Consider the following 54,929-nt stretch of genomic DNA (forward strand, 5'->3'; position numbering starts at 1 on the left):
TTTGCTGCAGCCGTAACTGTTTTCTTAGCAGCATTTTTTACAGAACTTGTTACTTTTTTTGCTGCAGCTACTGTTTTCTTAGCAGCGCTTTTTACGGTATTTGTTACTTTTTTCGCTGCCGCTACTGTTTTCTTAGCAGCACTTTTTACGGTACTTGTTACTTTTTTCGCTGCCGCTACTGTTTTCTTAGCAGCACTTTTTACGGTACTTGTTACTTTTTTCGCTGCTGCGGTAACTGTTTTCTTAGCAGCGCTTTTTACGAAATTTGTTACCTTTTTAGCAGCAGTACTAATAGTCTTTTTAGCATTAGTTACAGCATTTTTCACTTTAACAATTAATTTCTTACCTTTGTCTACAGTATTTTTCGCAAATTGATAAGCTTTCTTTGCCGTATTTTTCACAGCTTTACCTGCTTTTGTTACGGTGCTTTTTGCTTTTGTTGCAGTTGCTTTTGCCTTGTTATACGTATTCTTAGCAGCTTGGTATGCTTTGCCCGCTGCTTTTTTTATTTTTGGCGCTAATGCAATACCAGTAACAACTGCTGCCCCAATACCTTTTTTCACAGTACTGGAGACGCTTTGGGTGATAGATTGATAGGTTTCCTTTGCTTTCTTTCCTATTGAGGTTGCTTTAGAGGCAATCCATCCTCCTGCCGCTTTTGCCCAACGACCAAGTGGCTCTTTATACTTGATTATTAAAGCAGTTGCCCCTGTTGCTAATGCACCTACTGCTAGTAGAGGTGCTGCAGCGGTTCCTGCTGCTAATAATGCTCCAACTACTAACACATTCGAAACACCTGACAAGATTTTCTCTGATAAATCATATCCATTTTTAGTTCGATCTTTGGCCACTTGCCCTGCTTCTGCAAAATCTAATCCAGCACCAACTACTGCAAGGGGAGCAAAGATTTTATTGAGAACTCCTAAACCTTTCACATGCTGTATAACATTACCACCAGTCATTCTCATGCTATCTAGGTAAGACATCCCTCCTAAACCAGTACTAATCGAGGTTTTTATGCCAGAATAAGTAGCCTTTGTTGTTTCCCAAAATTGTTTTGCGATATTAACATTAGAAGCTGCGTTAGAAGCATTTAAACCGTTATACGTGCTTTTGATTACAACACCTGCGTCTGTTGTTTTACCAGTAATGTCGCCTACATCCCCTACTAACAAGCTAACCTTTGATACTTTAGAGTCTGTACTCTCGGTTGCATCTCCAAGAACCTTAGCCACACCCGCAGTGATTAGGAAAGATCTATAGCCGACTGTTGGTTTAGTTCCCGATGTGTTATTCTCTAGATCTAACATTAGTTCGGTTTTGTTAATTAAACTATCCGCCGTTCCGGTTACTACTTTCACTCCAGTTAGTACGCTATCCAATTCATCATTTTTCTCATAACCTACTTGCGGCTTTTCGTTTTCAGCTGCCTGACCATATGAGATAAAAGGAGCTAAAAATGATAGCAAAAAGATGACTAATATGGAGTAACTCACCACTTTGAATTTCACTTTCTCACCTCCTTTCGGTATGCCCAATGCTTATGAAAATACTTGGTACTAATGTCTTCTACATAAGTGCCCCTATTTATGAAGGTTTGTAATTGAGCAATAATTTCTTCCGTTGTTTTTAAATTGTCTTGTAATTGAGAGCTAACTCTTGTACTTTTAATGGCTCCTTTGCTACCTTTAATTATTTGATAAATTAAAGTCACCTCAACAGAGAATTCCTTTAAATCAATATCCTTATCAATCGTTGCCCTATCTATAATCCAATTCATTACGTTGAACATTTCTTCATACTTCATCACTAGGAGTGTTCGTTGATTGGAGATAGTAAAAAACTGATTGGCTATCTCTTTCACCGTTTCAATCTCCTCTACGAACATGGGTTGGTGTTCTTCAATTTCTTTCAACAGAGGAAACAGCTTCCTTGCAAGTAAATCTCCCTCTTTATTTGTTAGATGAGCTAGAACTAAAAACTGATAAAACGAGTTAAAAATTTCATCGTAATATTCAGTTGGTTTCTTAAAAACTCGTAATACTGGCTTTACTCTTCTGATGATTTCCTCATAAGAATCAATAAGTGCATAAAAATAAGCAGGATCTTCTAATCTTGAATTTTCGATATGCCCTTTTGCCATGTAAATCATCGAGAGGGTAGAAAAGGCAAAATAAATCCTCTTGGAAAGTTGCTCATCCTTCAAAACCTCTAGATTTTCATCCACAATCATACAGTTCAATGTATTATAATCCTGAACTTTCCCGTACCACGTTTTCTTCACCGTTCCTACTAGTCGATATGACTTGTTTCCAAGTAGTAATACTGCTGACATTACTAGTTTTTGGTTGAATCTCTCGTTAAAAATTGCGCTGTAGACGGATTCAGCTTGTTTTAAAACTGGATATCCCACATTTTCTACTCCTATTGTTTATACTTTGGATAACTATCAATTTAAAGGCTGTTTTAAGTTCTCACTTCTTTTCGAAAAGTCCAGTGCTTCTCAAATTGCTTGGAACTGATATCTTCTACATAGGTTCCTCTATTTTCATAGAACTGGAAGTGAGCGATAATTTCGTCGGTCTTTTTTAACTGAGATTGGAGGGCAGAGCTTACTCTTGTATCTTGAATGGCACCTTTACTTCCCTTTATGATTTGATACATCAACTTGATTTCAGCTGAGAAGTCTTTAAGGTCAATATCCTTTTCTATGTTGCTTCGGTCTAAAATCCATTTCATCACATGAAATACTTCTTCATTTCTTAGTACTAGTAGCGTTCGTTGATTTGTTAATTGAAAGAAGCGGTTAGCTATTTCTCTTATTTCTTCAATTTCTTCCACTTCCATTGGCTTTTGCGCTTCAATTTCCTCCAATAAGGGAAAAAGCTCTCTCGAAAGTGTATCTGCTTCTATATTTATTTGATGAGCAGCAACTAAAAAATCGTAAAAGGAAGAAAATCTTTCTTCATAATATTCCTTTGGTTTTTTGTAAAAAACTTTTAATATAGGTCTGACTCTCGCTATGATTTCCTCATATTTATGAATCACTGGGTTAAAAAAGAAAGGATCCTCTAATCTCGAATTGGAAATATGCACCCTAGCTAAATAAATCATGGAAAGAGTGGAGAAGGCGAAATAAATTCTTTTGGAAAGTTGCTCATCCTTCACAACCTCTAGATTTTCATCCACAATCATACAGTTCAATGTATTATAATCTCGAACTTTTCCGAACCATGTTTTATTCACCGTTCCTACCAGTCGATATGACTTGTTTCCAAGTAATAAGTTTGTTGACATTACTAGCTTTTGATTAAATTTCTCTTGAAGAAGTGCCCTATAGCTTGAATCAGCTTCTATTAAAACTGGATAACCCACACTTTTCACTCCTCACGTTTATACTTACGTTAACTAACAATAAATTTAAAAAGCTCTAGCATAACAGGCCCTAAAATAAATACTACCGTTGCCGGAAAGGCAAGTAACAAAAGAGGAAAAAATAACTTCATGGAAGCCTCTGCTCCTAATTGCTGTGCTTTCTTTTTTCGATATTCCCATGTTTCTTTTGCTTGGTCTCGAAGTAATAAAGTTACCCCTGATGCTCCTCTTTCTGTTGCCTGATTGATAACCGCTACAAATCTACTTAACTCATCTACCTGACAACGATCTGCCATCTCTTCTAATGCATCCGCCTGAGACAATCCTACTGTGATTTTATGAAGAGTAAACTCTAGTTCTACTGACAGAACTCCATTTTTTCGTTTTGTTACTTCCTTGATCGCAGGAAGGAGGTTCAAGCCAGCCTCACACATAATAGCAATTGCATTAACATAGTGTGGAAGCTCCTTTCGAATGGTATCTTTTCTTTTTTTCACCTGCGTGTTTAACCAATAATCCGGAACAATATAGGCGATTGCAGGAAGAAGAATGCTAAAGAGATAAAACAATCCTTCATCATTGGAGAGTGCCAATAAAAAATAAAAGATAAAAACGACAACTGGTAAAAGAATTTTAGACGAAATAATATCCAGTGAGTTCCACTTTTCTTGTAGCCCCGCTTGTATTATTTTCTCTTCATATTCTTTTCGCTTTTTGAAACTAATTTTAATTGGAGAACGAATTAAAAAAGTAGAAAACGATCGTAATAGCCGTTGAATAGGACGAATATTAGGACCTGCTGCCCCTCCTATCGCAACTGGTAAAGCAATAGCCTTTTTTAATGTCGACTCTTTCATCATCTCTTTTGGCAGTAATAGGACCACCGTTAACAGGAACACGAAAATGGAAATAGTTATGAGCATGGAAGTTCTCCTATATTTCGATAGTTGTAATAGCCTTCGCCAGGAAGTAATTCACGATTAACATGAGTGATGCGATAAATAATAGGGAAGTGCCCACCCATGATTGGTACATAGGAGTTAAGTAGGCTGGGTTAAATAGCATAATTAATACAACAAGAACGATCGGGAAAAAGGTAAGAATTTTAGCTTCCATTTTCTTTTGAGCTGTTGCTAGTTTTATTTCTTGCTGTACATTAATTTTGTCCGTAATCATACTGGTTATATTTTCGATCACTTCTGTTAAATTTCCACCTTTGCTCTTTGTAATTAATGTGCCATCAATAAACTGCTGAACTTCTTCGTAAGAGTTTCTCTCTTTAAACTTTTCTAGTGTATCCTCCACAGACACACCAAATTGAAAGTCGCGATTTACTCGTTCAAGCTCCAATAGAATCGGCTTTAGTTTTTGTTTATCTAGCTGCTTTTTCATATCTACATAGCACCTTGAAAATGCTGTTTGTAGGGAGCTTCCTGCCTTTAAAGAACTAGAAATAGATAACATCGCATCCCGAAACTGTAAAATAAATGCCTGATCATGCTTTTCTTTTCTTCGCTTATGTACCACCCTTGGATATAACAAACCTAAACCGCCAGTCAGAATGGCAAAAAGGATGTTTTGGAAAAATAGGTACCCTATTGCCACACAAAATAGAGAAAGAAAAAGAGTGGCCCATACACTTAATTTTGTATTTTCTCCTGATGGAAACAGCTTTTGCTTTAGTGTCCCAACAACAGATTTCTTTCCTTTGTCTAATCCTTGTAATCCATAAAAATAATTTGTTAAGATTTTCTTTCTCGGCAAATCTCCTAATAGTAGAAGCTGCAATAACTCTACAAACGATCGACAGATAACATAAATGGAAATTAAGATAAAAATATATGTGAAAATCATAGCTTTACCCCATGCTCCAGTAATAGAAAATGATTTATAGGCTGCGAGACACCAAGAGAGTCCCACTTTTCTGTTTGAACTATGCTGGTTGCAACAGGTTCAAGACTTCCTTTTATAGAGCCGTCTGCGTATGTTCCATACGTTTTCCACTTGAAAAGGTCTGTACATTCCACTTCTCCATTGCTTACTCCTTTTACTTCGGAAATTTGAATAACTTTTCTACTGCCATCTCTCATCCTACCTAACTGCACGATAAACTCTACGGCAGAGGCAATTTGACGACGAATCGCTGGTAATGGCAACTCCAAACCAGACATTAATACCATTGTTTCTAAACGGGACAACATATCGTGTGAGGAGTTAGCGTGCCCTGTTGTTAAGGAACCGTCATGACCGGTATTCATTGCTTGAAGCATATCAAGTGCCTCTCCACCACGCACCTCTCCTACGATAATACGGTCAGGTCTCATACGGAGAGCGGTTCGAACTAAATCCCGAATGGATATAGCTCCTTTGTTTTCCATATTTGGTGATCTTGTTTCTAATCGCACAAGGTTTTCAATATGATTTACTTTTAATTCTGCTGCATCTTCTACCGTGATAATCCGCTCACGAGCTGGAACAAACATACTTAATGCGTTGAGAAAGGTTGTTTTTCCAGAACCTGTTCCGCCAGAAACGACTATGTTATATCTTGCTTTCACTAGTGTTTCCAACCATTCTGCCACTTCATGCGTGAGAGCTCCTAGGCTTATAAGCTGGTCCATCGTATATGGATTTTCTGGAAACTTACGAATCGTAATGATCGGCCCCTCTAACGAAATTGGCCGGATAACCGCATTCACACGAGATCCATCAGGCAATCTAGCATCCACAATCGGATCACTTTCATCTATTTTTCTATTAATGGGAGCTACAATTTTCTCGATTAAGTTTAGTAGGTCTTTTTCCTGTTCAAATACTAGTGGTATTCCATTTTCCGATAATGCCCTTGTTAATCGACCGTTTTTCTCGATAAAAATATTGTCTTTTCCATTTATCATAATTTCTGTAATGCAGGGATCTTTTAAAAACGGGTCAATTACCCCAAATCCGGTTAGTGCTTGAATAAGGTCTTCGATGATTGCCTGCTTCTCATCCACACTTAATAATAAGTGTGAGTAATCCCCTTCTGTTGCATAGTCTACTTGTTTACGTACCATCGTTCTTATTTTTGGTTCATTAGTGAAAAGATTTTGATCTTCACGAAATGCTTCTAAAATCACTTGTTTCACCGCAGTTTTTAGTTGAGCTAGCACTTCAGTTGATTGGGTAGAACTCTTTTCAGGTTGTTCTTTTTGGTATGTATTCTGTTTTAATTTAATGGCATCTTCTATTCTCATACTTGAACACCTCGTCGCTTAAATCGACTTTTCTTTATTCCCAACTCTTTGTCGGTAAAGACTGGATGTATAAGATGAGCAATTCGTTTAAAATGCTTATGTATCTTCAAATTAGGCTTGCTCGTTAGCAAAACACCTCTATTTACATAATGCTGAAGCTGAGATTCTAAATCTGGGATAGTTTCTGCTACCGTACAGGAAAGCAATTCTTCTACCTCTGATTCTTTAATAGAATAGGTAGGGTGAAATTTATTCAAAAGTAGGTATTGCGTTTGAAAAGGATGCTGAATTTGCTGTAAAAAATCTTTAGATGTAAACAGTTGCCAATTTACTACCACATCTGTCCCGGTTAACAAAAAGAGATCTGTTGCCCAACTTAATAAAGAAATATTCTTTGGTGAGATTTCGGAAGATGTATCACAGATAATCGTGTCAAAATCTAGTCGTTGAATGATTTCCAATAATTGATCGGTCATGGAGAGCGTTAAGTTCGCCATTTTAAAATGAGAAGCAGCTGCCAATACAGACACGTATGTTTCAGGAAGTAGTTCTACTTGGCTGATTGCTTGTTCTACCGCTTGTTGAATATCCGCTTCTTCTTTAATTCCTTGCTCTAACATCCCGACAACTTCTCCAAGATTGTTCGACTTCGGTGTTTGAAAAACAACAGACAAGCTACCAAACTGAGAAAAATCTACTAGCAAAACTTTTTGCCCTTTCATACTTAAGTGACAAGCAGTGTTAACAGAAACTAACGTTTTTCCGCTACCACCCTTCGTTGAATAAAAGACCACACGCTTTTGCTTATGTATTTTTTTGATAGATTCCCGATTGCCTGCTTGGTCCGTCAACTTTTTTTGAAAGTAGAATAGAATAAGCTGCTGAGTTATTTGAGGAAAGGAGGAATATTTATAAACATATTGAACATCAATATCTGGTTGAACGGGTAGAGGGGTGGACGGGTTTTCTGTAAGAATTAAGACCTTTTGTATTCCTTTTGACAAGCACACAGTTGATAAGGAGTTAAGCTCGGTACTATCCTCTAGTTCTAAAAGGAGGATATCCACCTTATCTGGTGAATAGTGAAAAGCATCAAGCGTGTGCCCTCCATCTAGTAAAACTAGGTTGCGAGTAGCATTGGTATAGTAGTCAATAACATCCTTTTTATAATTCATGTCATTGCTGACAAGGGAGACGGTTAGTTTCTTATTTTGAATGCCTGGAATTATATAATTGTAGTTTTCCATTTTTCTACTCCTGTGTGTATTTTGGGCTTTTAAAAGCATAAGGGGTGCTTCCTCAAGTGCTTAATAAGACTCCCCGGGAAGAGATAAGCCTCTCATCCGCGTGGGCAATGTCTTCCAATAGTTTTTATGTATAATACTTAGGATGAACAAATACAGATAAGCAAGATTAGTGTAGAGAATCTTCCTTTACTGGAATAACATTTTCTTTCTCACCGTTCCAAGGGTTTAGGATAAGATCAATATTTCCTTGGCGTTTTGCTAGTGTTAACACAACAGCTTCTTGTGGTGTGACGAGTAGCGTAACATGTTGAACTACACCTGCTTTACTTGTCATCCCTCTGTCTAGCTGGAGGTGCTCAATATCAAACACTTCTACTTGTTGAAGTATCATCTTCGCAGAGGAGTTGGTTGTTTCATTTTTGGTGCTAAAAATAATATCCACCCAGTCGCCTTTTTCGAGCGTGTTGTTAATACTACCTTGAGGATCTAAAGCTACAGTAAGTAAACGTCTGTCTTTTGGAATGAAATAAGTTACATCCACTTGGCCATTGGCTCTTAAATATAGATGTCTCTGTTCTGGGAAAATGAGTAGTTCTGGATTCAGTTCGACCGGCTGATCCTTTTTAATTTCCTTTAAGGCAATTCCTCCAGCAAGGGCACTCATATCATCCGTCGGTCTTTTTAGTATAGTATTAGCTGCATTAATCTCGATTTCTACTAATCTCAATTTATCAGTAGTGATCTCAGTGTGGGCCGGAATATCCTCAGCTGCCACCACTACCTTTACTGTTTGCTGTAACGAATCTAAATAAGAATAGATGGAATAGGCTATGGCAATAGCACTAATAACAATTAAAAGCAGTCGCCATCCTAATCGTAAAGCCATGTTAACTCCTCCATATATAAGGTTGAAATACAAATAATTACATTTTATATTGAATATACTACCAAAAAAAGAGAGAGTCAATATTACTTCCAACTAATCTATTAGACCGAACTCTTCTTTCATCAATTGCTGATAAGCATTTAAGTGGGCAACGATCTCACTTTTTTTCGCAACCTTTTTCCCTACCTCTATCTCTACCGCCGAAAAAGGAGGAGCAAGCTTATCCATTAATGTTTCATGGACAAGTAAAAGCTTTTCTATTTGTTCTATAAATTCATCGCGCTTGTCCTCAAGTGGTAACCCCTTGTTTAAGTACGTTAATAAATGGTCTATCACACGATCAATAATTATCCCTTCGCACACGGTCATCAACTGAGGAACTTTTACCGGATTTGTACGTCTAACCTCAATTACCACATGGAGACCGACTACTGTAATCACTAATCTAATCTCCTTCCTATTGGCTACAAATAATCTATAAGAAAATAATTGTTTTTTTTAAGTAACCATAAAAAAAGACAAGCTCTTTTTCAACTTGTCTTCTCAACGCAGTTTACCTAGAATATTTATAACTTAATTCTCTTAGTTTATCTATATGTACTGTAAATTTTATTTTCCTGTTTACCATCACTTGTGGTACGGTTCACCCCGAATAATCCGAAACGCCCTATAAACCTGCTCCACCAACACCAACTTCATCAACTGGTGTGGAAACGTCATCTTCGAAAAGGACAAACTCTCATTTGCCCTCTTCATCACAGCATCACTTAACCCCAGTGACCCACCAATTACAAAAGCAATCTTACTTTTTCCATACGTAGCTAGTTTATCAATGGTATCTGCTAATTGCTCTGACGTCAGCATTTTCCCTTCTATTGCAAGGGCAATCACATGCGCATCTGGATGCAATTTGGCAAGGATGCGCTCTCCCTCTTTGTCTTTGATTTGGAGCATTTCGGCTTCACTTGCTTGTTCGGGTGCTTTTTCATCGGCTACTTCGATCATGTCGATTTTCGCATATGCACTTAATCGTTTTGTGTATTCTTCTATACCTTGCTTTAAATATTTTTCTTTTAATTTCCCCACTGTTACGATTTGGATATTCACAATGTGTATAACCTCCTATAATCTTATCCACAGCAGTTATCCACATATCAACAGTGTGGATTATTTTATGGGTTTACACTGTAGATGGCTTCGTTTTCACAAAAACTGCAAGTTGTGGATAAGTTATCGTTATTTGCTTCTACTTTATCAACAATCGGTGCTGCTTCTTGCTCGTCCACTGTCATATCAATGGCTAATTCAATATGTTCATTACATGCTAAGTACATTTATAATCGCCCTTTCGTTTTTAGCTTATCTATTATATCATACCCATTTATCGGGCTGTGGATAAAAGTAATCAACAAAAAAGAAGCAGCATCTATTGCTGCTTCCTTCTATTAAAAACTTTGTTGCTCAGCTAATTGCATTTTCACGGTTTCACGCGCTCCATTGCGGTAAAACGTTACATCGATCTCGTCACCAATCTTCACTTCGGTATATAAGTATTTTCGTAAATCATGGCTGTCATTGATCTCTTCGCCATTTATTTCAATAATCACGTCATAGTCTTGTAAGCCTGCGCGATCGGCTGGAGAAGTTGGTGAAACGCTTGTAATAACGACTCCGCCTTTAATATCTTCAGGAAGCTTCAACGTTTCTTGCCAGTAAGCACTTGGAATTTCAGCTAACGAGCGAATACCTACACCCATTTGTGGTCGTCTTACTTCACCAATGCTTTCTAGATCTTCAATCACAGGAATGGCAATTTCCGTTGGAATCGCAAAGCCGATTCCTTCCACTGAGCTTTGAGCAATTTTCATCGAGTTAATCCCAATGACTTGGCCCTCAATATTGACGAGAGCTCCACCGCTGTTCCCAGGGTTAATTGCTGCATCTGTTTGGATAACTTCTGCATACCAATCAATTTGGCCATTGCCCGTTAAGTCAATGGGAATGCTTCGTTCTGTTGCACTAATAATCCCTTGTGTTACCGTACTAGAGAAGCGAAGTCCAAGTGGATTTCCAATGGCTAGAGCCGGTTCGCCTACACGTAGCCCATCCGAACTTCCAAACTCAGCGACTACATTAATATCGCTGCCATCAATCTCTAGGACCGCTAGATCGGTAATGACATCACTCCCAAGCAGTTTTGCTGGAATCCGTGTACCATCAGCAAGACTAACCTCAATTTCATTAGCACGCTCAATAACGTGATGGTTCGTCACGACATATGCACGGTCCCCACTTTTTTTGTAAATCACACCTGAACCTGTGCCTTCATTCCCCTCTTGTGAGAAGAAGTTTGACTGCTGCATATTAATGACACCGACTACAGCGTCTGATACTTTATCTACAGCTTGTGTAACATTAGAATTCACATCATAATTAATCGTTTGAGAAAGTCCCTCTTGCGGCGAATCGATTTCAGCAATTCCTGAAATCTCACTTTCATTACTAATTTGATAAGATAATAGTCCAATATTCGAAAGAAGTGGAATAGATAATAAAACGACTAATCCACCTACTACTGCTCCGATAAAAGCAGCTAGGCCTGATCCTCCACGATTGGGACCACCACGTCGACTGACTGTTTCTGTTTCTGCAACATGCTCATCATAGTATCCCATAATAATTGACACCATCCTTTTTTCTTTATCATGATCGGTTTAAAAAAGGGAAAAGCAATGAATTTGACTACTGTATTTTGGAACACAATAGCTTTACTTAAGTTAGGTTCTTCTTTGATTTTTATTATAATAATTATTTCATGAAATACTAGTCTCCTGCTCATTTTCCCTTTATTTTTGATACTTTTTATATAATTGCCAACAAACGTGACGCATAACCGTGTAAGCGCGCTTCTTCCATGATTTTTTCAAGATAAATGGTCTCTCCCACTATTACTGGAGGACATAAGATCCCTTATTTGGCAAAAAAGCACCGAAAAAGACTTGCTAATGAACAAGATAGCAAAACCTATGTCCGCCAACTTACGCACAACACTCTCTCCCCGACAGTGCACCCCAAACCAGCGCATCCCCCCTAAAAACACCAAAAAAGACCAAGCCCCCTCAAGGCTTGGTCTTCTCCTCATTCAACTCTTATGAAACAACAGCTAATGCAGTCGGCTGGTGGGGATCTGTATCATATAACTCAAATTGCTCTCCTACGGCCATTCCTTGCTCTTTAAGCACTTGTTCGACAGAAAGTCTAGCTAAGTCCTTCATATTGTTATCTAGGCTTAAATGAGCCAAATAAATGCGACTCGTCTTATCACCAATGCATTCAGATAGAGCTATGGCAGCATCTTCATTTGATACATGGCCGACGTCACTTAAAATGCGGCGCTTGATGCTCCATGGGTACTTGCCCATCCGTAACATATTTGTGTCATGATTGGATTCAAAAATAAACATATCTGCACCTTTAATTGTGCCTTTAATTCGATCACTCACATAGCCCATATCCGTTGCTAAAACTAATTTTTTTCCTTCATGATGAAAAGAGAAAAACATGGGCTCCGCTGCGTCATGTGAAACACCGAATGATTCAACATCAAGATTTCCAAACGATTTTACCTCACCTGTTTCAAACACAAACTTTTGCTCATTCGATAGATTGCCGAGATGGCTATCCATTGCTTGCCATGTTTTCTCATTCGCATAAACAGGGAGTTTGTGTTTTCTTGCAAAAATGCCGACTCCCTTTATATGATCAGAATGTTCATGGCTAACCAAAATACCAGTTAGTTCCTTTGGATCTCGGTTAATTGTTTGAAAAAGCTCGTCCATTTTCTTCCCACTCAAACCTGCATCTATTAATAAACGCTGCTGTTCCGTTTCTACATAAACGGCGTTACCGGTACTTCCACTTGCGAGTACACTAAAGCGTAATGTCATATCATATTCATTCCTCTCTACTAATCAGTGGGTTAACGAAAATCTTAACCACCCTTAGGTAAGCTGCTGCACGGTTCCTCCGGTTGCATGTACAAGATAGATTTCACCATCTACGGTTACTCGCCACATCGGTGCGAACACTTGAACATCGCCGGTTGGACTGAAGAAACTATAATAACCAAACTGCACATTCGTAATCGTCTGGTTCATCCGTACTAATTGATCATTGAGTAAAATCTCAATGGCTTTTAAGCTCGACAAAATTTCACGATCTTCGCCTTCTTGTTCTTCAAACTGAAAAAATCTTTGTTGATAACTAATCACTCGTTGTTGGTCATCAAGATGTAAAATCAATGGTTGATCCTCAAATGTATAAGCGGTTTTCTCCTGGTAAACTTGATACAAATACACTCTATTTTCATCAGAGTCATAGTCACCTAAACGATAGTCATCTCCTTCAAAAATATAAGTCGATAGAAACGTTTCAAGGGGCGCTGCTCCTTGTTCTCGAGGCAACTCAAATGGTTCATCAAGCACAGATAACACCGTATGCTCATCTACTAATTCAGGATCTTGTTCTTCAAGAGATGGAAGCTGATCAATCGGTAATGGAAGTAGCTTGCCAATAACAAGCAAACCAGAGACATCTTCTTCTGGCAATTCATTTTCAATTGTCACATTATTTTCTCTTAAAACTTCTTGAATGGTCGCTTCTGTAATCATACTAATTTGATTAACATTATGAGTTTCAATCAATTGCCACGTTAAGAACACATTGATAAATAAGAAGGTAATAATGAAGATCGTTTTTGTTTTACTCCAATCCATTAGTACCACCTTCCTCGAACGTCACTTTTTGCCAACGATTGCCGTAAAGGGCAAACCAATGTGGCTCAATCGTGACAAAAGACGTCGTTCTCGTGACCATCTCGTAGCCAACGACTAATTTATTTAAACGCTCAGGGTCAAAGAATTCTTGTTCATTTAAATGCTCGAGCACTTCTTCTCCAGAAGGTAAGTCAACTCGCTCACTTACATCAATCGGAGCATTATCTAACTCGAAAAGTGGCCTGATGTAATTCACAACTTGATTGCCTGACCTACTAATATGAAGAGACATGGAACCTTGCCCTTCAAAGTTCAATACAGGATATCCATGTACATGAAGGAGAAACGATGCCTCATCTCGAAGGTCATTTGAGCTCCACTCAGCTAAAAGATAGTCATCGGACCAGCCTCCATGTCCGTTCACAAATTCATAACTGCCTTGCACAATATGCTTACTCGTTTTTTCTTGCGATTCAATGAAAACAGGATTAATGTATTCCATAAACAATCCGTTATTTTGCATGGTAATAATACGATTTCCATCCGTATAGGAATCTTCTCCATCTGATTGCTGATAGTACTTTACTGAACCGGGATCCGTAAAAAGCGTTTGTTTGTAAAACTCTGTTGATAAAGGTGATGTTTGAAATGATAGACGAGAAGCTTGAATTGGTTCAGTAGAAATGTAAATATCCGCACTAAGCTTCGTTGAATACGAAGATGATGGTTCAAGCACTGGTCTGACTTGTATCAATTCATCAAGAGGCTCTAAAAACAAACCGAGTTCAGCTGACGTGAGAGTCGTTCCCAACTCAATGACCCGCTCCTCCTCGATCGATAGAATTTGCATGTGAACATCTCCATTTGGACTTCCATACAAAAACAATCGATCAACCTCCGTTAAAGCTAACATAAACTCCTCTTCACTCTGTTCAAAAAGACTCAGGAATAGATCAACCGGAATCGCTGTTGGAAAAATTAACTCAACCCCACCTGTTTCAAGTTCTTTAGGAAAAGGGCCCGTTGCAAGTAGATCGATTTCGCTTAGATTGGAACGCAATAAGTTCTCATATATTTTCGTAAAACGTTCATCATGACTAGGGACCATCACATGCTCGTTGTTTTGATGAACGATCATTTGTTCAGGTTTGATCACATGCTTTAATTTACGCTCCTCGTATTCTGCAAGTAACGAGTCAGATGGGACATATCTCGCTGTATCATCAAGGAGGGCGATCTCCGGTTGAAAGGTATAAAGCTGCCAAGTTAACACAACACTTAACGCAATTAAGACAATCAGTATGGTCGATTTAATATGCTCATAGTTCATGCTCTCCCTCCTGATCATTTAAATAGGGTAGTGTAATGTTAATCGTCGTTCCTTTTCCGTACTCACCTTCTGCCCAGATTTCACCGTTATGCGCCTGGATAAGCTCTTTAGCGATGGCAAGTCCAAGGCCCGTACCACCGACGCTTCTTGCTCTTGCTTTGTCAACTCGGTAAAAGCGCTCAAAAATCTTTGTTTGACTCTCTGGTGGAATCCCCATTCCTTTATCTATTATGCTAATTTGCAGGAATTTTTCTTTTTGAAGCATTTGTATTTTAATGGCTTCACCTTCTGGCGAATACTTCATTGCATTTGAAATCACATTGTCTAACACTTGCATCAACTTGTCTGGAGCAATCTTTACATAAACAGGTGAATTCGCAATTTTTCTTTTGAAAGTAATATTCTTTTCGACAGCAATGATCTCAAATCGGTCAATAACATCATTCAAGAATGAACCCATGTTAACTAATTGATACGTAAATTTAGAGTCCTGACTATCAATTTTAGATAATTGTAATAAATCGTTAACGAGACGGATCATTCTTTCGGTTTCATTTTGTGTAACATTTAAAAATTTAGGTCCTAACTCTTTGTCATTCATGACTCCATCTTCTAATGCTTCTAAATAGCTCTTCATCGTTGTTAAAGGCGTTCTTAATTCATGAGAGACATTAGCCACAAACTCTCTTCGTTCTTGTTCAATTTTTTCTTTTTCAGTTACATCATGAACGACGGTAATTAATCCATTAATTGGACCATCCTCTTCTTGAATGACAGAGAATTTAGCTTCTAATAAGTACTCTTCTTCTTCACTACTTAAATCCAAAAGAAGTGAGTCAGGAAAACTAGCTAGATCCTCTAAAGAAAGGTTCTCTGGTAGGTTCAGAACGTCCGAAAGTAATTCGCCAAGAACTGAGTGATTCGGGATATTCAATAGCTCTTCAGCCCGTTTATTCATTAAAATGATGCCGCCATTTTTATCGCTAGCAATCACTCCATCTGTCATATGAGTTAAAACAGACTTTAACCGCTTTTGTTCACGATCACGAGTTAAGGTAGCATCCTGTAGTTTTAGTGTTAAATCATTAAAGGATGTCGCTAATTGCCCAATTTCATCTCCACTATATACCTTTACTTGCTTTGAAAAATCCCCACGCCCCATCCGCAATGCATGTCGACGCATATCAATGATCGGACCCGTTATCGTCCGCGCAAGAAGAATAACTAATATGACAGAGATCGCGAGTGCAATGAAGGTTCCACTTAGTAAAATGCTATTAATTTGCCTCATTTGTCCATAAATATCTTCCATCGATGCTTCAATGTACAGTGCACCAATCGTTTCATCATCTATTTTAATCGGTACAGCAAGAATTCGCATACGGTGTCCAGTTGTAGGATCTCGTAATACATCTTCTTCTGGTACCCCAAGCAGCGCTCGCTTCACACGGACTTCTGTGCTTTGTTGACCAACAATATGCCGATTTAATAGATTGGATGTACTAACGACGACACGGTTTTGGTCGATCACTTGCACTTCTGAATTATCGATAGAGAATAAATCTCTCAATATAGTGTTAAAATTGGTTGTAATCGCACTTCTGTCATCTTTGTTGTTGATCATTTCCTGGGCAAGGTTGTAAGCTAGCAAATTAGCTCGTTCATCAAGCATTTCAACGTAATTGGTGACCAACTGACTTTCAAGCTGCCTTGTAAAATAAACACCGATAATTTGCATGGCAATAAAAATAAGCAGGACATAAATAATAATAAGTTTGAACTGGATCGACTTAAAAAAGCCAACTTTATTTTCCATTAAGACTGCTCCTGTTGTTGTTCAGGTGAAGATAAATAGTACCCCACCCCTCTACGTGTAATGATCCAAATAGGGTAACTTGGATTATCTTCTACTTTTTCACGTAGCCTACGAACCGTAACATCCACTGTTCGAACGTCACCAAAATAGTCATACCCCCACACTGCTTGCAATAAATGCTCTCTAGTCATAACTTGATCTAAATGCTTCGCTAAGTAGTGAATTAATTCAAACTCACGATGAGTTAAATCAATCACCTCACCTCGACGTTTCACTTGGTAAGCTTCTGGATAAATCGTTAAATCTCCTACTGCAATTTCCTTTTGAGACGGCGTTTCTTCACCACTTGTTTTGTGCCGGCGGAGGTTAGCTTTCACCCTAGCCAGTAATTCTCTTGTGCTAAATGGTTTCGTTACATAGTCGTCCGCCCCTAACTCCAACCCAAGCACCTTATCAATCTCAGAATCCTTCGCTGTTAACATAATAATGGGTATATCATACTGCTTCCGAACCTCTCGGCAGACTTCCATTCCATCTTTATAAGGAAGCATAATATCTAGTAAAATAAGATCTGGTTCATGTTTTTTTACAAGGTCAATTGCCTCTAATCCATCATAAGCACATATCACATCATAACCTTCTTTTTCAAGGTTGAATTTCAATATATCTGCTATTGGTCTCTCATCATCTACAACTAAAATTCGTTTATCCATTAGGCAGATCTCTCCCGTTCTCTATTGTCTTACCTCACATTTTAACACATGTAGCCATCACACTGTCACCTTAGAAAACGCTAAAAATCGAGGATCACTCATAAGAAACTTTTCCCACCTAGTTGACACAGTTACCTGTACATACTAGGAAGCTAGAAACTTAATTTGAGTTACCCTCGATTTTTCTTTTATTTCAAATAGTGCATTGGATTTTTTAATTGACCATTTTCATATACTTCAAAGTGTAAATGGATACCTGTAGAATTCCCTGTAGCACCCATGACACCGATTTTCTGTCCTTTGGTTACTGTTTGTCCTACTTTAACATCAATGGACGCTAAATGCGCATACAACGTTTCCATCCCGTTATTGTGATTAATACGAACGAGGTTCCCATAACCACCTTGATAGCTTGCTGAAACGACCTTGCCGTTATCAGCTGCTAGAATATTATAATTGCTAGGTCTTGCAATATCAATTCCCTTATGGAATCTTCCCCAGCGATTGCCTTGATAACTGGAGATATACCCTCCAACAGCAGGCCATCCTAACTGGCCAGAACCACGAGACGGCATTTCCTTTGTCCCTTTTTTAATAATTTTCTTTACAGGCTCTTTTGTTACCTCTTCAGAAACGACTTCACGTTTGACTGTATTTCCATTTTTTTGAGTTGTTTCATATGTCGTTACTTGTGAGCCAGTCTGACCTTCTTGTGTGACTTTATTTTCGCCCTTCCACATCGAGTCATCCTCTTTTATTTCTGTTTCAAACGCAATTTCCTCTTCTACTTTACTGAGATGAGTGGAGAGAACTTCTACTAATGGCTGGTACGCTGTTACTTGTAGCTTTTGTCCAACACGAATGACACTATCAGCATTTAAATCTTGATTCAATTCTAATAACTTCGCTGTTGTTAAGTCGTGTGCACTTGCAATTGAGCCTAATACATCGCCTTCTTTTACTTGATATGGCTTTTCTTCAAGTACTCCCTTATTAAGCTTTTTAATGGCATCCTTTACTGATAGAATCTGATCAGGGGCAATCAAAGTGAGATCTTCTGTTATGTCTTCTGTTAAAGTAACATCTGTTACTAGCGTTTCTCCAACATCTAACGTACTTTCGTCTAAGCCTTCTAGAAATTGCTCATATCTTTTTTCATCCATATATTGTGTAATTAACAGTTCCATCACTTCTTTAACATCTTCTTCTGATGCTAAATAAACAGCTGGCTTTTCATTAATCATTAGAGCCATTGATTCTGCTTCAACTGTTAATTTATCTTGTAATGCCTCCAGTACATGCTCATCATCGTTTCCTTCTGTAAAAACAAATTCAGGAATAATCTTTACTTTCTCCGCAACTTGTAAAGTTAAGTCTGGAAAAAGTTCTCCTGATGTCTCAAGTAATTCATCCATATACGAGTAAACAGGTTGATCATCTAATAAGCTACCAATATGTTCGTTATTGATATATACATGATAAATGGTATGTACAGATGGTTTATTTTCAGCTGAAGCAAATGTCGCATATGCGCCAAACACAAAAGTTAGAAATAAGATAGCGATAGATGTTTGAAGATATTTATTTGGGGGTATCGAATTATAGAGAGAGCTTCTATTCATTTTTTCCTCCTACTAACACTACGATGAGCGTTAAATGAGCCAATCATTTTTAACATACTAGACTATCATCTTTTTTTACAATAGTCTCCAACCTTACTCATTCTAACATAATCTGCTAAGATATGACTCAATCTATCAAATTGATAATAGATTGATATTAGTTTGTAACATTGCTGTCATATTACTGGATATTTTAGGGGATTATGTCGTTTTAAACAAAATAAAAAATCCGCATGGAATTCCACACGGATTTGAGTGCCGGCCAGAGGACTTGAACCCCCAACCTACTGATTACAAGTCAGTTGCTCTACCAATTGAGCTAGGCCGGCAAAAATGGTGGCTCAGGACGGAATCGAACCGCCGACACATGGATTTTCAGTCCATTGCTCTACCGACTGAGCTACTGAGCCAACTTTTTAAATTAAAATGGCGGTCCGGACGGGACTCGAACCCGCGACCTCCTGCGTGACAGGCAGGCATTCTAACCAACTGAACTACCGGACCATTTTTATTTTTAAAAGTATGGTGACCCGTACGGGATTCGAACCCGTGTTACCGCCGTGAAAGGGCGGTGTCTTAACCGCTTGACCAACGGGCCACTTTGTAAAGAAATGGTGAGCCATGAAGGATTCGAACCTTCGACCCTCTGATTAAAAGTCAGATGCTCTACCAACTGAGCTAATGGCTCTTACTGTTTAAACTTCAATTAGCTCATATGATCTTAAACATTTTTGCTTTAATAATGAAGTTTTATAAGTTGCTTAGAAGCTTGTTTACCTCTTAGCGACAAGATTTATAATATCATAGCTATTCTCAAGATGCAAGCTTTTTTCAAATTTTTTTATAATAAAAAAGGAAGAGCGCAAGTGACTTGCACTCTTCTTCGTTCATTAAGCAAACACGCCACGAACTAAATTTGTTTGATTACGATCTGGTCCTACAGAGAAAATCGTTAATGGAATCCCTGATAATTGAGAAACACGCTCAATGTAATGACGAGCATTAACAGGAAGTTCATCTAGTGATTTCACTCCTGTAATGTCTTCTTCCCAACCAGGAAGCTCTTCAAAAACAGGTTCACACTCAGCAAGAATTTTAAGGCTAGCTGGGAAGTGCTCCATTACTTCGCCACGGTACTTATAAGCCGTACAAATTTTCAACGTTTTAATACCTGTAAGAACATCAATAGAATTCAAAGATAAATCAGTAATACCACTTACACGACGAGCATGACGAACCACTACACTATCAAACCAACCTACACGACGTGGGCGACCTGTCGTCGTACCGTATTCATTCCCTACTTCTCTGATTAAGTCGCCAATTTCATCATGTAACTCAGTTGGGAACGGACCGTCACCCACACGAGTTGTGTAAGCCTTTGAAACGCCAACAACATGATTGATTTTTGATGGACCTACACCAGAACCAATTGTTACCCCACCAGCGATCGGGTTAGATGAAGTAACAAATGGGTATGTACCTTGATCAATATCAAGCATAACCCCTTGAGCACCTTCAAATAGCACGCGACGACCTTCGTCTAACGCATCATTTAGGACAACAGATGTATCCGTCACATACTTAGCTACTTGTTGACCATATTCGAAGTATTCTTCAAGAATTTCTTCTTTTGTGAAGCCTTCTACTTCATAATACTTTTCAAACATGCGATTTTTCTCTTCTAAATTGCGCTCAAGTTTTTCTTCAAAAGTTTCTTTATCAAGTAGGTCAGCCATACGAATTCCAATTCGAGCTGCTTTATCCATATAAGCAGGGCCAATTCCCTTTTTCGTTGTACCAATTTTATTAGCACCTTTACGTTCTTCTTCAACGATATCTAGTTTTAGATGGTAAGGAAGAATAACATGTGCACGATTACTAATACGAAGATTGCTTGTATCGACATTACGTTCATGCAAATAAGCTAACTCTTCAACAAGCGCTTTAGGATCAATAACCATCCCATTTCCAATCACACACTCTTTATCTTTATAAAAAATCCCAGATGGAATTAAGTGAAGCTTGTATTTCTCTCCACCGAATACGATGGTATGGCCTGCATTATTTCCACCTTGGTAACGAGCAACGACCTCTGCTTTTTCAGAAAGATAATCTGTAATCTTTCCTTTTCCTTCATCGCCCCATTGTGTACCCACAACAACAACTGATGACATGTGATGCACCTCCACATTAACTACTTATAGCTAATTTATCTATTTCCTAAGCCATTGATAAGTATACCAACTACGTTTTTACTCGTCAATGTAAAACACGAACAATTGTAGGATAATATTCTCGTTTTGTTCGTTTAAAATTCATTATTTAGCGTGAATGCATGCCCTAACGATCCTCATACATCTTTCCTTCACGTATCCTTTTTCCATACAAAAAGGGATAACTTATCAGAGTAGCAACTAAACAAGAAATTTTTCTTATTTTAACCAGTTCCTCTTTTTCTATAAGTTATCCCTATTAACATTTATGCTCCTGGTGGCATGTCTCGCTCATCATGTCTTCGTTCTAAGTTAACGAATTTGTTATATTCTTTTACAAAGGCCAGTTCAACTGTTCCAACAGGACCGTTCCGTTGCTTAGCGATAATGATCTCGATAATATTTTGATTTTCTGTTTCTTTATCATAATAATCATCACGATATAAGAAAGCAACGATATCGGCATCTTGCTCAATACTTCCGGACTCACGAATATCAGACATCATCGGGCGCTTATCCTGTCTTGATTCAACCCCACGAGATAACTGAGATAAGGCAATAACCGGCACTTCAAGTTCACGAGCAATTTGCTTTAACGTACGAGAAATCTCTGATACTTCCTGCTGTCTGTTTTCGCCACTTTTACCGTTCCCTTGAATCAGCTGCAAATAATCAATCATAATCATTCCTAAGCCATGTTCTTGCTTCAGGCGACGGCATTTCGCACGAATATCATTTACTTTAACACCAGGCGTATCATCTATATAAATGCCCGCTTTCGCTAGGCTTCCCATTGCCATCGTTAACTTCTGCCAATCCTCTGAATTAAGAGCCCCTGTTCTCATTCTTTGTGCATCAATATTGCCCTCAGCACAGAGCATACGTTGAACAAGCTGACTAGCCCCCATCTCCAAACTAAAGATCGCGACATTTTCCCCTGCTCTTGTCGCCACGTTTTGAGAAATGTTTAATGCAAAAGCCGTTTTACCTACAGAGGGACGGGCCGCAACAATAATCAAATCATTGCGTTGAAATCCTGCTGTCATTCGATCTAACTCAACGAACCCAGTCGGAATTCCGGTAATATCACCTGTCTGATTTTGAAGTTCTTCAATTTTATCATAGGTTTCAATCAGTACATCTTTGATTGAAATAAAGGCACTTGTATTTTTACGCTGCGATACATCTAAAATTGTTTTTTCAGCCTCAACTAGAATCGTATCAACTTCTTCTTCACTAGCATAGCCATCAGCAGCAATATTTGTAGCTACTTTAATTAATCGCCTTAATACAGACTTCTCTTCAACAATACGGCTATAGTAATCGATGTTAGCTGCTGTTGGTACAGCATTCGCTAAATCACTTAAATAAGCAACTCCACCGATTTCATCAAGCCATTTATGATTTTGAAGTTCTGACGTTACCGTTACAAGATCAACGGGTTCTCCTTTTTCAGCTAAGTCAAGCATCACTTGATACACACGCTGGTGAGCAGCACGGTAAAAATCGTCAGGTAAAAGGCGTTCTGACGCTGTCACAAGCGCTTCATCTGCTAAGAAAATAGCTCCTAAGACTGCCTGCTCAGCTTCAATATTCTGGGGTGGTGTACGATCTGCAAACAAGTCACTCATGCTATTTCTCCTCTCATAGAATCGTATCTTTATCCATTGAACAGCAAAATGGTTGATACTTAAATCAACCATCTGCTTCAATCATTTATTCTTCTACTACTTTTACTTTCACTGTTGCGATCACTTCAGGGTGGATTTTAATCGGCACATTCGTATAACCAAGAGCACGAATTGGCTCATCAAGTAAAATCTTACGCTTATCTACTTTTTTCTTCATCTTCTTAAGCGTCTCCGCAATTTGTTTAGTGGAAATAGCGCCAAACAATCTTCCACCTTCTCCAGATTTCGCCTTGATTTCAACCGTTAATGCTTCTAGTTCTTCTTTATAAGCCTTTGCTTGCTCAAGCTCTTCATTGGCTTTTTTTTGCTGGCTTTTCGTTTGTGCTTCTAAGTTTTTTAAATTCCCCTGTGTTGCCGCAACCGCAAGATTATTAGGGAGCAAGTAATTTCTCGCATATCCCTCAGAAACGTTTTTCGTTTCTCCCTTTTTTCCTTTTCCCTTAACATCTTCTAGAAATATAACTTGCATGTTTATTTTCCCCCTTCTAAATAATCATCTATCGCTTCTTGAAGCTGCTCTTTTGCTTCCTTTAAGCTGATTCCTTCAAGTTGCGTTGCTGCATTTGTTAAATGGCCACCACCATTTAAGCGTTCCATAATTAACTGTACATTCACTTCACTTAATGAACGAGCACTTATACTAATAACCCCGTCTTTCCTTTTAGAAATCACGAAGGACGCTACTGTCTCTTTCATCGATAAAAGCGTGTCTGCTGCTTGCGCTATCATAATTTGGCTATACATTTCTTCCTCGTCAGCTATGGCAATAGCTAGTCCTTCACGGTAGAATTCAGCTGTTTCGATTAGTTTAGCACGCTTCACATAATGCTCCAAGTCTTCTTTTAATAAAGTTTGGACCAATGTCGTATCTGCGCCATTGGAGCGTAAAAAAGAGGCAGCATCAAAGGTTCTAGCACCTGTTCGTACAGCAAAACTTTTCGTATCAACGATAATCCCGGCTAGTAGAGCGGTTGCCTCAAGCCGGTCCATTTTTAGCTTTTTCGGCTGATATTCTAATAGTTCCGTCACTAACTCAGCCGTAGAAGAAGCATATGGCTCCATGTAAACTAGAACTGGATCCTTAATAAACTCTTCTCCTCGACGATGATGGTCGAGAACAATAATTCGTTCGACTGCACCTAATAGTTTAGGTTCTATGACAAGAGATGGCTTGTGTGTATCAACAACAATTAATAAGGTACCAAGTGTTACTTCTTCTAGAGCTTCGTTTGGCGTAATAAACTTGGACCAGAGATCATCGTGATTTTCCACTTCCTCCATTAACTTTTGAACATCATGATTAATATCATGATGATCGATAATAATAGAAGCTTCTCTGTCATTGACAGCTGCTATCTTTTGTACACCAATTGCCGCACCGATTGCATCCATATCGGGGTTTTTATGTCCCATAATGAATACTTTTTCACTCTCAAGGACAAAGTCACGTAACGCATGGGAAATGACACGTGCTCTCACTCTTGTTCGTTTCTCAAGAGCATTAGATTTCCCACCATAGAATGTTACTTTCCCATTCCTTCTCTTGATGGCTACTTGGTCTCCACCACGGCCTAGTGCCAAATCAAGGCTAGATTGTGCTAATAGGCCTAACTCTCTGAGAGAATCCTCTCCTGTACCTACACCTATACTTAAAGTGATAGGTACCTTTTCCCGCGCTGTAATCTCTCGAATTTGATCTAAAATATCGAACCGATTCGATTCAATAGCATACAGTGCTTTCATATTCATGACAGCAAGGAAGCGATCTGAGGCCGTTCTTCGCAAAAAGATCTCATTGTCGTTAGCCCAATTATTTAGCGCTAATGTCACTTGGCTCATTAAACGACTACGAAGTTGATCTTCCATTCCTTGAGTCACTTCATCATAATTATCGAGATAAATAAGAGCAACAACCGTTTGAGCTTCCTCATAACGTTCTCTCGTTTCTTCGTTTTCAGTTATATCTTGAAAGTAAATAAGCCGTTCATCCAACTCTAACGTTACACGGTACGTAAATGTCCCAATTTGAATGGATTTCGACGGTTCATCCCCTTCAACTAACCCAACCAATTCTTCACTAATTTGTTCGAGACTCTTTCCAATTACATCATTGGCAATGTAAGAAGAAATATAAGGGTTCCCCCACTGAATCACACGCTCTTCGTTGAACAAAATGATCCCAATGGGTAACTTAGTCACAGCGTCTTCTCCGGCTTTGGCCACTCGATAAGATAGGGTTGAGATGTACTGCTCTAAGTCCCGTTCAAATGAAATTCTAGCCTGAATCGCGTAAATCGCAATTACACCAAGCATGAATAAGCCTATCACACCAATTCGCCATTGATACCATGTCAAAATACCTGTAAGAATGATAGCAACAACAAAAAGGATCGTGAAGTGGTAGCCGTGCCACCGTTTCAGTAAGAACTTTGGCATAATGTCAGCTCCTATTTTTTCTGGCTTGTAATACGCTTACGTAAATCAAAGCCTAAATCAATAATTCCAATAATCCGAACTACATATAAAAGAGGAGGAATCAAAATAGCTACTGCCACAATCAGAATGGGTACTACTTTCGCTACCTTTTTTACATAAAAAAAATAAAAGATCACCGCAAAACCTTGTACAGCAATAACGATCTCGAGTAGAGGAAAGAGGTTCCAAATAATAAGAAACATCGTAGTTCCTTCTTCGGCCCCTACCATCGCTAAAATTAAAATAACTAAGTAGTACCAAAGAAACGCTTTAGGGAATTGCCAATTACGAATCGCAGGCAAAGCTGGAACGTCATGTCCTAAACGTTTTACAACCAAGTAACTAATTAATTTTGTCATAACAGCTAAAATAATCCCTACACCGACAATCATCACAGGGGCTAAATAAACAAGATTATCAATCATCTCAATCATAGCAGCTACCTGCTCTTCTCCTTGTCCAAAAGAACCTAGAGTAGAATCAGCAAACTCCAATTGCTCCTTCGTTAAATCAGCGGCTAGTTGCATTGGATTTTCACCAACGATTAAGACTAACACTAAAAACACAAGAAGCATGTTTAATGTATAAATTAAACCTGCACCAATTAAGACAGAAAATCCTGAGACAGACCTGCGGTACAACTCCCCGATTACAAGACCTGCACTACCGAATATAAAGGCAGTCGGAACCGTTGCAATTCCACCGATAAGAAACGCTAATAAAAGCGAAACCGTCCATAACATGAATCCAGGTTTTAATCCTCTTCTCAATGTGAAGAGCACAAATGGTACAGGTAAAGCCCAAACCGTAATAATCCCTATAAATGGTACATAGGTCGTTATTAACAATAATATCGCAAAAACAGCGGCCATAAGTGCACCTTCTGTTAATGTTCTTGTATTTTTCACATAGACACCTCTTTTTACAAACTTATCCTTGTCTATTTTAGCGCACTTACTCTTAAAATTAAAGTTTTCGCCCGAAACGGTTACAAATCCTTTTTAAAAAAAGAAAAGACACAGTGATAAACACTGTGCCTTAACGTTTTAGTTAACTTCGTTAACATATGGCAATAAAGCGATTTGACGAGCACGCTTAATTGCAATAGTTAATTGACGTTGGTACTTCGCTGAAGTTCCAGTTACACGGCGAGGTAAAATTTTACCACGCTCAGAAATGAAACGTTTTAGAAGATCTGTATCTTTATAATCGATTTTCGTAATTTTGTTTACTGTAAAGAAACAAACCTTACGACGCTTTGGACGACCACGACGAGCCATTTAACAGCACTCCTTTCACATATAGTTTTTATTAACGATTCTTTAATTGCCTGTTAGAGAGAGGTCGTTAGAACGGTAAATCATCATCCGAAATATCAATCGGCTTACCGTCATTTGCAAATGGATCTTCATTAAATCCACCAGATGAACGGTTTTGATTATAGTTCTGCTGCTTCCCAAAGTCATTTCCACTAGGACCAGGACTACCAAAATCGTTTCCTTGCCCTTGATTAGAATTGCTTCCACGAGGCTCAAGGAATTGAACACTATCTGCTACAACTTCAGTAATAAAGACGCGTTTGCCTTCATTGTTGTCATAGCTCCGTGTTTGGATTTTCCCATCTACACCAGCTAAACTACCTTTTTTCAAATAGTTAGCGACATTTTCTGCAGGTTTACGCCAAATGACACAGTTAATGAAATCTGCATCTCGTTCCCCTTGCTGGTTAGAAAATGTACGATTTACTGCCAGTGTAAAATTGGCAACTGCAACACCATTTGGTGTATAACGCAGTTCTGGGTCACGTGTTAAGCGCCCAACTAGCACGACTCGGTTTAGCATACGTACCCCTCCTAGGTTAGATTATTTATTCTTCGTCTTTTGTAATAAGAACACGAATAACATTATCGTTGATCTTAATAAGACGGTTAAATTCTGCAATCGCTTCTGAGTTAGCTTGTACATTTAACAATACGTAGAAACCTTCACGAAAATCGTTGATTTCATATGCTAAACGACGCTTACCCATCTCTTTTACCTGTTCGATTTCAGCACCATTTGTTGTTAGAACGTTGTTAAAACGCTCAACAACTTCTTTAGTTGCTGCTTCTTCTAGGTTTGGAGCGATGATGTACATAATTTCGTACTTACGCATTCCGGTCCACCTCCTTTTGGTCTAGCGGCTCCATGATTGGAGCAAGGAGCAAAACTCAATAATCTTTGAGTCTTTGCACTCGCATTACTAGAGTATAACAGAGACGATATCTCGCTGCAAGTTATTTTCTAAATAGTTTCGTTCAAACCTCCTTATTTATTAAAATCTTTCAGTAAATGTTTGGAAAAAATGAGTTGGTTAAAAAAGGAGATAATAACTTACGATGTTGCAAAAGGAGAAGAGTGAGAAACAATAAGAGGACTCTCGTAGTGGATGAGAAAGGGACGTTGCAATAAATAAACCATACAAGAAACGATAGACTGTGAAAAGAGTTTTGTTAGATCATTTATCTTCGTTTTTTAGATGACTTGGTTTTATTAAAGAAAAAAACAGACTGGCCTTAGTCATTAACCAATCTGTTTATTCATGAGTTGCTTTTTACACATTGAAACGGAAATGAATAACATCACCATCTTGAACGATATACTCTTTTCCTTCTAAACGTACTTTACCTTTTTCTTTCGCCACTGCCATTGTACCTGCTTCTACTAAATCATCATATGAAACGATCTCGGCGCGGATAAATCCACGTTCAAAATCTGTATGAATGATTCCAGCTGCTTGAGGAGCTTTTGTTCCTTTACGGAATGTCCATGCTCGTACTTCTTGAACGCCAGCCGTAAAATAAGTTTGAAGACCTAAAAGGTCATACGCTGCACGAATCAATTGATCAAGTCCTGATTCTTTAATACCTAACTCTTCTAGGAACATTTGTTTTTCTTCGCCTTCAAGCTCAGCAATTTCTGATTCAATTTTCGCACAGACAAGAATCACTTCACTACCTTCAGCAGCGGCGAATTCTTTCACTTGTTTAACATACTCATTATCTTCTTCAGCAAGTAAATCTTCTTCACTTACATTGGCTACATAAAGAACAGGCTTACTCGTTAACAAGTGAAGACCTTTTACTAGTTTCTGTTGCTCTTCTGTGAACTCAATGCTTCGAGCTGGTTTCTCTTCCTCAAACGCATCGCGAAGAAGTTCAAGTACCTCTAACTCAGCTACAGCTTCTTTGTCTTTCGCCTTTGCTAGTTTTGCTACTCTTGTCATACGCTTTTCAATTGATTCAAAGTCAGCCAAGATCCATTCTAAATTAATCACTTCGATGTCACGTAATGGATTGACTCCACCAGAAACGTGAGTAATGTTATCATCAGCAAAACAACGTACAACATGAGAAATCGCATCGACTTGACGAATGTGGGAAAGGAACTTATTCCCTAGGCCCTCACCTTTACTAGCTCCCTCTACGATTCCAGCGATGTCTGTAAACTCAAACGCCGTTGGGATCGTCTTCTTCGGTTCTACAAGTTCCGTTAGCTTTTGCAAGCGGTAATCAGGAACCTCAACAATTCCTACATTAGGATCAATTGTACAGAAAGGGTAGTTGGCTGATTCAGCTCCTGCTTGTGTAATTGCATTAAATAAAGTTGATTTACCTACATTAGGCAAGCCAACGATTCCAGTAGTTAAAGCCACTCTTGCTCACTTCCTTCTTCTATTTTCAAATATTCATGACTATTTTAAGGTAATAACATACCAATTATAGAGATTAGTATACAAAAAGACAAGGCAATGAAGAGGAAAATCCCTTCACTGCCTTATTTTAAAACGTATAAAGGATGTCTGAACACATATTAGTCCTCACTATGTTCAAGAATCTTCTTTATCTTTTTTGCAAATTCCTTCCGAGGGATCATGACACTATGCTGACAACCAAGGCATTTAATACGGACATCCATTCCCATCCGAATTATCTTCCAACGGTTTTCCCCACAAGGATGCTGTTTCTTCATTTCAACAACATCATGGAGAGCAAATTCTTTATTCGTCATCCATAATGCCTCCTTTATCTTCAGCCATTTTTTGTATGGTTGTTATTATACACGAAAACAAAGGAACGAGTCGAGGGACGGAAGAGAGATTTATTATTTAATCGCAACTTTCGAGAATTATTGGCGACCATATCAAAATATAATCGCAACCGTTTTAACAAATTCCTATTAGATTATAGCGTTTTTTATACAAGATCGAAACGAACGAACCTTGGACTAGGGTTAAAGATAAAACTTCCCCTAATATCGTCTTCGTCTACAATGAACGGTGATTCATTATAGGGTATAACAGTAGGGAAGCTAGGACAAATAAATTCAAAACTCCATAGAGCGGGTAAAGTACAGCAATCAGTGTCGAAAATCCAAATGTCGTTAAGGGTGCCATGATTGCAATGAGAAATAAGGCAATTAACCAGGCCGGCCCTTTTAACCAAGCTCGCGCACGTGACAGCAACCCGAATACACCAGCAGCTGCTGTCGTATAAATAGCCAACCATAACAATGCAGACATAATAAGCATCATATAGTATGGATAATGCTTCAATATAGCAAATAGTGGAATCTCATACAGCATAATATCACTCGCTACCTGAAGTAGCGATTCATTATATAAGAAGGAAATAGAACCAAGTATTAATCCACTTCCTAATGCAGCTATCCACATCTCCCCTTTATGTTTGATCTCATTTCCGATTGCTCCAAGTATGGCAATAAGAGGGAGAATATTTAAAGCGGTGAACGTCAATGCAGATGGCCAATTATGTTGAGCGTTGATCTTAAATTGAATAGGGAATCCCTTTAAAGATTGAAAAGCGAGTAAAATTGCAATGAGAAATACAATCAAAATGGGAATAATAAAGGCATTCATTGAGGTCATTCCTTTAGTGTCCCAAAGAAATAAAATGACGACCATCCCACCAATAATAACCGTTCCAAGCCAATAAGGAATGTGAATGACCTCAAGTGTTGCCCCACCACCAGCAAGCATAATGACTGTCGTTGAAAACAAATAAACAATAATCATCACGTCGTATACTTTAGCTAGACGTTTTCCCATCAATTTATTTAGGACAGGTAAATAGTGTTGAGATTGGTTCTTATAACTAATTGACAAAATGACTGCAACACAAATGGTAAAAAGAATAGTAAAGATTATAATTGCTAGTCCACTTTCAGCCCCAAAAAATTCCCACAACTCTCTTCCCGATGCATATCCCGCGCCTATCATTGTTCCGATAATGAGAAACATCCATTTTAATCCGTTCCCCCACATAAGATCCTCTCCCGTCATTTAATCTCTTATTATCTGTTCTATTCATAGAGAATGACTATTAGCCCATTCATCGCTACGATCTATTAAAAACCATTCACACCCTAGCTTAGCCCTTACAACTCAACTCTCACCGCCTTCTATCTTTTAGAAAAATAAACCATTTCGGCACCCTCTTTTATGTATAGAAAGGAAAAAAGTTCCGTATACTGTTACTACTATGGCAAAGGAGGCGATGTTATGAGTACAAACCATCGTCTGTTCGGAAAAAACACACCTCCCTTACGAGTTCATATGGAGGAAAATGGTGCAATCGAACAGTTAAGTGAACAGTTATTTCAGATGACAGAATCTCATATCAAACGAGATTTAGTTATTGTTTGTATTGGGACCGATCGTTCTACTGGCGATTCATTAGGCCCACTAATAGGCTCTAAGTTAGAAAAAGAGACACTTCGTCGCTTTCATGTTTACGGAACTTTAGAAAACCCTGTTCACGCTGTTAATTTAGAAGAACGCATGACTGAAATTAAAATGAACCATTATCGCCCTTTTATTTTAGCCATCGATGCTTGTCTAGGACGAATGACCAGTGTAGGGAAAATCTCACTCGCTGAAGGCCCTGTTCAACCAGGAGCTGCGGTTCAGAAGAAACTCCCTGCAGTCGGTGATATTCATATGACTGGTATTGTCAATATTGGTGGGATGATGGAGTATTTTGTCCTTCAAAACACCCGTCTTCATACCGTCATGCAAATGGCCGATACCATTGCTACTTCTATTAAATCAACCGATGTTCGTTTACCAGATCTTGCACCAACGACATCTCTACTACGTTCACTTCGACTGAAGCCAGCTATTCAATTACGTACAAAAAATGAAACATCCATGTAGCTAAGACAAACATTTTTCCAAAAAATAAAAAATCCTATGTAGACATGACTTGTCTACATAGGCAACATTTTTATATCAAATATAAAGCTGTTACTAGACCTGCTACAACCAAAATACTAGGCAGTAAGTTAGCAACACGAATATGAATCATTCCTAAAATATTTAAACCAATCGCCACAATCATCACTCCACCTGTAGCTGTCATCTCGGTAATGAATGTATTCATTAATACTTCTGGGACAAACTGATTAATTTGAGTAGCAAGTAAAGCAATGCCTCCTTGATATAAAATGACAGGGATCGCTGAAAAAATAACCCCTATCCCTAACGTTGAAGTAAAAATGATAGCTGAGAATCCATCTAACATAGACTTCGTGAATAGCACAGAGTGATCTCCTCTTAATCCACTATCCAAAGCTCCAAGAATCGCCATCGCTCCAACAACATAAATGAGTGTCGCCGTCACAAATCCTTTTGCGACCGAGCCATTCTCCTTGGTTCCTACCTTTGTCTCTATCCACGCTCCAAGTCGGTTTAATCCACCTTCTAAATCTAACTTTTCTCCAATAATTCCACCAAGTACTAGACTTCCAATAACAATTAGAAACTGTTCACTCTTCAGAGTCATTCCTATCCCTAGTACAACAACCGCAAGAGCAAGTGCCTGCATAATCGTTGTCTTCATCTGCTCTGGGATATTTCGCACTAATAACCCAATTAAGGACGCCACAATAATGGCCAATCCATTCACAATTGTTCCCGTTAAAACCATTCTCTCTACTCCTCACTCACCCGTTAAAGGCCTGACTAATCTCTTTTAATGCTTTTATTAGTTGATCCACTTCTTTTATTGTATTATAAGGTCCAAAGCTGACACGCACGAGACCCGCTTCACTAGTATGTAACACCTCATGTGTCTTAGGAGAGCAGTGTAAACCTGCTCTTACAGCGATTTGATAATGTTCATCTAGTACCATCGCAAGCTCATGGCTTTCAAGTCCATCTAATGAAAAAGGAATAACGGCAACTCTCTGCGTCAGATCATCAGGACCAAATACAGTTAAACCAGTTATTTGTTTTGTCTCTTTTAAAAATTTCTCCATTAGACTCTGCTCATGCTCCCAAATACTCTCTAAACCCATTCTATTTATTTCATCTATTCCCGCAGCTAAACCGGCAATTCCAGGAGTATTCAACGTACCCGCTTCATACCGATCTGGCCAATTTAAAGGTTGGTGTGGTAATTCAGAATGACTTCCAGTTCCTCCTACTACTAAAGGAGTTAATTGAAAATCTTTCTTTGAAATTAAGACACCTGTCCCTTGTGGACCGAGCAAAGATTTATGTCCCGCAAAAGCAAGCAAGTCAATTCCATCCCGTTCCATGTGAATGGATACTGTTCCAGCGGTTTGCGATGCATCAAGAAGAAAAACGACATTTTTAGATTTAGCTACAGTGCTTACTTCTTGAATAGGTACAAGAGCTCCTGTCACATTCGATGCATGAGAAACAGCTAATAACCTTGTGTTTGGTGTAATCGCCGCTTCAATGGCAGCTACTGTTATAAGCCCTTCTTCATTCGGTTCTAGATAAGTAATCGCAATTTGTTTCTCATTTGCTAGTTTCTCTAGCGGTCGAATGATTGAGTTATGTTCAAAACTCGTTGCTACAACATGATCCCCCGCTTGAAATGGAAATCCTACTAATGCTTGGTTTAAAGCCATTGTCGCGTTTTGATAAAACCAAACATGTTTGCTACTAGGAGCCTCAAATAATAAGGCTACTTTTTTTCTTGCTTCCTCAACAGCAGATCTAGCCCGCTCGGCTAGCTGATGGCCTCCACGACCAGGGTTGGCGCTATATTGACTCACTGCTTCGCACATGGCATCAGCTACCGTTTTAGGTTTTGGATAGGATGATGCTGCATGATCAAAATATATCATTTTTCTGGTTCCTTTCATGTTTGATTAGTAGTTTTAAAAGGATACTACTCCCCTACAGTTTAGCTTATATAGACAACAAACCGGCATTGGCTTCACTCATTGCTTAAAGCTAATGGAAAAAGGTAAAGAGTAACCTTTTTCCATTAGCTCTAAAAAAAGAAGGTTACTCAGAAATTCCTTCCTCCTTTCTAGAATACATAGAATGCTAGATTCGGCATTCGAGTATTAGTAGTCAGGCAGGACACCCGAGTCACCCTCTTTATTGTTATTGATTGTCGGATTCAAGCAGTTGCACGATTCTATCTAGGTCTTCTTCCGAAAAATAGTCAATTTCTATTTTCCCTTTTTTCTTACCTGGTTTAATCGCGACAGAAGTTCCTAGTCTCGTTCGTAGTACATCCTGTCTTTCTTTTAAAAATGGTGAAAGAGATATTTTTTTGCGTTTTGTTTCACGTGAAACATGATCATTTAATTGATTCACTAATTCCTCGACGTCTCTAACGCTTAATTTTTCTTTCAGTATCTTTTCGAGGAGAATCGATAATTTTTGTTTATCCTTTAATCCGAGAAGAGCTCGTCCATGACCCATTGAAAGCTTACCATCGGAGATAAACTGTTGAACAACTTGAGGAAGATTTAGCAAACGCAAATGGTTAGCCACATGAGGACGGCTTTTGCCAACACGTTCAGCAAGTTGTTCTTGTGTCACCTTTAAATGTTCCATTAATTTTTCATACGCAAGTGCTTCTTCAATCGGGTTTAAGTCTTCACGTTGCAAGTTTTCAATCAACGCAAATTCCATCATCTTTTGTTCATCTAGCTCTTTAACTACAACAGGAACTTCCTTTAATCCAGCTTGCTGCGCTGCACGGAATCGGCGTTCCCCTACAACGATTTCATACCCTTTAATGCTTTTCCTTGCAAGAATCGGTTGTAAAATACCATGTTGTTTTATAGACTCCGTCAGCTCTGCTATCGCTTCTTCCGAAAATGTCTTTCGAGGTTGATAAGGATTGGGACGTAACTCGTTAACCGCAATTTGCTCAACTTTGTCATTTTTTTCATCCTTATGTTCAGGAAAAAGCGCTTGTAATCCTTTACCTAACCCTTTCGCCACTCGCGACCACTTCCTTTGCTAGATCTAAATATACTTCCGCTCCTCTTGACTTAGCATCGTACGTAATGATCGGTTCGCCATGACTTGGTGCTTCTCCTAACCGGACATTTCTTGGAATAATAGTATCGAATACTTTCTCACGGAAATATTTTTTCACTTCATCAATTACTTGAATTCCTAAATTAGTCCGCGCATCTAACATAGTAAGTAAGACCCCCTCAATTCCGAGGTTAGTATTTAAATGTTTTTGTACGAGACGAACTGTATTTAATAACTGACTTAATCCTTCAAGAGCGTAATATTCACATTGAACAGGAATTAACACAGAATCTGAAGCTGTTAATGCATTTATAGTTAACAATCCTAATGATGGTGGGCAATCAATAAAAATATAATCATAATTATCGGAAACGCTAGCAAGGGCCCTCTTTAGACGGACTTCACGTGAAATCGTAGGGACCAGTTCAATTTCAGCTCCTGACAATTGAATGGTTGAAGGTAGGACATCCAAGCGTTCCATAGAAGTTGATTTGATTACTTTAGAGGCTTCAACATCTTCTACTAAAATGTCATAGACACATTCGTCAATATCACCCTTCTCAACACCAACTCCACTCGTCGCATTCCCCTGTGGATCAATATCAACAAGCAATACTCTTTTACCGATATGTGCTAAACAAGCACTTAAATTAACGGAGGTCGTTGTCTTTCCGACACCGCCTTTTTGATTCGCTACAGCAATGATCTTGGCCACACTGTCACCTCTTTTCCATTGAAACTCCAACTCGTCTTTTATTTTAACACAATTTTCAATGATCGTTTTTACAAAGTTATGTAAAATGAAACAAATGTTCTGTTACATATTGAATTGAAAAAAGGTAATTTGTCCTATTTTAAGACTTTCCTTCTTCTCATATGCGTGCGGCAATGACTATGCACACTGCAAAGGGAGTACGAAAAAGGGATAGTTCACCTTATTCCACACTCTCTATAAAAAAATAACCTATCTCTTTGGATAGATTATTTCTTCGGAATTCGGATTGTGAATTGGTAAAATTCGTCGTGTTCTTCTTCGTCCGTATCTACATGTAAACCGCTTTTGACGACCATATCGACGGATTGTCGGATGGTGTTCATCGCTATTCTCATGTCTTTTGAATAAGATTTACGAGTTGGTTTTTTCTTGGGTGGAGCTTGTCCTTCTAGAATAAACTTTACTCGTTCTTCTGTTTGTTTTACATTTAAGTGCTTTTCAATAACTTCCTCTAAAAGTTTAATTTGCAGGTCGTTATTTTTTAACGAAAGTAATGCACGTGCATGCCGTTCTGAAATTTTACGGTCTAATATCGCATTTTGTACAGCTTCGGGTAAATTTAGCAATCTTAACTTATTTGCGACCGTTGATTGCCCTTTTCCTAATCGCTGCGCCAAGCTTTCTTGAGTTAGCCCGTGCAGTTCAATTAATTTAGCATAGGCGATCGCTTCTTCAATTGCAGTGAGTCCTTCTCTTTGAAGGTTTTCAATTAAAGCGATTGAGGCAGTTTGCGAATCATTAAAGTCCTTCACCAAAGCAGGAATGGTTTCCCACCCAAGCTTCGTCACTGCACGCCATCTTCTTTCTCCGGCAATAATTTCGAACTTCCCATCACGTTCACGTACAACAATTGGCTGAATCACTCCATGAGTTCGAATCGTTTGAGCCAATTCATCAATTCGTTCCTGATCAAATACCGTACGTGGTTGAAAACGATTAGGGACTATATCTGATATATTGATTTCTTTAACTTCTTCATTGCTAAGTTCACTTACTTCTTCGTTTCCACTAACTTCAACCTCTGCCTGTTGCTTATCACTAAAGCCAAAAAGGCGTGAAAACGGTTGCTTCATCGCCTGACACCACCTTCTGATAGTAACCGTCTTTCTAGTTTCGACATCCGCGCTTGAAATCCTTCTTTTCTTCCTACTTCAGTTATATCCCTGCACCCCATGAAGCGTCAAGAAAAACTTCTTAGAGCCATAATCAAAAAAGACGGTTTCCCCCCCTATTTTCATCGTCAGAGAGAGACGACCAAAGTAAGCCACTATTGGTATGAAAGTCTCTCACTTCAACCGTTACTCTACTTAATATGATTAAAAAGATCTTTTATCAAGTCGTGCTCATAGCGGTAGCTTATTAGGCGTCCCTGGTTTTCTTGGATACTTATTTGGCGTAGTTTTTTCTTTACGAATACGTACAATGTGACGTTCACTCTCTTCAATTGGTAAAACAAATGAATCGTCCGACACTAGCTTTCCACCTAACACATGGATCGCTTTTTTCGCATCAGCTACCTCTTCTGCGGTACCTGCCCCTTTCATTGCAATAAAGTCACCTTTGACCTTCGCTAAAGGTAAGCATAATTCAGAAAGAACCGAAAGCCGAGCAACTGCACGTGCCGTCACAATATCATATTTTTCTCTATGATCAGGATTCTGACCAAATGTCTCTGCACGGTCATGATAAAAAGATACTCCTTCAAGCTTCAATTCGCTCGCTAGATGATCTAAGAAACCAATACGCTTTTTTAGAGAATCAACAATACTCACATGAACATCCGGATAGATTACTTTTAATGGAATACTCGGAAAACCTGCCCCGGCACCTACGTCAACTACCCGCTGCCCTGCTTTAAATTCATAATAAAAACTAGCTGCAATTGAGTCATAAAAATGCTTTAAATACACATCGTCTTCTTCAGTTATTGCGGTAAGGTTCATTTTTTCATTCCACTCAACAAGCAGCTTATAATACAATTGAAACTGTTCTTGTTGTTTGGTTGAGAGACTAATCCCTTTTTCTTCTAACAGAGACATGAATTGATCTTTACTCATAACAACTCTCCATTTATATGTAATTTGGTTCACACTAAAAAGACAATGGCACTAACACGCTGCTAGGGACTATGAAAACCACACATCCATGTGGTGGAGGCACCCCTCCCACCTATGCAGCGGCTATGCTCATTGCTTATCCTTAAGAAACTATTGAGTTTTGGCTAATCGACCTTGTTCAAGGTAAACAAGTAGGATTGAAATATCAGCAGGATTAACGCCAGATACTCTTGATGCTTGCCCGACTGACAATGGGCGAACTTGTGCTAGTTTTTGTCTAGCCTCTGTAGCTAATCCATTGATGGCCGAGTAATCGAGATTCTCTGGAATTTTTTTATCTTCCATTTTCTTCGAACGCTCCACTTGTTGAAGCTGCTTTTCAATATAACCTTCATACTTTACTTGTATTTCGACCTGTTCAGCTACATCCTCAGAGATCACTTCTTCTGGCGCCTCCACTACTTTCGCTACGTCTGCATATGTTAGTTCAGGACGCTTTAACAGCATCGTTGCACGAATCGCTTCTTGTAAAGGGGAGGAATTCGTATCTTCTAATAACTGTTTTACTTCCGGTGAAGGCTTCACAATAATGGCTTCTAAACGAGCTTTTTCTTTGGCAATTTGCTCTTTCTTTTTTAAGAAACGATCATAGCGTTCTTGTTTAATAAGGCCAATTTTATATCCGGTTTCCGTTAAACGAAGATCTGCGTTGTCATGACGTAAAAGCAAGCGGTACTCTGCACGGGAGGTCAACAAACGATAAGGCTCATTCGTACCTTTTGTGACTAAATCATCAATGAGAACTCCAATATACGCTTCGGAACGATCAAGAATAAGTCCTTCTTCGCCTCTTGATTTCAATGCTGCATTGATTCCAGCCATCGTCCCTTGTCCTGCAGCTTCCTCATAGCCAGATGTTCCGTTAATTTGACCTGCAGTAAACAATCCAGGTACTTTTTTCGTCTCCAGTGTTGGCCATAACTGCGTTGGAACAATGGCATCATATTCAATGGCATATCCTGGACGCATCATTCGAACATTTTGTAAACCAGGAACCGATTTTAAAATGTCTAACTGCACATCTTCAGGCAAGCTCGTTGATAATCCTTGCACATATACTTCTGAGGTGTTTCTTCCTTCTGGTTCAAGGAAGATCTGATGTCTAGGTTTGTCACTAAAACGGACAATTTTATCTTCAATCGAAGGACAATAACGAGGGCCTGTTCCTTCAATCATACCTGAATACATCGGAGAACGACTTAAGTTATTGTTAATAATCCGGTGGGTTTCCTCACCCGTGTACGTTAGCCAACAAGGTAATTGATCAGTAATATATTTTGTTGTCTCATATGAAAACGCACGTGGTTTATCATCACCTGGTTGAATTTCTGTTTGAGAATAATCAATGGTACTTCCATTTACACGTGGTGGCGTCCCTGTTTTAAAACGAACCATATCAAAGCCAAGTTCTTTTAAATGATAGGATAACTGCACAGACGGCTGCATGTTATTAGGGCCACTTTCGTAAGATAAATCACCGATGATGATTTTCCCTCTTAAGTATGTTCCTGTTGTAATTACAACAGCCTTAGCGTGATACTCTGCTCCGGTGTTTGTCATAACCCCTTTACAAATCCCATCTTCTACGATTAAGCGCTCAACCATTCCTTGGCGTAGTAAGAGGTTTTCTGTTTCCTCAATCGTCTTTTTCATTTCATGTTGATAAAGGTATTTATCGGCTTGAGCACGCAATGCACGTACAGCAGGCCCTTTCCCAGTGTTAAGCATACGCATTTGAATGTGCGTCTTATCAATGTTTCTGGCCATTTCTCCACCAAGAGCATCAATTTCCCTAACGACGATTCCTTTAGCCGGTCCACCAACGGAAGGGTTACACGGCATATAGGCCACTGCATCTAAATTCAAGGTTAACATAAGGGTTTTGGCCCCCATTCGTGCTGCAGCAAGGCCCGCTTCAACTCCTGCATGGCCTGCTCCAACGACGATTACATCAAATTCTCCACCATTGTAATTTATCATTTTAAAACCTCCTTAGCTAACAGCTTGCAAACTGTTTATTTCCCTAAACAAAACTGCGAAAATAGTTGATCAATTAAGCTCTCTTGAACACTATCCCCAATAATTTCGCCTAGTAATTCCCACGTTCTTGTAACATCTATTTGAACTAAATCAATCGGTACGCCCATTTCAATAGCGTCTAAAGCATCTTGAATCGTCGTTTTTGCTTGTTCTAAAAGAGCAATATGTCTAGTATTCGATACGTACGTTACATCTGCTCCCTCTAGTTGCCCTTCAAAAAATAGATCAGCTATCGCCTGTTCAAGCTGTTCGACACCTTCATCACGTAATAGAGATGTTGTTACTAAAGGCCTTTTCGAAGCTAATGTTTCAACCGCGCTAAGATCGATTTTTTGTTCGACATCTGTTTTATTAACAATAATGATCACATTCATTTTCTCAACCGCTTTAAATAGAGCTTCATCTTCTGGCGACAGTACTTCTCCATAGTTTAACACTAAAAGAATTAAATCCGCCTTTTTTAACACTTCACGAGAACGTTCAACACCAATTCGCTCGACGATATCTTCCGTTTCTCGAATACCTGCTGTATCAACAAGACGTAAGGGAACTCCGCGTACATTTACATATTCCTCAATCACATCTCTTGTTGTACCTGGTACATCAGTGACGATCGCTTTGTTTTCATGCACTAAACTGTTCAGTAATGATGATTTTCCTACATTTGGTCTTCCAATAATGACAGTCGAAAGACCTTCGCGCAAAATCTTCCCTTGAGCTGCCGTTGCTAGTAACCCATCAATTTCTCGAATAACAAATTGTGCTTTTTCCTGAAGAAGACTGTGTGTGACTACTTCGGCGTCATACTCAGGATAATCAATGTTGACTTCTACCGAAGCAACCGTTTCAAGCAATGCTTGTCTAAGTACTTGAATTTTCTTAGAAAGCTTTCCGTCCAATTGATTAAGTGCAACATTCATCGCCCGATCTGTTTTAGCACGAATTAAATCAATAACCCCTTCTGCCTGTGATAAATCAATTCTTCCATTTAAGAAAGCTCTTTTCGTAAATTCGCCTGGTTCCGCTAATCTAGCACCATGCTTTAACGCAAGCTGTAATACTCGATTAACCGACATGATTCCACCATGGCAATTAATTTCAATCACATCTTCACGAGTATAGGTTCTTGGAGCACGCAAAACAGATACCATCGCTTCCTCTACTCTTTCCCCCGTCGCGGGATCTACAATATGACCGTACACAATCGAATGTGACGGAACGACTGAAAGAGCATCTTTTCCTTTATATAATTGATCTGCAATCGCAACTGCTTCGTCACCACTTAAACGAACAATCCCAATTGCCCCTTCTCCTAGGGCCGTTGATATCGCAGCAATTGTATCAGATTCCATTTTTCCACCTCTTTAGATCGTATTCAATACATATCATCATCTATTACTAACTAGTATCGACTTTAATGTACAAACCTATAGCTTATATTCGCTCTTTCTTTAAAACTATAGAATATCACAGCCCCTACAGAATTGCTACGTATGACAAATAGAGCTTTCCCTTACTTAAATGTAAAGAAAATCCTCTATCTAACCGATAGAGGACTGTACCAAAAACGCGTATCGTTAAAAGAAATTTCGCAAGTCGACATTACCCCTTATACAACACGATAATATGTCGGTTTACGCCACTTCCTTCAGACTTCGTTTCAACACGTTTAACAGATTTAAGTGTCTCATGAACAATTTTTCGTTCAAGAGCATTCATCGGTTCTAATGATAAAGGCTTTTTTTGAGTCGTGACTTTATCAGCTACTCGCAATGCTAACTGCTCAAGCGTTTGCTTGCGTCGCTCGCGGTAATCCCCGATATCTAATTCAATTCTCTTATATTTCTGCTCACCACGGTTGCAAACAAGATTGGTCAAATACTCTAGGGATTCGAGTGTTTGACCTCTCTTTCCAATTAATCGTCCTGCATCATTGCCCTCGGTGAGTTGAAAGAGAATTCTCTGATTTGATTCCGTTTTAGTAATCATTGTTTCTTGCCCCATTAATGAAACGGTTGTTTGTAAAAAGGTTTGAGCTAATTCAACCGAATCAGGAAGAACTCGGGCTTCAATTTTTGCAGGTTTCGAACCAAAAATACCTAAAAAGCCTTTTTGTGGCTCTGAAAGAACACGGTAAGAAAGTTGCTCTTTTGTCGTTTGCAACTCAAGAATAGCTTTTGCAACGGCCTCTTCAACTGTTTTTCCTGATACGGTTATATAGTTCACTTCTTTTTACCTCCCGCTTTGCCTTTACCCTTAGTCGGTTGCTTTCCACCCGCTGTTGCTTCAGCCTTTTTCCCGACATTTGGACCAGTGATAAAATAAGTTTGTGCAATCATAAATAAGTTACCAACTACCCAGTAAAGCGTAAGAGCTGCTGGGAAGAACAAAGCAAATACGAAAATCATAATTGGCATCATATATAATAAGATTTTCATTTGCGGGTTATCCGTTACCATCATCATCTTTTGTTGAATAAAAGTAGTGATTCCTGCGATAACAGGAAGTAAGAAGATTGGATCCGGAGTTCCTAATTCTAACCATAAAAATGGCTGATTTCCAATTTCACCTGTACGCATAATCGCATGATAAAAAGCAAGTAAAATAGGCATCTGAACTAGTAATGGCAAACACCCAGCTAATGGATTAACACCATGCTCTTGGAACATCCCCATCATTTCTTGTTGAAGCTTTTGTTGAGTCTTCTGATCTTTTGCGCTATATTTTTCACGAAGCTTTTGCATTTCTGGTTGAATAGCTTGCATTGCTTTTGCACTCTTCGTCTGTTTAATCATTAAAGGTAAAAGTACAATACGAATTAAAATGGTCACCACAACAATGGATAATCCAAAATTATTATTAAAAAGATCTGCAACATAAATGATCAACCATGATAAAGGATAAACTAAGTACGAATCCCAAAAGCCTGTACTATCCTTCGTGATCGGCTCTTCAATATTAAAACAACCTGTCATCACAACAAGAAGTCCTACCACCATGGCAATCAAGCCAAATTTTTTCAGCACGTTTTCTCCTCCTGTCTTTTTTGTTCCTTCATATAAATAATGTACTTATTAAAAATGCTATAATCAACGTTGCTTCGATTTTTTTAAGACATGTGCTTTTTTCAAAACATGAAGCAAGCTTTTTTCCACTTCAAAAAAATCCATTGTAGCTGCTGGTTTTCTCGCAATAACAATGTAATCGTTGCCACCTAAAAGGTCTTCTTCTTTTAAACGGAACACTTCACGTATGTAACGCTTCACTTGATTTCTTATCACTGCATTTCCTACTTTTTTACTTACAGAAAGACCTAACCTCAAAAAAGATTGTCCTTCTTTGGGAAGCGCATAAAGAACAAACTGCCTATTCGCAACGGAATGACCATTTTTAAAAACTTGCGAGAACTCTTCAGTTGTTTTAATCCGCTGCTCTTTCTTCATCTACTACACTCCTCTAACAAGTACATATTATAGGTAATAACATGTTAAAAAGGATTCCAACAAACGCTACTCACCATTAGAATCTCCTAAGAAATCGGCTCATAATAAGCCATTGGTGCGAGAAACTCTCACACCAATGCCAGCAATTATCGCTCATTGCTTAGAGTTCATCCCAAAACGTTCGTTGTTATCTTTGGGACGAACTCCAAAAGAAGAAAAAGACCACTGACAATCAGTGGCCTATGCAGATAATACCTTTCTTCCTTTACGACGACGACGAGCTAATACTTTACGGCCATTTTTTGTGCTCATACGTGCACGGAAACCGTGTACCTTTTTACGCTTGCGATTATTCGGTTGAAATGTTGGTTTTCCCATCTATAACACCTCCCTGAGGATTAACTATTTCCAAAGACATTCTTGTAAATTATAAAGAACTATGACCCCACTTGTCAAGATTCACTTTTTTTATTAAAAGAAACCTCTCAAAATCTACAAACCGATCTACCTTCTGCAAAACTGACTCATCCCTTCTAAAATAACCTGTGGATAAACAAAGTTCGACATTTTACGAGTCTTCCCCAACATTATCGACAAGTTACACACATATATTGTGTTGTGGATATTTTTTAAACACAAGATAAGGTGTTATGTGGATAAATACAACAAACCGTTGCGACTAAAGGTTTTTTTTGCTATGATTGTAATGTTTTCATTCGTGGACAACTTTTACTACTTATTTATTGTCCACAGCCTGTGGGTAAAGTTGTGGACATCTTTTTTACGTCTGTGTGTTAGTTCTCCACAGCCTGTCCAGAACTCAGTTTTTTATGCTTTTCTACTATATTATTATTTCTGCACATTTATATGTGAATGTATATTTATTCGACTGTATCCGTGAGCTTGTACAAACATTCGACAAGTTCATGTTTGTTGTTCGTTATTTAGAAAGAAGGAGGCGAAAATTTTGGAGAATATCCATGATTTATGGGACCAGGCATTAGCTGAAATAGAAAAAAAGGTCAGCAAGCCTAGTTTTGAGACATGGTTAAAAGCCACTAAAGCAAATGATATTCAAAATGATTTGATTATCATCACTGCACCTAACGAATTTGCGCGCGATTGGTTGGAAGACCATTATGCAGAGCTCACCTCTGATACGATTGAGCAACTGACAGGAACTCGTCTTAAACCTAAATTTGTGATACCACAACATGAAATGGAAGACGATTTTATTCCTGACCCCATCCCTAAAAAACAGTCAAGACAAGATGAAAATGCAGGTAATTCTTCTACGAAAACCATGTTGAACGATAAATATATGTTCGACACATTTGTCATCGGGTCAGGAAATCGTTTTGCGCACGCTGCTTCATTAGCTGTTGCTGAGGCACCGGCTAAAGCGTATAATCCCTTGTTTATTTACGGGGGAGTTGGGCTAGGAAAAACGCATTTAATGCACGCAATTGGTCATTATGTAATGGATCATAATCCTAATGCAAAAGTTGTCTATTTATCATCAGAAAAATTCACGAATGAATTCATTAATGCCATTCGCGATAATAAAGCCGTACATTTTCGTAATAAATACCGTAATGTTGATGTTCTTCTTATTGATGATATTCAGTTTTTAGCTGGAAAAGAACAAACTCAAGAAGAATTCTTCCATACTTTTAATGCTTTGCATGAAGAATCTAAACAAATTGTGATTTCAAGTGACCGTCCTCCTAAAGAAATTCCAACTTTAGAAGACCGTCTAAGATCTAGATTTGAGTGGGGATTAATTACAGATATTACTCCTCCAGATCTTGAAACAAGGATCGCTATTTTACGAAAAAAGGCAAAAGCTGAAAACCTTGATATCCCTAATGAAGTGATGCTTTATATTGCAAATCAAATAGATACAAACATTAGAGAACTTGAAGGGGCTCTTATTCGTGTTGTCGCATACTCCTCTTTAATTAATCAAGATATGAATGCAGATCTGGCTGCTGAAGCGTTAAAAGATATTATTCCGAATTCAAAACCTAGAATTCTAACGATTACGGATATTCAAAAACTCGTTGGCGAACATTATCATGTGAAGCTAGAAGATTTCAAGGCGAAAAAAAGAACAAAATCTGTCGCATTTCCAAGACAAATCGCTATGTATCTATCTCGAGAATTAACCGATGCCTCTTTACCTAAAATCGGAAGTGAATTTGGCGGGAGAGATCACACAACCGTTATTCACGCTCACGAAAAAATATCGAAATTGCTAGCTACAGATCAAGAATTGCAAGATAAGGTGCAAGAATTAACCGACCTGTTGAGAAATTAACTTCAATAATCATTGTGAACACTGTGTATAAAGTGAACCAGTCTATTAACACATTACCCACATGTGGATAGACTGGCATTTTAACGACTCATCCACTTATCCACAAATCCACAGCCCCTATTACTACTATTACTACTATTTTTAAAACATAAATATATTTATTAAGGAGTTTTGTTATGCGTTTTTCAATTGATCGAGATCGTTTTGTTCATGATGTTCAAAATGTAACAAAAGCCGTTTCTTCAAGAACGACGATCCCTATTTTAACTGGAATAAAAATTGTTGCTCATTCAGAAGGATTAACCCTTACTGGTAGTGACTCTGACATCTCAATCGAAACGTTCATCCCAAAAGAAGAGGAAGGATCTGAAATTGTTAGAATTGAAGAGCAAGGAAGTATCGTACTACAAGCCCGTTTCTTTGCTGAAATCGTAAAGAAGCTTCCTGGTGATAATATTGAATTAATCGTACAAGATCAGTTTGCAACAACCATTCGTTCTGGTTCCTCTGTCTTTAATTTAAATGGACTTGACCCTGAAGAGTATCCGCGCTTACCACAGTTAGAAGAGGATTTATTATTTCGCTTGCCGCAAGATATCTTAAAAAATGTCATTCGCCAGACTGTGTTCGCAGTGTCCACTCAAGAAACACGACCGGTGTTGACAGGTGTAAACTTAGAGACTGAGGATAGTGTGCTAATCTGTGCTGCAACAGATAGTCACAGGCTTGCGATGAGAAAAGCAGCAATTGAGAAAAATGATGAAGGTCTAACTTTTTCAAATGTGGTCATTCCAGGAAAGAGCTTAACGGAATTAAGTAAGATTATTGATGACAACAATGAATTAATTGATGTCGTTGTTACGGAAAATCAAATCTTATTCAAAATGAAAAACTTATTGTTCTTCTCTCGTTTGCTTGAAGGGAAATACCCTGTAACGAAAAGTATGATCCCAACTCAATCGAAAACCACACTAAGACTAAAAACTAAACCTTTTCTTCAAACGCTTGAACGCGCTCTTCTTTTATCAAGAGAAGGAAAGAATAATGTCATTAACCTAAAAACGTTGAATAGTAACCTTGTTGAAATTACATCTATTTCTCCTGAGGTTGGAAAAGTAACTGAAAACATTGAGACGCAAATGCAAGGCGAGGAAATGCGAATTTCCTTCAACGGAAAAAATATTATTGATGCTTTGAAAGTAATGGATAGTGAGGAATTTGATATTGTGTTTACTGGTGCAATGAGTCCATTTGTCATCCGCCCGATTGAACATGACCATTATTTACACCTTTTCTCACCTGTTCGTACGTATTAACCATGGCGGAGAACCGATTTGAAAGGTTTTTTTGAGCTGATTGAATAGGTAAACACAACTTCTTTTAACAAAGACTTGGCTTGATAGCTTTGGTTTAGTACAATATAAAGATAGATAATCGAATGAAGGATAAAGAGAGACAGCAACTCACCTAATGATTTGCTGTCTTCACTTTGCTACACAAGCAACAAGAAGAAAACGGAAAGAGTGATGAAGATGAATCAAGTCGTCATTTCAACAGCTTACATAACACTAGGACAAATGCTTAAAGAGGCTGGAATTATTGATACGGGTGGCATGGCCAAGTGGTATCTTTCTGAATTTATCGTTTATGTAAATGGTGAGGAAGAAAATCGCCGTGGCAAAAAACTTGTGCCTGAAGATACGGTAACTCTTGCAGACGGGACGAAATATCAAATTGTTGGAAAATAGGGGGAAGCCCTTTTGAATTTGAAACAACTAACATTACGGCAATTCCGCAATTATAAAAAAGTGGAATTAGCATTTGATCATCAAGTAAATGTTTTCTTGGGGGAAAATGCCCAAGGGAAAACCAATATCATTGAAGCGATCTATGTGCTTGCACTAGCCAAGTCTCACCGTACTTCTAAGGATAAAGAGTTAATAGGATGGGGAGACGAATTTGCGAGAATTCAAGGGAAACTAGAGAAGAGGTCAAGTAATCTTGAATTAGAACTTATTCTTTCTGTGAAAGGAAAGAAAGGTAAAATAAACGGCTTAGAGCAAAAAAAGCTTAGTGAATATATTGGGGCGGCGAACGTAGTCTTGTTTGCACCAGAAGATTTAAATCTGGTAAAAGGCAGTCCGCAAGTGAGAAGAAGATTTTTAGATATGGAAATGGGTCAAATTAGCCGTGTTTATCTACATCATTTAGGACTTTATCAAAAAGTTCTCCTCCAACGAAATCATTTACTTAAATCCCTACAGATCGGTAAAGGATCTAAAGAAATGTTAGATATATTAACCGATCAAATGATTGTGTTAGCTGCAGAAGTGACGAAAAGGCGATTTGAGTTTATTAAAAGGCTTCAAAAATGGGCTGAACCAATCCATTATGATATCAGCAGGGGGAAAGAGGAACTAGAGATTCGTTATCTATCTGCTACTAACGTATCGGATGAGATGGATTTGTCGAAAATAAAAGAAGAGTTCTACCAAATGTATGAAAAACAAAAAACTCGTGAAATTCAACGTGGAGTAACTTTGTTTGGTCCTCATCGAGATGATCTCGGTTTTTCGATTAATGGTCACGATGTTCAAACTTATGGATCGCAAGGACAACAAAGGACAACAGCTCTTGCGCTTAAATTAGCCGAAATAGAATTGATTTATTCAGAAATAGGTGAGTATCCTATTCTACTTTTGGATGATGTCTTATCTGAACTAGATGACTATAGGCAATCCCACCTACTTAAAACAATTCAAGATCGTGTTCAAACCTTTGTGACAACAACCAATATCAGTGGAATTGATCAACGGACATTAAATCAAGCAAAAATTTGGACTGTATCAGAGGGGACAATTATATCCGAGTAATGAGGCGGTGGAGCGTGTGTTTATACATTTAGGTGGAGATGTCATTATTAGATCAAAAGAGATTATTGCTATATTAAACTGGGAAGTTCAAGAGCAGTCGCCAATAACAGGCGTTTATTTGAAAGAAGAAGAAAAAAGAAAAAAGAAAATCGTGATCTCAGAAGATTATATTAAATCTATTGTGCTGACCGATGATGAAATCTATTACTCGCCAGTTTCTTCGTTAACCCTAAACCGTCGAGCTCAAGGACTCGCTCTATTAGATATGAATGTTGAAATAGAAGATGAAATAGAGCCTTAAATTCCAGATCTATATTCTTATTAGAGAATTAATGATAAAATGAAATGTTCCATAGCGTTTAAGTAGTACGAAATGGATTTGGTCATTATAGCAAGGTAACAATCTTTGCTACGTATACAGAAAAACATAGTAAGTCGTCTGAACAAATTTTATATAAATATGCAACAAGAACTGATGATAAGATCGATATTGAAGAATGAAGGTGAACATAGTGACGAATGAACAACATTCTACACAACAATCTTATGATGAGAGCCAGATACAAGTATTAGAAGGCTTAGAAGCTGTACGGAAGCGTCCTGGGATGTATATTGGTTCAACGAGTGCACGAGGTTTGCATCACCTTGTCTGGGAAATCGTTGATAATAGTATTGATGAAGCCATGGCTGGTTATTGCGATACGATCAAAGTCGCGATTGAAGAAGATAACAGTATAAAAGTTGAGGATAATGGACGTGGAGTACCTGTTGGAATTCACGAGAAGATGGGACGACCGGCTGTAGAGGTTATTATGACCGTTCTTCATGCTGGTGGTAAGTTTGGCGGTGGAGGTTACAAAGTATCAGGTGGTTTACATGGTGTAGGGGCTTCTGTTGTTAATGCCCTTTCAACAACGCTTGAGATTGAAGTACACCGCGAAGGCAAAATTCATTATCAAAAGTATCATCAAGGTGCACCTGCAGCGGATTTAGAAGTCATTGGAGAAACGGAAAAACGTGGGACCATTATTCACTTTAAACCGGACCCTGAAATCTTCCAAGAAACAACCATTTACGATTATGATACGCTTGCCTCACGTCTCCGTGAGTTAGCATTTCTAAATAAAGGTTTAACCATTGTCATTTCGGACAAGCGTGAAGATGGCAAAGAAGCCACTTACTACTATGAGGGTGGAATCGGTTCATTCGTTGAGCACCTTAACCGTTCAAGAGAAGTTTTACATGATGAACCTATCCATATCGAAAGTGAAAAAGAAGGCTTAACGGTTGAAGTAGCTGTACAATACAACGATAGTTATACAAGTAATATTTACTCATTTGCTAATAACATCAACACCCACGAAGGTGGAACGCATGAATCTGGTTTTAAAACGGGTTTAACACGTGTAATTAATGACTATGCCCGTAAAAATAATTTATTCAAGGAAAATGACCCTAACTTAACTGGGGACGATGTACGTGAAGGATTAACGGCTATTATTTCAGTCAAAATTCCAGATCCTCAGTTTGAGGGGCAAACGAAAACAAAGCTTGGTAATAGTGAAGCTAGAACGATTACTGATTCTCTATTTAGTGAAGCTTTTTCACGTTTCTTAAGTGAGCATCCTCAAGTAGCTAAAAAGATTGTTGATAAAGGTCTAATGGCGTCTAGAGCACGTGAAGCAGCTAAAAAAGCACGTGAGTTAACGCGTCGTAAAAGTGCTCTTGAAGTCAGTTCACTTCCAGGTAAACTAGCTGATTGTTCGTCAAAGGATGCAACCATTAGTGAAATTTATATTGTTGAGGGTGACTCTGCGGGTGGTTCAGCTAAGCAAGGTCGCGATCGTCACTTCCAAGCTATTTTACCTCTTCGCGGAAAAATTATTAATGTTGAAAAAGCTAGATTAGATAAAATTTTAGCTAACAATGAGATCCGTGCAATGATTACAGCTTTTGGTACGGGAATTGGTGATGAATTTAACATTGAAAAAGCAAGATATCACAAAATCATAATTATGACCGATGCGGATGTTGATGGTGCGCATATTCGTACGTTAATATTAACATTTTTCTATCGTTATATGCGTCCACTTATTGAAAATGGTTATGTGTATATTGCGCAGCCGCCACTATATAAAATAAGCCAGGGCCGTGATGTAAACTATGTTTATACGGATAAAGAATTAGAAGAAGCACTAAAAGACATCCCGAACAAAGATAAAGTAGGAATTCAGCGCTATAAGGGTCTTGGGGAGATGAATCCGGAACAGTTATGGGATACGACAATGGATCCGGAACACCGTACGGTCCTTCAAGTGACGTTAGAGGATGCGATAAAAGCAGATGAAGTTTTTGAAATCTTAATGGGCGATCGTGTAGAACCACGCCGTGATTTTATACAAGAAAACGCACAATACGTCCAGAATCTAGATATATAGAATTTCTAATAAAAAAACTTTTTCCGTGCAAATGGCAATGTTTAGAGCCGCATTTACTGAGAAGGCACTTTAATTGTTTTTAATGACAGTTTACTCTCAGTATGCGGAGTTATTGCACTAACACCTTGGGAACACACAAGCATATATAGGCTTGGAGATGGAGGTTTATAATTAATGGCTGAGCAAGATAATCTTAGAGTAAAACCAAGAAATATAAGTCAGGAAATGCAATCCTCATTTATGGATTATGCGATGAGTGTTATCGTAAGTCGTGCGTTACCAGATGTAAGAGACGGATTAAAACCAGTACATCGCCGTATTTTATATGCAATGAATGAGTTAGGCATTACGGCAGATAAAGCTTACAAAAAGTCTGCACGTATTGTCGGTGAAGTAATCGGTAAGTACCATCCTCATGGTGATTCAGCAGTTTATGAAACAATGGTACGGATGGCACAAGACTTTAGCTTCCGCTACATGCTTGTAAATGGACATGGAAACTTTGGTTCTGTTGACGGTGATTCAGCTGCAGCGATGCGTTACACAGAAGCTAAAATGTCAAAAATCTCAATGGAACTTGTTCGTGATATTAATAAAGATACAATTGATTATCAAGATAACTATGATGGCAGTGAACGCGAACCTGTTGTTTTACCAGCAAGATTCCCGAATCTATTAGTCAATGGTGCATCTGGTATCGCTGTTGGGATGGCAACTAATATTCCACCTCATCAGTTAGGAGAAGTCATTGACGGAGTATTAGCTCTTTCAAAAGATCGTGATTTAACGATTCAAGACTTAATGGAGTATATCCCTGGTCCTGACTTCCCAACTGGAGCTGAAATCCTAGGACGTTCAGGAATACGCAAAGCTTATCAAACAGGTCGCGGTTCGATTACACTAAGAGCTAAGTCTAATATTGAAGAGCATAATGGGAAGTCTCGTATTATTTTCACGGAGATTCCGTATCAAGTGAACAAAGCAAGATTAATTGAAAAAATTGCAGAGCTAGTACGAGAGAAGAAAATTGATGGAATTACAGACTTACGTGATGAGTCTGACCGTACAGGTATGCGCATTGTCATTGAGTTAAGACGTGATGCAAATGCGAATGTGTTGCTTAACAACCTGTATAAGCAAACGGCTCTCCAATCAAGTTTCGGGATTAATCTATTAGCGCTCGTAAATGGAAGACCGAAAGTACTAAACTTAAAAGAGTGTTTAGAACACTACCTTGACCACCAAGTTGTCGTTATTCGTCGACGTACAGCATTTGAACTTCGAAAAGCCGAAGCTCGTGCTCATATTTTAGAAGGATTACGAATTGCACTTGATCACTTGGATGAAGTCATTAGTTTGATCCGTGCGTCCCAAACAACAGAGATCGCTAGAAGTGGTTTAATGGAGCGTTTTGAACTAAGCTACGAACAGGCACAAGCAATCTTAGACATGAGACTCCAACGCTTAACTGGATTGGAGCGCGATAAGATTGAAGCAGAATACAATGAGTTAATGGCTCGTATTGCTGAACTAAAAGCCATTTTAGCTGAAAATGAAAAAGTTCTGGAAATCATTCGTGATGAACTTACTGAGATCAAAGATAAATTCAATGATGAACGTCGTACGGTCATTTCCATGAGTGAAGAGCATCTTGAAGATGAGGACCTGATCCCTCGTACGAATATTGTTGTAACGATTTCTCATAACGGTTACGTAAAACGTATGCCAGTTTCAACATATCGTGCACAAAAGCGTGGTGGTAAAGGGATTCAAGGGATGGGAACAAATGATAATGATTTTGTTCAACATCTATTTACAACGAACTCTCACCACACGATTCTTTTCTTTACGAATAAAGGGAAAGTGTATCGTTTAAAAGGATATGAAATTCCTGAACTTGGACGAACAGCAAAAGGAATTCCTATAATTAACCTTCTCCAAATTGAACAAGGAGAATATGTGAGTACGGTCATTCCAATTGAAGAATTTAGAGATGATGAATACTTATTCTTCTTAACAAAGTATGGGGTTGCTAAGAGAACGGAGCTATCTTCTTTTGCAAACATTCGTAAAGGTGGATTATTTGCAATCACATTGCGAGAAGAGGACGAATTACATGGTGTCCGCTTAACAGATGGCAGTCGTGAATTAATTATCGGAACGAAGCAAGGGATGTCCATTCGCTTTCCAGAAAACGATGTTCGCTTAATGGGGAGAACGGCAGCTGGAGTTAGAGGAATATCGCTTTCTGATGATGACCATGTTGTAGGTATGGATATTATTGAAGAGAATCACGACGTATTAATTGTCACTGAAAAAGGTTACGGAAAGCGTACTCCAATTGAAGAATATCGCATTCAAAATCGTGGTGGTAAAGGAATAAAAACGTGTAACATTACAGATAGGAATGGTTCTCTCGTTTCGTTAAAAGTCGTCTCATCTGAACACGATATCATGATCATTACCGTGAGTGGAGTTATTATTCGTACACAGGTAGAAGGAATATCTACAACAGGCCGTAATACACAAGGTGTTACTCTTATCCGTGTTAATGAAGGAGAAGAAGTTGCAACCGTAGCGCGAATTGATGTTGATGATGAAGATGTCGATATTGAAGAAGAAACGGAAGAAATGATTGAGCATGATGCTAGCGAAAGTGTTAATGAGGAGTCTACTGAAGAAACTGAATCTATTGAGTCAGAGGAAACAGATTCAGTTGAAGAGGAAGAATAAGTAATACTAAGCTGAGTGTTCATAGAAAGCTTCTCAGAATGATGACTAGATTGGTCTAAGACGGCCTAACTAGTCATCTTTTTTATTTTCTCTTCTAAATATGGGCGCTTTTCAAAGGTTATAGCAGTCTTGTATAATGTAAAAATAAGAGAGAGAAAGAAGGTTGCGGGATGAAGGTAAAACCAGCTCAATTACAAAGAGGGTGTATTACTACTAAAGATGTTGAAGGTTTAACAGATTTTCCTATTATTAAAGAAAATACAGTTTTGACTGATGAACTAATTGATATCTTGAAACTATTTTTAGTGGATATGGTTGAAGTAGAATCTGTTTTAGCAAATGGGGAAACCTTTAAACCTTTGGAGGTAATAGAAGAAATAGAAGAAATAGAAATTGAAAACAATAAAGAAAAACAAAATGAATTTCTTTACCAATATGTTGAAGCGGTTAAGCAATTTAAAAAACTGTTTCAATCTTGGCAAGCAGGTCGTAAAGTAGAGATGCTTGAAGTGAGAACAATCTTTATCCCTTTATTCGAAAGAGTGATGGAGCAACCTAAAAAGCTTCTTCAGTTACATCACTATAGTAACAAAGAGGATTACAATTACCACCATTCAGTCTATGTAGGAATTTTATCTGCTTATATTGGCTATAAGATGAAGCTTAATAAAGGAGATTGGTTGCAAATAGGTTTTGGTGGAGTACTGGCTGATCTCGGTATGACAAAAGTTTCTCCTTCTATATTAAAGAAAAAGGGTTCTTTAACATCTGTGGAATTTGAAGAAGTCAAGAAACACCCCATTCATAGTTATAAGATGTTAAAAGGAATAACAGGAGTTTCAGATTTAATTCTTTTAGCTGTTCTCCAACATCATGAACGCTACGATGGAAGTGGTTATCCACTAGGTGTTAACTCAAAAAAGATTCATCTATTTAGTCAAATTGTTGCAATATCTGATGTTTATCATGCTATGACAACAGAGCGTCTTTATAGGTCAAAACGGTTCCCGTACCAGGTATTAGAGGATATAACCAAAGAGCAATTTGGTAAGTTCGATGTAAAAGTTGTTCAAGCGTTGTTGCAAAGTTTGGTGCAAATTTCAATAGGAGATAAAGTGCGCTTATCTTCTGGGGATGATGCAGAGATTGTTTTTATTGATCAACAAATCCCAACAAGACCAATGGTGAAACTGTTGAATTCAGAAGAGATTATTGAACTAAATCACCACCCATCTATTTTTATTGAAGAAATTATATAAAAGACTTGCGTAATAGTTATGATATATGGTATATTATTTCTTGTCGCTAAGAACGACATAAACGTTTTAGAAAAACGTATTGACAAACTCAATTGGGTTTGTTAAGATGTAAAAGTTGCCATGAGCGACAAAGCAGTTCTTTGAAAACTGAACAAAAGCCAAGCGAAAAGAGAAAACATGATTTTCTCGTCAATTTTTAGCAATTTAGTAAAATTGCATTTGTTATATCGCTAGCG

General features: G+C 38.4%; 50 protein-coding genes and 5 tRNA genes. 9 read left to right on the plus strand and 46 right to left on the minus strand.

Annotated elements, in window-relative coordinates; all coding sequences use genetic code 11:
* The 34 genes from PQ474_RS10445 to PQ474_RS10610 form a co-directional block, all read right to left on the minus strand.
* The coding region (locus tag PQ474_RS10445) for a hypothetical protein (protein ID WP_273842721.1) at nt 1-1,511 on the minus strand (1,511 nt) is incomplete at its 3' end.
* Nucleotides 1,508-2,413 carry a hypothetical protein gene (locus PQ474_RS10450; RefSeq protein WP_273842724.1) on the minus strand — a complete coding sequence of 302 codons (906 nt, stop codon included), beginning with the start codon at nt 2,411-2,413 and terminating at the stop codon, nt 1,508-1,510. The genes PQ474_RS10445 and PQ474_RS10450, both read right to left, overlap by 4 nt.
* A 53-nt stretch (nt 2,414-2,466) precedes the next feature.
* Nucleotides 2,467-3,375: a hypothetical protein gene (locus PQ474_RS10455; protein WP_273842726.1), complete on the minus strand. Its 909-nt coding sequence runs from the start codon at nt 3,373-3,375 to the stop codon at nt 2,467-2,469.
* Between the two features lie 29 nt (nt 3,376-3,404).
* The gene (locus PQ474_RS10460) at nt 3,405-4,298 is read right to left on the minus strand and encodes a type II secretion system F family protein (protein ID WP_273842729.1); all 894 of its coding nucleotides are present in this window, start codon (nt 4,296-4,298) and stop codon (nt 3,405-3,407) included.
* Between the two features lie 10 nt (nt 4,299-4,308).
* Entirely contained in the window at nt 4,309-5,229 is a 921-nt protein-coding gene (locus PQ474_RS10465; protein ID WP_273842732.1) for a type II secretion system F family protein, read from the minus strand.
* On the minus strand, nt 5,226-6,611 hold the full coding sequence (locus PQ474_RS10470) for a TadA family conjugal transfer-associated ATPase (RefSeq protein ID WP_273842735.1): 1,386 nt from the start codon (nt 6,609-6,611) through the stop codon (nt 5,226-5,228). The genes PQ474_RS10465 and PQ474_RS10470 overlap by 4 nt, the downstream gene beginning before the upstream one ends.
* On the minus strand, nt 6,608-7,858 hold the full coding sequence (locus tag PQ474_RS10475) for a CpaE/TadZ family protein (protein ID WP_273842737.1): 1,251 nt from the start codon (nt 7,856-7,858) through the stop codon (nt 6,608-6,610). The genes PQ474_RS10470 and PQ474_RS10475 overlap by 4 nt, the downstream gene beginning before the upstream one ends.
* Before the next feature lie 166 nt (nt 7,859-8,024).
* Nucleotides 8,025-8,744, minus strand: a complete 720-nt coding sequence (gene cpaB, locus PQ474_RS10480; RefSeq protein WP_273842739.1) for a Flp pilus assembly protein CpaB — start codon at nt 8,742-8,744, stop codon at nt 8,025-8,027.
* 93 nt (nt 8,745-8,837) lie between these two features.
* On the minus strand, nt 8,838-9,185 hold the full coding sequence (locus PQ474_RS10485; protein ID WP_273842741.1) for a hypothetical protein: 348 nt from the start codon (nt 9,183-9,185) through the stop codon (nt 8,838-8,840).
* A 186-nt stretch (nt 9,186-9,371) separates the two neighbouring features.
* The gene (gene rlmH, locus PQ474_RS10490) at nt 9,372-9,851 is read right to left on the minus strand and encodes a 23S rRNA (pseudouridine(1915)-N(3))-methyltransferase RlmH (protein WP_273842743.1); all 480 of its coding nucleotides are present in this window, start codon (nt 9,849-9,851) and stop codon (nt 9,372-9,374) included.
* Nucleotides 9,852-9,916: 65 nt separating this feature from the next.
* On the minus strand, nt 9,917-10,078 hold the full coding sequence (locus PQ474_RS10495; RefSeq protein WP_273842745.1) for a CxxH/CxxC protein: 162 nt from the start codon (nt 10,076-10,078) through the stop codon (nt 9,917-9,919).
* A 111-nt stretch (nt 10,079-10,189) separates the two neighbouring features.
* Nucleotides 10,190-11,419, minus strand: coding sequence for a S1C family serine protease (locus PQ474_RS10500; RefSeq protein ID WP_273842747.1), 1,230 nt, complete (start codon nt 11,417-11,419; stop codon nt 10,190-10,192).
* 474 nt (nt 11,420-11,893) lie between these two features.
* On the minus strand, nt 11,894-12,691 hold the full coding sequence (locus PQ474_RS10505; protein WP_273842749.1) for an MBL fold metallo-hydrolase: 798 nt from the start codon (nt 12,689-12,691) through the stop codon (nt 11,894-11,896).
* A 54-nt stretch (nt 12,692-12,745) separates the two neighbouring features.
* Nucleotides 12,746-13,519 (minus strand): two-component system regulatory protein YycI, encoded by a 774-nt coding sequence (locus PQ474_RS10510; protein WP_273842752.1) that lies wholly within the window; start codon nt 13,517-13,519, stop codon nt 12,746-12,748.
* Nucleotides 13,506-14,849, minus strand: a complete 1,344-nt coding sequence (locus PQ474_RS10515; protein ID WP_273842754.1) for a YycH family regulatory protein — start codon at nt 14,847-14,849, stop codon at nt 13,506-13,508. Before PQ474_RS10515 ends, PQ474_RS10510 begins: the two co-directional genes overlap by 14 nt.
* On the minus strand, nt 14,839-16,665 hold the full coding sequence (gene walK, locus PQ474_RS10520) for a cell wall metabolism sensor histidine kinase WalK (protein ID WP_273842756.1): 1,827 nt from the start codon (nt 16,663-16,665) through the stop codon (nt 14,839-14,841). Before walK ends, PQ474_RS10515 begins: the two co-directional genes overlap by 11 nt.
* Entirely contained in the window at nt 16,665-17,378 is a 714-nt protein-coding gene (gene yycF, locus PQ474_RS10525) for a response regulator YycF (RefSeq protein ID WP_273842758.1), read from the minus strand. The genes walK and yycF overlap by 1 nt, the downstream gene beginning before the upstream one ends.
* A 188-nt stretch (nt 17,379-17,566) precedes the next feature.
* The gene (locus PQ474_RS10530) at nt 17,567-19,000 is read right to left on the minus strand and encodes a peptidoglycan DD-metalloendopeptidase family protein (protein ID WP_273842761.1); all 1,434 of its coding nucleotides are present in this window, start codon (nt 18,998-19,000) and stop codon (nt 17,567-17,569) included.
* A gap of 256 nt (nt 19,001-19,256) precedes the next feature.
* Nucleotides 19,257-19,329: transfer RNA gene (locus tag PQ474_RS10535), tRNA-Thr, on the minus strand.
* A gap of 5 nt (nt 19,330-19,334) precedes the next feature.
* A tRNA-Phe gene (locus PQ474_RS10540) sits at nt 19,335-19,410 on the minus strand.
* 17 nt (nt 19,411-19,427) lie between these two features.
* Nucleotides 19,428-19,504 (minus strand) — tRNA-Asp (locus PQ474_RS10545).
* Between the two features lie 19 nt (nt 19,505-19,523).
* Nucleotides 19,524-19,598, minus strand: a tRNA-Glu gene (locus tag PQ474_RS10550).
* A 14-nt stretch (nt 19,599-19,612) separates the two neighbouring features.
* Nucleotides 19,613-19,688, minus strand: a tRNA-Lys gene (locus tag PQ474_RS10555).
* Between the two features lie 202 nt (nt 19,689-19,890).
* Nucleotides 19,891-21,177 carry an adenylosuccinate synthase gene (locus PQ474_RS10560; protein WP_273842764.1) on the minus strand — a complete coding sequence of 429 codons (1,287 nt, stop codon included), beginning with the start codon at nt 21,175-21,177 and terminating at the stop codon, nt 19,891-19,893.
* A gap of 305 nt (nt 21,178-21,482) precedes the next feature.
* Nucleotides 21,483-22,847 carry a replicative DNA helicase gene (gene dnaB, locus PQ474_RS10565; protein ID WP_273842766.1) on the minus strand — a complete coding sequence of 455 codons (1,365 nt, stop codon included), beginning with the start codon at nt 22,845-22,847 and terminating at the stop codon, nt 21,483-21,485.
* Nucleotides 22,848-22,932: 85 nt separating this feature from the next.
* On the minus strand, nt 22,933-23,376 hold the full coding sequence (gene rplI, locus PQ474_RS10570) for a 50S ribosomal protein L9 (RefSeq protein WP_273842768.1): 444 nt from the start codon (nt 23,374-23,376) through the stop codon (nt 22,933-22,935).
* Between the two features lie 2 nt (nt 23,377-23,378).
* Nucleotides 23,379-25,343, minus strand: a complete 1,965-nt coding sequence (locus tag PQ474_RS10575) for a DHH family phosphoesterase (protein ID WP_273842770.1) — start codon at nt 25,341-25,343, stop codon at nt 23,379-23,381.
* A gap of 11 nt (nt 25,344-25,354) precedes the next feature.
* On the minus strand, nt 25,355-26,290 hold the full coding sequence (locus PQ474_RS10580; RefSeq protein WP_273842773.1) for a YybS family protein: 936 nt from the start codon (nt 26,288-26,290) through the stop codon (nt 25,355-25,357).
* Nucleotides 26,291-26,428: 138 nt separating this feature from the next.
* Nucleotides 26,429-26,662 (minus strand): 30S ribosomal protein S18, encoded by a 234-nt coding sequence (gene rpsR / locus PQ474_RS10585; RefSeq protein WP_035663316.1) that lies wholly within the window; start codon nt 26,660-26,662, stop codon nt 26,429-26,431.
* 67 nt (nt 26,663-26,729) lie between these two features.
* Nucleotides 26,730-27,224, minus strand: a complete 495-nt coding sequence (gene ssb / locus PQ474_RS10590) for a single-stranded DNA-binding protein (RefSeq protein WP_273842780.1) — start codon at nt 27,222-27,224, stop codon at nt 26,730-26,732.
* A 25-nt stretch (nt 27,225-27,249) separates the two neighbouring features.
* A complete protein-coding gene (rpsF, locus tag PQ474_RS10595; RefSeq protein WP_273842781.1) occupies nt 27,250-27,537 on the minus strand; it encodes a 30S ribosomal protein S6 in 288 nt (95 codons plus the stop codon).
* A 438-nt stretch (nt 27,538-27,975) separates the two neighbouring features.
* Complete coding sequence (ychF, locus tag PQ474_RS10600; protein WP_273842783.1) at nt 27,976-29,076, minus strand: redox-regulated ATPase YchF; 1,101 nt, start codon at nt 29,074-29,076, stop codon at nt 27,976-27,978.
* 158 nt (nt 29,077-29,234) lie between these two features.
* Nucleotides 29,235-29,432 carry a DUF951 domain-containing protein gene (locus PQ474_RS10605; RefSeq protein WP_273842785.1) on the minus strand — a complete coding sequence of 66 codons (198 nt, stop codon included), beginning with the start codon at nt 29,430-29,432 and terminating at the stop codon, nt 29,235-29,237.
* Nucleotides 29,433-29,688: 256 nt separating this feature from the next.
* A complete protein-coding gene (locus PQ474_RS10610) occupies nt 29,689-30,705 on the minus strand; it encodes a YkvI family membrane protein (RefSeq protein WP_273842787.1) in 1,017 nt (338 codons plus the stop codon).
* A gap of 237 nt (nt 30,706-30,942) precedes the next feature.
* On the opposite strand from PQ474_RS10610, the gene yyaC reads away from it, so the two are divergent.
* The gene (gene yyaC / locus PQ474_RS10615; RefSeq protein WP_273842789.1) at nt 30,943-31,596 is read left to right on the plus strand and encodes a spore protease YyaC; all 654 of its coding nucleotides are present in this window, start codon (nt 30,943-30,945) and stop codon (nt 31,594-31,596) included.
* A gap of 70 nt (nt 31,597-31,666) precedes the next feature.
* On the opposite strand, the gene PQ474_RS10620 is transcribed toward yyaC, so the two are convergent.
* From PQ474_RS10620 to rpmH, 12 genes are all read right to left on the minus strand, one after another.
* On the minus strand, nt 31,667-32,368 hold the full coding sequence (locus PQ474_RS10620; protein ID WP_273842791.1) for a DUF554 domain-containing protein: 702 nt from the start codon (nt 32,366-32,368) through the stop codon (nt 31,667-31,669).
* A 16-nt stretch (nt 32,369-32,384) separates the two neighbouring features.
* Entirely contained in the window at nt 32,385-33,539 is a 1,155-nt protein-coding gene (locus tag PQ474_RS10625; protein ID WP_273842793.1) for an aminotransferase class V-fold PLP-dependent enzyme, read from the minus strand.
* Nucleotides 33,540-33,804: 265 nt separating this feature from the next.
* On the minus strand, nt 33,805-34,656 hold the full coding sequence (locus PQ474_RS10630; protein WP_273842797.1) for a ParB/RepB/Spo0J family partition protein: 852 nt from the start codon (nt 34,654-34,656) through the stop codon (nt 33,805-33,807).
* Nucleotides 34,637-35,410, minus strand: coding sequence for a ParA family protein (locus PQ474_RS10635; RefSeq protein ID WP_273842800.1), 774 nt, complete (start codon nt 35,408-35,410; stop codon nt 34,637-34,639). Before PQ474_RS10635 ends, PQ474_RS10630 begins: the two co-directional genes overlap by 20 nt.
* Before the next feature lie 266 nt (nt 35,411-35,676).
* Nucleotides 35,677-36,543: a nucleoid occlusion protein gene (gene noc, locus PQ474_RS10640; RefSeq protein WP_273842802.1), complete on the minus strand. Its 867-nt coding sequence runs from the start codon at nt 36,541-36,543 to the stop codon at nt 35,677-35,679.
* A 270-nt stretch (nt 36,544-36,813) separates the two neighbouring features.
* Entirely contained in the window at nt 36,814-37,527 is a 714-nt protein-coding gene (rsmG, locus tag PQ474_RS10645) for a 16S rRNA (guanine(527)-N(7))-methyltransferase RsmG (RefSeq protein WP_273842804.1), read from the minus strand.
* A gap of 150 nt (nt 37,528-37,677) precedes the next feature.
* Nucleotides 37,678-39,564: a tRNA uridine-5-carboxymethylaminomethyl(34) synthesis enzyme MnmG gene (gene mnmG, locus PQ474_RS10650; protein WP_273842874.1), complete on the minus strand. Its 1,887-nt coding sequence runs from the start codon at nt 39,562-39,564 to the stop codon at nt 37,678-37,680.
* A gap of 38 nt (nt 39,565-39,602) precedes the next feature.
* Nucleotides 39,603-40,979 (minus strand): tRNA uridine-5-carboxymethylaminomethyl(34) synthesis GTPase MnmE, encoded by a 1,377-nt coding sequence (gene mnmE / locus PQ474_RS10655; protein WP_273842806.1) that lies wholly within the window; start codon nt 40,977-40,979, stop codon nt 39,603-39,605.
* 250 nt (nt 40,980-41,229) lie between these two features.
* The gene (gene jag / locus PQ474_RS10660) at nt 41,230-41,853 is read right to left on the minus strand and encodes an RNA-binding cell elongation regulator Jag/EloR (protein ID WP_273842809.1); all 624 of its coding nucleotides are present in this window, start codon (nt 41,851-41,853) and stop codon (nt 41,230-41,232) included.
* Nucleotides 41,850-42,653, minus strand: coding sequence for a YidC family membrane integrase SpoIIIJ (spoIIIJ, locus tag PQ474_RS10665; RefSeq protein ID WP_273842810.1), 804 nt, complete (start codon nt 42,651-42,653; stop codon nt 41,850-41,852). Before spoIIIJ ends, jag begins: the two co-directional genes overlap by 4 nt.
* 63 nt (nt 42,654-42,716) lie before the next feature.
* Nucleotides 42,717-43,070 (minus strand): ribonuclease P protein component, encoded by a 354-nt coding sequence (gene rnpA, locus PQ474_RS10670; RefSeq protein WP_273842812.1) that lies wholly within the window; start codon nt 43,068-43,070, stop codon nt 42,717-42,719.
* A gap of 240 nt (nt 43,071-43,310) precedes the next feature.
* A complete protein-coding gene (gene rpmH, locus PQ474_RS10675; protein ID WP_003323480.1) occupies nt 43,311-43,448 on the minus strand; it encodes a 50S ribosomal protein L34 in 138 nt (45 codons plus the stop codon).
* A gap of 589 nt (nt 43,449-44,037) precedes the next feature.
* Between rpmH and dnaA the strand changes: the two genes are divergently transcribed.
* The 8 genes from dnaA (at nt 44,038) to PQ474_RS10715 (ending at nt 54,693) form a co-directional block, all read left to right on the plus strand.
* Nucleotides 44,038-45,390 (plus strand): chromosomal replication initiator protein DnaA, encoded by a 1,353-nt coding sequence (dnaA, locus tag PQ474_RS10680; protein ID WP_273842828.1) that lies wholly within the window; start codon nt 44,038-44,040, stop codon nt 45,388-45,390.
* Between the two features lie 176 nt (nt 45,391-45,566).
* On the plus strand, nt 45,567-46,706 hold the full coding sequence (dnaN, locus tag PQ474_RS10685) for a DNA polymerase III subunit beta (RefSeq protein WP_273842831.1): 1,140 nt from the start codon (nt 45,567-45,569) through the stop codon (nt 46,704-46,706).
* Nucleotides 46,707-46,922: 216 nt separating this feature from the next.
* The gene (yaaA, locus tag PQ474_RS10690) at nt 46,923-47,138 is read left to right on the plus strand and encodes a S4 domain-containing protein YaaA (protein ID WP_273842833.1); all 216 of its coding nucleotides are present in this window, start codon (nt 46,923-46,925) and stop codon (nt 47,136-47,138) included.
* Between the two features lie 12 nt (nt 47,139-47,150).
* Nucleotides 47,151-48,263, plus strand: coding sequence for a DNA replication/repair protein RecF (gene recF / locus PQ474_RS10695; protein WP_273842835.1), 1,113 nt, complete (start codon nt 47,151-47,153; stop codon nt 48,261-48,263).
* A gap of 16 nt (nt 48,264-48,279) precedes the next feature.
* A complete protein-coding gene (gene remB, locus PQ474_RS10700; protein WP_273842837.1) occupies nt 48,280-48,564 on the plus strand; it encodes an extracellular matrix regulator RemB in 285 nt (94 codons plus the stop codon).
* Between the two features lie 196 nt (nt 48,565-48,760).
* Entirely contained in the window at nt 48,761-50,701 is a 1,941-nt protein-coding gene (gyrB, locus tag PQ474_RS10705; protein ID WP_273842840.1) for a DNA topoisomerase (ATP-hydrolyzing) subunit B, read from the plus strand.
* 174 nt (nt 50,702-50,875) lie between these two features.
* A complete protein-coding gene (gene gyrA / locus PQ474_RS10710) occupies nt 50,876-53,434 on the plus strand; it encodes a DNA gyrase subunit A (RefSeq protein WP_273842842.1) in 2,559 nt (852 codons plus the stop codon).
* Between the two features lie 170 nt (nt 53,435-53,604).
* A complete protein-coding gene (locus tag PQ474_RS10715; protein ID WP_273842845.1) occupies nt 53,605-54,693 on the plus strand; it encodes an HD-GYP domain-containing protein in 1,089 nt (362 codons plus the stop codon).
* Nucleotides 54,694-54,929: the final 236 nt, after the last annotated feature.

The sequence above is a fragment of the Halalkalibacter alkalisediminis genome (assembly GCF_028610705.1).
GTDB lineage: Bacteria > Bacillota > Bacilli > Bacillales > Bacillaceae_D > Halalkalibacter > Halalkalibacter alkalisediminis.

Coding starts and splice junctions, on each gene's coding strand:
- yaaA (WP_273842833.1), top strand. CDS start 46,923: ATGAATCAAGTCGTCATTTCAACAGCTTACATAACACTAGGACAAATG.
- PQ474_RS10475 (WP_273842737.1), bottom strand. CDS start 7,858: ATGGAAAACTACAATTATATAATTCCAGGCATTCAAAATAAGAAACTA.
- PQ474_RS10715 (WP_273842845.1), top strand. CDS start 53,605: ATGAAGGTAAAACCAGCTCAATTACAAAGAGGGTGTATTACTACTAAA.
- PQ474_RS10530 (WP_273842761.1), bottom strand. CDS start 19,000: ATGAATAGAAGCTCTCTCTATAATTCGATACCCCCAAATAAATATCTT.
- rsmG (WP_273842804.1), bottom strand. CDS start 37,527: ATGAGTAAAGATCAATTCATGTCTCTGTTAGAAGAAAAAGGGATTAGT.
- PQ474_RS10605 (WP_273842785.1), bottom strand. CDS start 29,432: ATGACGAATAAAGAATTTGCTCTCCATGATGTTGTTGAAATGAAGAAA.
- dnaN (WP_273842831.1), top strand. CDS start 45,567: ATGCGTTTTTCAATTGATCGAGATCGTTTTGTTCATGATGTTCAAAAT.
- mnmE (WP_273842806.1), bottom strand. CDS start 40,979: ATGGAATCTGATACAATTGCTGCGATATCAACGGCCCTAGGAGAAGGG.
- PQ474_RS10625 (WP_273842793.1), bottom strand. CDS start 33,539: ATGATATATTTTGATCATGCAGCATCATCCTATCCAAAACCTAAAACG.
- dnaB (WP_273842766.1), bottom strand. CDS start 22,847: ATGAGTGACTTGTTTGCAGATCGTACACCACCCCAGAATATTGAAGCT.
- rpsR (WP_035663316.1), bottom strand. CDS start 26,662: ATGGCTCGTCGTGGTCGTCCAAAGCGTCGTAAGGTTTGTTTCTTTACA.
- yycF (WP_273842758.1), bottom strand. CDS start 17,378: ATGGATAAACGAATTTTAGTTGTAGATGATGAGAGACCAATAGCAGAT.
- PQ474_RS10460 (WP_273842729.1), bottom strand. CDS start 4,298: ATGCTCATAACTATTTCCATTTTCGTGTTCCTGTTAACGGTGGTCCTA.
- PQ474_RS10515 (WP_273842754.1), bottom strand. CDS start 14,849: ATGAACTATGAGCATATTAAATCGACCATACTGATTGTCTTAATTGCG.
- PQ474_RS10505 (WP_273842749.1), bottom strand. CDS start 12,691: ATGACATTACGCTTTAGTGTACTCGCAAGTGGAAGTACCGGTAACGCC.
- gyrA (WP_273842842.1), top strand. CDS start 50,876: ATGGCTGAGCAAGATAATCTTAGAGTAAAACCAAGAAATATAAGTCAG.
- rpsF (WP_273842781.1), bottom strand. CDS start 27,537: ATGCGTAAGTACGAAATTATGTACATCATCGCTCCAAACCTAGAAGAA.
- rnpA (WP_273842812.1), bottom strand. CDS start 43,070: ATGAAGAAAGAGCAGCGGATTAAAACAACTGAAGAGTTCTCGCAAGTT.
- PQ474_RS10560 (WP_273842764.1), bottom strand. CDS start 21,177: ATGTCATCAGTTGTTGTTGTGGGTACACAATGGGGCGATGAAGGAAAA.
- walK (WP_273842756.1), bottom strand. CDS start 16,665: ATGGAAAATAAAGTTGGCTTTTTTAAGTCGATCCAGTTCAAACTTATT.
- yyaC (WP_273842789.1), top strand. CDS start 30,943: ATGAGTACAAACCATCGTCTGTTCGGAAAAAACACACCTCCCTTACGA.
- ssb (WP_273842780.1), bottom strand. CDS start 27,224: ATGCTAAACCGAGTCGTGCTAGTTGGGCGCTTAACACGTGACCCAGAA.
- rplI (WP_273842768.1), bottom strand. CDS start 23,376: ATGCAAGTTATATTTCTAGAAGATGTTAAGGGAAAAGGAAAAAAGGGA.
- PQ474_RS10500 (WP_273842747.1), bottom strand. CDS start 11,419: ATGGGATACTATGATGAGCATGTTGCAGAAACAGAAACAGTCAGTCGA.
- gyrB (WP_273842840.1), top strand. CDS start 48,761: ATGAAGGTGAACATAGTGACGAATGAACAACATTCTACACAACAATCT.
- PQ474_RS10610 (WP_273842787.1), bottom strand. CDS start 30,705: ATGTGGGGGAACGGATTAAAATGGATGTTTCTCATTATCGGAACAATG.
- PQ474_RS10575 (WP_273842770.1), bottom strand. CDS start 25,343: ATGCCAAAGTTCTTACTGAAACGGTGGCACGGCTACCACTTCACGATC.
- noc (WP_273842802.1), bottom strand. CDS start 36,543: ATGAAGCAACCGTTTTCACGCCTTTTTGGCTTTAGTGATAAGCAACAG.
- PQ474_RS10465 (WP_273842732.1), bottom strand. CDS start 5,229: ATGATTTTCACATATATTTTTATCTTAATTTCCATTTATGTTATCTGT.
- PQ474_RS10510 (WP_273842752.1), bottom strand. CDS start 13,519: ATGGATTGGAGTAAAACAAAAACGATCTTCATTATTACCTTCTTATTT.
- rpmH (WP_003323480.1), bottom strand. CDS start 43,448: ATGGGAAAACCAACATTTCAACCGAATAATCGCAAGCGTAAAAAGGTA.
- PQ474_RS10495 (WP_273842745.1), bottom strand. CDS start 10,078: ATGTACTTAGCATGTAATGAACATATTGAATTAGCCATTGATATGACA.
- PQ474_RS10470 (WP_273842735.1), bottom strand. CDS start 6,611: ATGAGAATAGAAGATGCCATTAAATTAAAACAGAATACATACCAAAAA.
- PQ474_RS10620 (WP_273842791.1), bottom strand. CDS start 32,368: ATGGTTTTAACGGGAACAATTGTGAATGGATTGGCCATTATTGTGGCG.
- cpaB (WP_273842739.1), bottom strand. CDS start 8,744: ATGGCTTTACGATTAGGATGGCGACTGCTTTTAATTGTTATTAGTGCT.